58 protein-coding genes, 2 tRNA genes, 3 rRNA genes and 1 other RNA gene (1 of these 64 only partly in view) are annotated in these 56,369 nt (G+C 38.3%); 42 read left to right on the top strand and 22 right to left on the bottom strand.

The window, feature by feature from the left end; translation table 11 throughout:
- Together acpS and CYP43_RS09715 are read left to right on the top strand one after the other, a co-directional pair.
- A protein-coding gene (gene acpS / locus CYP43_RS06245; protein WP_103582903.1) for a holo-ACP synthase crosses the window boundary here: on the top strand, positions 1–162 show its 3' end. It extends 183 nt beyond the left edge of the window; the window shows 162 of its 345 coding nt (coding positions 184–345); its start codon lies off the left edge, out of view; the stop codon is at positions 160–162.
- 144 nt (positions 163–306) lie between these two features.
- The gene (locus tag CYP43_RS09715) at positions 307–1,077 is read left to right on the top strand and encodes a hypothetical protein (RefSeq protein ID WP_103582902.1); all 771 of its coding nucleotides are present in this window, start codon (positions 307–309) and stop codon (positions 1,075–1,077) included.
- Positions 1,078–1,223: 146 nt separating this feature from the next.
- On the opposite strand, the gene radA is transcribed toward CYP43_RS09715, so the two are convergent.
- Genes radA through CYP43_RS06220 form a run of 4 tightly spaced genes read right to left on the bottom strand, consistent with a single transcriptional unit; the run spans position 1,224 to position 4,392 of the window.
- Positions 1,224–2,564, bottom strand: a complete 1,341-nt coding sequence (gene radA, locus CYP43_RS06235) for a DNA repair protein RadA (RefSeq protein WP_103582901.1) — start codon at positions 2,562–2,564, stop codon at positions 1,224–1,226.
- Complete coding sequence (locus CYP43_RS06230; RefSeq protein ID WP_103582900.1) at positions 2,539–2,901, bottom strand: VanZ family protein; 363 nt, start codon at positions 2,899–2,901, stop codon at positions 2,539–2,541. Before CYP43_RS06230 ends, radA begins: the two co-directional genes overlap by 26 nt.
- A complete protein-coding gene (gene ftsY / locus CYP43_RS06225; protein WP_103582899.1) occupies positions 2,894–3,760 on the bottom strand; it encodes a signal recognition particle-docking protein FtsY in 867 nt (288 codons plus the stop codon). Before ftsY ends, CYP43_RS06230 begins: the two co-directional genes overlap by 8 nt.
- On the bottom strand, positions 3,760–4,392 hold the full coding sequence (locus CYP43_RS06220; RefSeq protein ID WP_054196779.1) for a TlpA family protein disulfide reductase: 633 nt from the start codon (positions 4,390–4,392) through the stop codon (positions 3,760–3,762). Before CYP43_RS06220 ends, ftsY begins: the two co-directional genes overlap by 1 nt.
- Positions 4,393–4,441: 49 nt before the next feature.
- On the opposite strand from CYP43_RS06220, the gene CYP43_RS06215 reads away from it, so the two are divergent.
- From CYP43_RS06215 to CYP43_RS09880, 11 genes are all read left to right on the top strand, one after another.
- On the top strand, positions 4,442–5,074 hold the full coding sequence (locus CYP43_RS06215; RefSeq protein ID WP_103582898.1) for a 5-formyltetrahydrofolate cyclo-ligase: 633 nt from the start codon (positions 4,442–4,444) through the stop codon (positions 5,072–5,074).
- On the top strand, positions 5,007–6,560 hold the full coding sequence (gene rny, locus CYP43_RS06210) for a ribonuclease Y (RefSeq protein ID WP_072594345.1): 1,554 nt from the start codon (positions 5,007–5,009) through the stop codon (positions 6,558–6,560). Before CYP43_RS06215 ends, rny begins: the two co-directional genes overlap by 68 nt.
- 9 nt (positions 6,561–6,569) lie before the next feature.
- Positions 6,570–7,166: a lipid-binding SYLF domain-containing protein gene (locus CYP43_RS06205; RefSeq protein ID WP_103582897.1), complete on the top strand. Its 597-nt coding sequence runs from the start codon at positions 6,570–6,572 to the stop codon at positions 7,164–7,166.
- Complete coding sequence (locus tag CYP43_RS06200) at positions 7,166–7,732, top strand: DedA family protein (RefSeq protein ID WP_021091280.1); 567 nt, start codon at positions 7,166–7,168, stop codon at positions 7,730–7,732. The genes CYP43_RS06205 and CYP43_RS06200 overlap by 1 nt, the downstream gene beginning before the upstream one ends.
- Entirely contained in the window at positions 7,729–9,069 is a 1,341-nt protein-coding gene (locus CYP43_RS06195) for a DUF945 family protein (protein WP_103582896.1), read from the top strand. The genes CYP43_RS06200 and CYP43_RS06195 overlap by 4 nt, the downstream gene beginning before the upstream one ends.
- Positions 9,070–9,333: 264 nt before the next feature.
- Positions 9,334–10,844: ribosomal RNA gene (locus tag CYP43_RS06190) — 16S ribosomal RNA — on the top strand.
- A 94-nt stretch (positions 10,845–10,938) separates the two neighbouring features.
- A tRNA-Ile gene (locus tag CYP43_RS06185) sits at positions 10,939–11,015 on the top strand.
- A gap of 12 nt (positions 11,016–11,027) precedes the next feature.
- Positions 11,028–11,103 (top strand) — tRNA-Ala (locus CYP43_RS06180).
- A 326-nt stretch (positions 11,104–11,429) separates the two neighbouring features.
- A 23S ribosomal RNA gene (locus tag CYP43_RS06175) occupies positions 11,430–14,333 on the top strand.
- Positions 14,334–14,466: 133 nt separating this feature from the next.
- A 5S ribosomal RNA gene (rrf, locus tag CYP43_RS06170) occupies positions 14,467–14,585 on the top strand.
- Together the 16S, 23S and 5S rRNA genes with 2 tRNA genes alongside form the textbook arrangement of a ribosomal RNA operon.
- 224 nt (positions 14,586–14,809) lie before the next feature.
- Positions 14,810–15,256: a helix-hairpin-helix domain-containing protein gene (locus CYP43_RS09880; protein WP_103582895.1), complete on the top strand. Its 447-nt coding sequence runs from the start codon at positions 14,810–14,812 to the stop codon at positions 15,254–15,256.
- A 148-nt stretch (positions 15,257–15,404) separates the two neighbouring features.
- Here the strand turns inward: CYP43_RS09880 and CYP43_RS06160 are convergent, their stop codons facing one another.
- The 3 genes from CYP43_RS06160 to CYP43_RS06150 form a co-directional block, all read right to left on the bottom strand.
- Positions 15,405–15,821, bottom strand: coding sequence for an Rrf2 family transcriptional regulator (locus tag CYP43_RS06160; RefSeq protein WP_103582894.1), 417 nt, complete (start codon positions 15,819–15,821; stop codon positions 15,405–15,407).
- A 113-nt stretch (positions 15,822–15,934) separates the two neighbouring features.
- Positions 15,935–16,555 (bottom strand): NAD(P)-dependent oxidoreductase, encoded by a 621-nt coding sequence (locus tag CYP43_RS06155; protein WP_258032184.1) that lies wholly within the window; start codon positions 16,553–16,555, stop codon positions 15,935–15,937.
- Between the two features lie 45 nt (positions 16,556–16,600).
- Positions 16,601–16,975: a cupin domain-containing protein gene (locus CYP43_RS06150; RefSeq protein WP_103582892.1), complete on the bottom strand. Its 375-nt coding sequence runs from the start codon at positions 16,973–16,975 to the stop codon at positions 16,601–16,603.
- Between the two features lie 152 nt (positions 16,976–17,127).
- Between CYP43_RS06150 and CYP43_RS06145 the strand changes: the two genes are divergently transcribed.
- From CYP43_RS06145 to CYP43_RS06115, 7 genes are all read left to right on the top strand, one after another.
- The gene (locus CYP43_RS06145; protein WP_103582891.1) at positions 17,128–18,012 is read left to right on the top strand and encodes an ABC transporter six-transmembrane domain-containing protein; all 885 of its coding nucleotides are present in this window, start codon (positions 17,128–17,130) and stop codon (positions 18,010–18,012) included.
- Positions 17,990–18,910, top strand: a complete 921-nt coding sequence (locus CYP43_RS06140; protein ID WP_103582890.1) for a cation diffusion facilitator family transporter — start codon at positions 17,990–17,992, stop codon at positions 18,908–18,910. Before CYP43_RS06145 ends, CYP43_RS06140 begins: the two co-directional genes overlap by 23 nt.
- Before the next feature lie 118 nt (positions 18,911–19,028).
- Positions 19,029–20,819, top strand: coding sequence for a translation elongation factor 4 (gene lepA, locus CYP43_RS06135; protein WP_103582889.1), 1,791 nt, complete (start codon positions 19,029–19,031; stop codon positions 20,817–20,819).
- A gap of 202 nt (positions 20,820–21,021) precedes the next feature.
- Positions 21,022–21,252: a 2-hydroxymuconate tautomerase family protein gene (locus tag CYP43_RS06130; protein WP_103582888.1), complete on the top strand. Its 231-nt coding sequence runs from the start codon at positions 21,022–21,024 to the stop codon at positions 21,250–21,252.
- On the top strand, positions 21,246–21,968 hold the full coding sequence (locus CYP43_RS06125) for a hypothetical protein (protein WP_103582887.1): 723 nt from the start codon (positions 21,246–21,248) through the stop codon (positions 21,966–21,968). The genes CYP43_RS06130 and CYP43_RS06125 overlap by 7 nt, the downstream gene beginning before the upstream one ends.
- A gap of 11 nt (positions 21,969–21,979) precedes the next feature.
- Positions 21,980–22,537 carry a YajG family lipoprotein gene (locus CYP43_RS06120; RefSeq protein ID WP_103582886.1) on the top strand — a complete coding sequence of 186 codons (558 nt, stop codon included), beginning with the start codon at positions 21,980–21,982 and terminating at the stop codon, positions 22,535–22,537.
- Entirely contained in the window at positions 22,537–23,106 is a 570-nt protein-coding gene (locus CYP43_RS06115) for a phosphoribosyltransferase family protein (RefSeq protein WP_103582885.1), read from the top strand. Before CYP43_RS06120 ends, CYP43_RS06115 begins: the two co-directional genes overlap by 1 nt.
- Positions 23,107–23,186: 80 nt before the next feature.
- Here the strand turns inward: CYP43_RS06115 and CYP43_RS06110 are convergent, their stop codons facing one another.
- The 10 genes from CYP43_RS06110 to murJ all read right to left on the bottom strand — a co-directional run bounded on the left by CYP43_RS06110 (position 23,187) and on the right by murJ (position 34,271).
- Positions 23,187–23,825, bottom strand: a complete 639-nt coding sequence (locus tag CYP43_RS06110; RefSeq protein WP_180998650.1) for a YggS family pyridoxal phosphate-dependent enzyme — start codon at positions 23,823–23,825, stop codon at positions 23,187–23,189.
- Complete coding sequence (gene rseP / locus CYP43_RS06105; RefSeq protein ID WP_103582884.1) at positions 23,822–24,931, bottom strand: RIP metalloprotease RseP; 1,110 nt, start codon at positions 24,929–24,931, stop codon at positions 23,822–23,824. Before rseP ends, CYP43_RS06110 begins: the two co-directional genes overlap by 4 nt.
- A gap of 198 nt (positions 24,932–25,129) precedes the next feature.
- On the bottom strand, positions 25,130–25,618 hold the full coding sequence (gene pgsA / locus CYP43_RS06100; RefSeq protein ID WP_258032183.1) for a CDP-diacylglycerol--glycerol-3-phosphate 3-phosphatidyltransferase: 489 nt from the start codon (positions 25,616–25,618) through the stop codon (positions 25,130–25,132).
- A 90-nt stretch (positions 25,619–25,708) separates the two neighbouring features.
- Complete coding sequence (locus CYP43_RS06095) at positions 25,709–26,497, bottom strand: enoyl-ACP reductase (protein ID WP_054196728.1); 789 nt, start codon at positions 26,495–26,497, stop codon at positions 25,709–25,711.
- Positions 26,497–27,366 carry a 4-hydroxy-tetrahydrodipicolinate synthase gene (dapA, locus tag CYP43_RS06090; protein WP_054197407.1) on the bottom strand — a complete coding sequence of 290 codons (870 nt, stop codon included), beginning with the start codon at positions 27,364–27,366 and terminating at the stop codon, positions 26,497–26,499. Before dapA ends, CYP43_RS06095 begins: the two co-directional genes overlap by 1 nt.
- A 26-nt stretch (positions 27,367–27,392) precedes the next feature.
- Positions 27,393–28,634 carry a M16 family metallopeptidase gene (locus tag CYP43_RS06085; protein ID WP_103582882.1) on the bottom strand — a complete coding sequence of 414 codons (1,242 nt, stop codon included), beginning with the start codon at positions 28,632–28,634 and terminating at the stop codon, positions 27,393–27,395.
- Positions 28,635–28,645: 11 nt separating this feature from the next.
- Positions 28,646–29,719, bottom strand: a complete 1,074-nt coding sequence (locus CYP43_RS06080) for a quinone-dependent dihydroorotate dehydrogenase (RefSeq protein ID WP_103583045.1) — start codon at positions 29,717–29,719, stop codon at positions 28,646–28,648.
- 53 nt (positions 29,720–29,772) lie between these two features.
- The gene (locus CYP43_RS06075; protein ID WP_103582881.1) at positions 29,773–31,497 is read right to left on the bottom strand and encodes an ABC transporter ATP-binding protein; all 1,725 of its coding nucleotides are present in this window, start codon (positions 31,495–31,497) and stop codon (positions 29,773–29,775) included.
- A complete protein-coding gene (gene cysS, locus CYP43_RS06070) occupies positions 31,490–32,884 on the bottom strand; it encodes a cysteine--tRNA ligase (protein ID WP_103582880.1) in 1,395 nt (464 codons plus the stop codon). Before cysS ends, CYP43_RS06075 begins: the two co-directional genes overlap by 8 nt.
- Positions 32,871–34,271 carry a murein biosynthesis integral membrane protein MurJ gene (murJ, locus tag CYP43_RS06065; protein WP_103582879.1) on the bottom strand — a complete coding sequence of 467 codons (1,401 nt, stop codon included), beginning with the start codon at positions 34,269–34,271 and terminating at the stop codon, positions 32,871–32,873. The genes cysS and murJ overlap by 14 nt, the downstream gene beginning before the upstream one ends.
- Positions 34,272–34,394: 123 nt before the next feature.
- On the opposite strand from murJ, the gene CYP43_RS06060 reads away from it, so the two are divergent.
- The 7 genes from CYP43_RS06060 to CYP43_RS06030 all read left to right on the top strand — a co-directional run bounded on the left by CYP43_RS06060 (position 34,395) and on the right by CYP43_RS06030 (position 40,860).
- On the top strand, positions 34,395–36,308 hold the full coding sequence (locus tag CYP43_RS06060) for a flagellar assembly protein A (protein WP_103582878.1): 1,914 nt from the start codon (positions 34,395–34,397) through the stop codon (positions 36,306–36,308).
- A gap of 17 nt (positions 36,309–36,325) precedes the next feature.
- Positions 36,326–36,880 (top strand): Holliday junction branch migration protein RuvA, encoded by a 555-nt coding sequence (gene ruvA / locus CYP43_RS06055; protein WP_103582877.1) that lies wholly within the window; start codon positions 36,326–36,328, stop codon positions 36,878–36,880.
- An 11-nt stretch (positions 36,881–36,891) separates the two neighbouring features.
- Positions 36,892–37,932, top strand: coding sequence for a D-alanine--D-alanine ligase (locus CYP43_RS06050; protein ID WP_103582876.1), 1,041 nt, complete (start codon positions 36,892–36,894; stop codon positions 37,930–37,932).
- A gap of 64 nt (positions 37,933–37,996) precedes the next feature.
- Complete coding sequence (locus CYP43_RS06045) at positions 37,997–38,227, top strand: type II toxin-antitoxin system Phd/YefM family antitoxin (protein WP_021091404.1); 231 nt, start codon at positions 37,997–37,999, stop codon at positions 38,225–38,227.
- On the top strand, positions 38,217–39,002 hold the full coding sequence (locus CYP43_RS06040; RefSeq protein WP_103582875.1) for an alpha/beta fold hydrolase: 786 nt from the start codon (positions 38,217–38,219) through the stop codon (positions 39,000–39,002). The genes CYP43_RS06045 and CYP43_RS06040 overlap by 11 nt, the downstream gene beginning before the upstream one ends.
- A complete protein-coding gene (locus tag CYP43_RS06035) occupies positions 38,999–40,423 on the top strand; it encodes a Mur ligase family protein (RefSeq protein WP_103582874.1) in 1,425 nt (474 codons plus the stop codon). Before CYP43_RS06040 ends, CYP43_RS06035 begins: the two co-directional genes overlap by 4 nt.
- Positions 40,420–40,860 (top strand): hypothetical protein, encoded by a 441-nt coding sequence (locus CYP43_RS06030; protein WP_103582873.1) that lies wholly within the window; start codon positions 40,420–40,422, stop codon positions 40,858–40,860. Before CYP43_RS06035 ends, CYP43_RS06030 begins: the two co-directional genes overlap by 4 nt.
- Before the next feature lie 11 nt (positions 40,861–40,871).
- On the opposite strand, the gene CYP43_RS06025 is transcribed toward CYP43_RS06030, so the two are convergent.
- Positions 40,872–41,885 (bottom strand): hypothetical protein, encoded by a 1,014-nt coding sequence (locus CYP43_RS06025; protein WP_103582872.1) that lies wholly within the window; start codon positions 41,883–41,885, stop codon positions 40,872–40,874.
- 61 nt (positions 41,886–41,946) lie between these two features.
- Here CYP43_RS06025 and CYP43_RS06020 point away from each other — a divergent pair, with 61 nt between their 5' ends.
- The 4 genes from CYP43_RS06020 to rnpB all read left to right on the top strand — a co-directional run bounded on the left by CYP43_RS06020 (position 41,947) and on the right by rnpB (position 45,412).
- Positions 41,947–42,768 (top strand): thiamine-phosphate kinase, encoded by an 822-nt coding sequence (locus CYP43_RS06020; RefSeq protein WP_103582871.1) that lies wholly within the window; start codon positions 41,947–41,949, stop codon positions 42,766–42,768.
- Positions 42,746–43,870, top strand: a complete 1,125-nt coding sequence (gene truD / locus CYP43_RS06015) for a tRNA pseudouridine(13) synthase TruD (RefSeq protein ID WP_103582870.1) — start codon at positions 42,746–42,748, stop codon at positions 43,868–43,870. The genes CYP43_RS06020 and truD overlap by 23 nt, the downstream gene beginning before the upstream one ends.
- Before the next feature lie 457 nt (positions 43,871–44,327).
- Positions 44,328–44,945: a Type 1 glutamine amidotransferase-like domain-containing protein gene (locus CYP43_RS06010; RefSeq protein WP_103582869.1), complete on the top strand. Its 618-nt coding sequence runs from the start codon at positions 44,328–44,330 to the stop codon at positions 44,943–44,945.
- Between the two features lie 141 nt (positions 44,946–45,086).
- Positions 45,087–45,412: RNase P RNA component class A (gene rnpB, locus CYP43_RS06005), an RNA gene on the top strand.
- A 14-nt stretch (positions 45,413–45,426) separates the two neighbouring features.
- On the opposite strand, the gene CYP43_RS06000 is transcribed toward rnpB, so the two are convergent.
- Genes CYP43_RS06000 through CYP43_RS05985 form a run of 4 tightly spaced genes read right to left on the bottom strand, consistent with a single transcriptional unit; the run spans position 45,427 to position 48,186 of the window.
- Positions 45,427–45,654 carry a hypothetical protein gene (locus CYP43_RS06000; RefSeq protein ID WP_103582868.1) on the bottom strand — a complete coding sequence of 76 codons (228 nt, stop codon included), beginning with the start codon at positions 45,652–45,654 and terminating at the stop codon, positions 45,427–45,429.
- A complete protein-coding gene (gene fliS / locus CYP43_RS05995) occupies positions 45,647–46,018 on the bottom strand; it encodes a flagellar export chaperone FliS (RefSeq protein ID WP_072594313.1) in 372 nt (123 codons plus the stop codon). The genes CYP43_RS06000 and fliS overlap by 8 nt, the downstream gene beginning before the upstream one ends.
- A 9-nt stretch (positions 46,019–46,027) precedes the next feature.
- The gene (gene fliD, locus CYP43_RS05990) at positions 46,028–47,788 is read right to left on the bottom strand and encodes a flagellar filament capping protein FliD (RefSeq protein ID WP_103582867.1); all 1,761 of its coding nucleotides are present in this window, start codon (positions 47,786–47,788) and stop codon (positions 46,028–46,030) included.
- 2 nt (positions 47,789–47,790) lie between these two features.
- On the bottom strand, positions 47,791–48,186 hold the full coding sequence (locus tag CYP43_RS05985; protein ID WP_072594311.1) for a FlaG family protein: 396 nt from the start codon (positions 48,184–48,186) through the stop codon (positions 47,791–47,793).
- A gap of 120 nt (positions 48,187–48,306) precedes the next feature.
- Between CYP43_RS05985 and CYP43_RS05980 the strand changes: the two genes are divergently transcribed.
- From CYP43_RS05980 to CYP43_RS05930, 11 genes are all read left to right on the top strand, one after another.
- Positions 48,307–48,651, top strand: a complete 345-nt coding sequence (locus CYP43_RS05980; protein WP_103582866.1) for an ornithine carbamoyltransferase — start codon at positions 48,307–48,309, stop codon at positions 48,649–48,651.
- Entirely contained in the window at positions 48,648–49,214 is a 567-nt protein-coding gene (gene rsmD, locus CYP43_RS05975) for a 16S rRNA (guanine(966)-N(2))-methyltransferase RsmD (RefSeq protein WP_103582865.1), read from the top strand. The genes CYP43_RS05980 and rsmD overlap by 4 nt, the downstream gene beginning before the upstream one ends.
- Positions 49,215–49,278: 64 nt before the next feature.
- Positions 49,279–50,331: a flagellar basal body P-ring protein FlgI gene (locus tag CYP43_RS05970; protein WP_021091361.1), complete on the top strand. Its 1,053-nt coding sequence runs from the start codon at positions 49,279–49,281 to the stop codon at positions 50,329–50,331.
- The gene (locus CYP43_RS05965; RefSeq protein WP_103582864.1) at positions 50,331–50,630 is read left to right on the top strand and encodes a rod-binding protein; all 300 of its coding nucleotides are present in this window, start codon (positions 50,331–50,333) and stop codon (positions 50,628–50,630) included. The genes CYP43_RS05970 and CYP43_RS05965 overlap by 1 nt, the downstream gene beginning before the upstream one ends.
- A gap of 58 nt (positions 50,631–50,688) precedes the next feature.
- A complete protein-coding gene (locus CYP43_RS05960; RefSeq protein ID WP_072594307.1) occupies positions 50,689–50,892 on the top strand; it encodes a flagellar biosynthesis anti-sigma factor FlgM in 204 nt (67 codons plus the stop codon).
- 13 nt (positions 50,893–50,905) lie between these two features.
- Complete coding sequence (flgN, locus tag CYP43_RS05955; RefSeq protein ID WP_021091397.1) at positions 50,906–51,337, top strand: flagellar export chaperone FlgN; 432 nt, start codon at positions 50,906–50,908, stop codon at positions 51,335–51,337.
- A gap of 3 nt (positions 51,338–51,340) precedes the next feature.
- Positions 51,341–53,212, top strand: a complete 1,872-nt coding sequence (flgK, locus tag CYP43_RS05950) for a flagellar hook-associated protein FlgK (protein ID WP_103582863.1) — start codon at positions 51,341–51,343, stop codon at positions 53,210–53,212.
- Positions 53,209–53,976, top strand: a complete 768-nt coding sequence (locus CYP43_RS05945; RefSeq protein ID WP_103582862.1) for a TIGR02757 family protein — start codon at positions 53,209–53,211, stop codon at positions 53,974–53,976. Before flgK ends, CYP43_RS05945 begins: the two co-directional genes overlap by 4 nt.
- Before the next feature lie 66 nt (positions 53,977–54,042).
- Positions 54,043–54,579, top strand: a complete 537-nt coding sequence (locus tag CYP43_RS05940; protein WP_103582861.1) for a superoxide dismutase family protein — start codon at positions 54,043–54,045, stop codon at positions 54,577–54,579.
- 154 nt (positions 54,580–54,733) lie between these two features.
- Entirely contained in the window at positions 54,734–55,495 is a 762-nt protein-coding gene (locus CYP43_RS05935; protein ID WP_103582860.1) for a TSUP family transporter, read from the top strand.
- Between the two features lie 65 nt (positions 55,496–55,560).
- On the top strand, positions 55,561–56,244 hold the full coding sequence (locus tag CYP43_RS05930) for a F0F1 ATP synthase subunit A (RefSeq protein WP_054196701.1): 684 nt from the start codon (positions 55,561–55,563) through the stop codon (positions 56,242–56,244).
- Positions 56,245–56,369 lie beyond the last annotated feature (125 nt).

Here is a 56,369-nt window from a genome sequence, read left to right as displayed (position 1 = left end):
AAAGAATGTGGCTTTTTAGACATAACTATAAGTAAAGATACAAAAAATGCACCAAAGATAAAATTTAGCCCAAAAATTTATACAAATTTTAATATCAAAGAAGCAAGCCTTAGCATAACTCACGACGGTGGTTTTGCTGTAGCTGCAGTGATGATTGTCTAAAATTTATACATTTTTACAAAGCTTTTTAATATCTTTTAACTACTTCTGATAAATTTAAAAAACGTATTTTTATAAAATTTTTTAAATAAAAGACGATATCTTTAATTAAGATTTAATGGAGCTAAAGAAACTAAGGATAGTAAAATGCGAATTTCTAATAACCTCCCAACTACTAACTATCTCTCAAGAGAAAACATAGCAAGAGAGATGGGATTTAAATTTAACGATATAAACGAGATACTTAGTAACGATATGGGTCATGGCATAACATTTCCTAAGTATATGAGCCTAGACGATAAAGCTAAAGCAAGGGAATACGACAGATATGATCACTCGCTTACTGGCTTTGTAAAAGGTGAAGGAGAGGCAAGAGTAAGCATACTTGGTAAGCTAATGGGCTATGACGACTCTTTTTCAAAAGATGAGATAGATGAGCTAAAGAAATTTATAGATGATAGTAGTGCTTTAGGGCTTGAGAGAGCTTTTGGTGACTCAGAGACTTTATCCGTTAATGAATTTATAAAAAGATATACCAGAAAGCATGGTTTCTCTGACTTTACCTTTGGTGGAACAAAAACAGCCGAGTTACTTGATAGTGATATGAGCGTTGATGAGTTTAAAGCTAATTGGACTAAATTTGCACTAAAAAAGCGCTTTGGTTTAGAGCTTGACGAGGAGTTAGCAAAAGAGACTATAAATTCTATCAATGATCTTGAAACACAAAACAAAGAAGATAAAAAAGAGAAGAAATTTACACCTATACAAGTTACTAAAAAATCTCACACCTATAAGCTTGAAGCCGATGAGAGATTTAAAGAGCTTTATAAATTTATAAAGAGTGAATTTGATAGTGGCAAGAGTATGTTTGAAATTTTAGAAAAAGTGGCAAAGCTTAAAGTGGATAAGAGGGCATAGGTATTTTATAAGCAAAGAACGGAATTTTTATAATTTAAATTTCAAAGAAAAAGCATAGATGCTCACAGACTTATGCAAAAGATAAATTTCAAAAAAACATGGCCTAGCCAGTAAAGTATTGATATTAAGTTGCTGGCAAGATAAATTTACATCCATTCAAGCACTTGCGTGATATCTTTGGCGTAAAAGCACTTTAGACCTTGTGTGTCAAGCGGTTTGTTTGGGATGATAGCATTTTTAAATTTCTGTGTTTTTGCCTCTTTTAATCGCTGATCTAGGTTAAAAATTTCTCTTATCTCGCCATTTAGGCTTAGCTCACCGATAAAAACACTATCCTTGCTGATAGGGCGGTTTTTAAAGCTACTTATTATCGCTGCGATGACGGCTAGATCTGCCGCAGTCTCGCTTATCTTAACACCACCTGAAACGTTTATAAAGACGTCGTAGTGCCCAAGTGGAATTTCAAGCTTTCGCTCAAGTAGGGCTAGCAGCATATCCAGGCGGTTTCTCTCAAAGCCAGTCGAGCTTCTTTTTGGGTAGGCGCTTTCGCAAACAAGTGCTTGTATCTCGATGCTAAGCGCTCTTGAGCCTTCCATTATGATAGTTATCGCACTGCCACTCATCGCCCCGCCACGTGTGAAAAATTTACTAGATACCTCGTTTGCGCTCACAAGTCCGTGCTGGCTCATCTCAAATATGCCAACCTCGCTCGTCGAGCCAAAGCGGTTTTTAAACCCACGCAAAATTCTCAGCTCTCTGCTCGCGTCACCCTCAAAATAAAGCACCACATCGACCATGTGCTCAAGCACTCTAGGCCCTGCGATCGAGCCCTCTTTAGTTATGTGTCCGATGATGAAAACGCAGATATTTTGACTCTTTGCAAGTCTCATCAGCTCAAATGTGATCTCGCGAACCTGCGTGATCGAGCCTGGCGCGGAGGTTATATTTTGGCTATAAAGCGTTTGTATGGAGTCGATTACTAGCACCTTGTAGTCGCTCTTTTGTACCTCTAGCAGGATATCTTCTAGGCAAATTTCAGTTAGCAGGTATAAATTTTTATCCACCGCATTTAGCCTATCAGCTCTCATTTTTATCTGGCTTTGGCTCTCTTCGCCGCTTACATAGAGTGTTTTTTTACCGTCTTTTGCTAAATTTGAGCCGATTTTTAGAAGCAGGGTTGATTTGCCAATTCCTGGACTGCCACCTATTAAAACGAGCGAGCCTTCGACAACGCCACCACCAAGAACGAGATCTAGCTCGCTATCTTTGGTGCTAAATCTCGTAAAATTTTGAATTTCTACCTCGTCGATGCTTACAGCCTTACTAGGCGCTCCAGTGCTTTTTGCTATCTCTTTACTTATCTTTATCTCTTGCTGACTAAGCTCGACAAAGCTATCCCAAGCCCCACATTGTGGGCATTTGCCCAGCCACTTTGCCTGTTGATTACCGCAGGCTTGACATTCAAAAACTGGCTTTGCTTTTGCCATAAATTATCCTTTTTAAAATTTTAGCTACTATCACTCCAAAAGCCGCTCCGATCATATCAGCCACGATGTCAAGCAGACTAAATTCCCTGTTTGGTAAAAATGCCTGAACGAGCTCTATTTGCACACCAAAGGCTAAAAGCAGGGCTAAATTTTTTAAAATTTTAAACTCATAGCCAAGATAAAGCAGTATATAAAGGACGAAAAAAGCTAAAAAATGGTTTGCTTTGTCCCACGAATTTTCGATGATAGCGGGACTTTTTGGAGTGAAAGCAAGAAAATCGATCACCAAAAGAGCGGCAAAAAAACAAAAACGGCTTAGAATTTTTACCCTACTCAAAAATAGCGTCCATTAGCTCGTCTAAAAACTCGTCTGGGTTAAATTTGATGATATCATCCATGCTTTCACCAACGCCTATATAAAATATAGGTAGCTCAAGCTCTCTTGCCACACCAAATAGTGCTCCGCCCTTTGCAGTGCCGTCAAGCTTTGTGATGATGACGCCATCAAGTGAGACGATATCGTTAAACGCCTTTGCTTGTGCAACTCCGGCGTTACCTTGCGTGCCATCAAGAATCAAAATTTTGCGGTGAGGCGCTTTTTCGTAAGCTTTTTTGCTAATACGAACGATCTTTTCTAGCTCGTTTGCTAAATTTGTCTGGTTTTGAAGTCTGCCGGCTGTGTCAAGGATGACTCGGTCGATACCTTTTGCAAGGGCTGAGCTGATCGTGTCGTAAGCAACAGCCGAAGGATCATGCCCTTGCTGTGTGGCGACTATTGGCACATTTAGTCTAATTGACCACTGGCGGAGCTGCTCGATCGCTCCAGCTCTAAATGTATCGCAAGCACCTAAAATAACGCTTTTGCCGTTGTTTTTATATAAATTTGTAAGCTTTGCGATCGTTGTCGTCTTGCCAGCGCCATTTACGCCAAGGATGAGATCGACAAATGGCTTATCAGGCTCGATCACACGTTCGTTTTCGTAGATAAAATAGCTGCTCATAACGCGCCTTAGATCGGCTCTACTTACTTCATCTTGTGGCGGTAAGTAGTATAAAATTTCTTCCACGATCTCATAGGATACGTCAGCTTCAAGTAAAATTTCTTCTAAGCTCTCTTTGTCTATCTTTTTTGACTTCTTCGCTGAGCTTATCGCTCCAAAAGTCTTCTCAAGGCCTTTTTTTAGAAAATCAAGCATTATTTTGTGGCCCTATTTATGTCATTTTCAAGCATCTCTTCAGGCACAAGACCGATGTAGCCTTGAACGTAGTCACCATTTGCTTTAAAAAGTGCTGACGCAGGCAAGCCTTTTATGCCACCCATTGCTTTTTCAAATAAAAAATTTCCCTCGCCGACCGCGACTTCGTATTTTATTTTATATTTTTGAGCAAAATCTTTTACTTCATCTTCACTTTTATCTTCAAGTAGCACACCAACGATATCTAGTTCGTTTTTAAATTTCTCGCTTAGGTTGTTTAAGTGTGGGATCTCAGCCTTGCACGGAGGGCACCAAGTGGCGAAAAATACGTAAAGAGTTGCTTTTTTGCCATCTTTTACATCAAAGCCATTGCTTCTTTTTGTAATCTGCATAGTTGCTCCACTTAGCAGCTTTAGATTTATCTCTTTTATCTCGCTATCTTGGGCATTTTCACTCATTTTTGGAGTGAGTGAGTCTTTGCTTAAATTTTCATCTTTGCTAGCATTTTTATCTAAAATTTTGCCTTGCGTTTGTTCGCTTGTATTTTGCTCTTTTTTTTGCTTGTTCTCGTCGCCGCATCCAAAAAATGCAAAAATGCAAAGTGATGTTATAATTGCTCGTTTTAATGTCATGAATTTCCTTTTGAATAAGATTTCAGGATTATACAAGAAAGAGCATAAAATGAGCGTTAATTTAGAAAAAAATGAATTTAGAAAAAATGCAAGAGTAAATTTGATGAAACTTACTAAATTTAAGGCCAAATGCTCTCACTATAAAGCTACGAAAACGCTTTTAAATTTGATAAATTTTACAAATTCTAAGAAAGTACTGTTTTATTTGCCACTTAACTACGAAGTCGATGTGCTTAAAGTAAGGCGAAATTTATCACGTAAATGTGAAATTTTTGCCCCTTTTATGGTAGGTCTTAGCTTAAAGATGGTAAGATTGCGACTGCCATTTATAACTTATAAATTTAATGTCAGACAGCCATCTGGCAAAAAAATGAATAATGTTAGACTTGATATGGCGGTAGTTCCAGCGATTGGGGTTGATGGAGCTATGGCAAGGATAGGGCATGGAAAAGGATTTTATGATAGATTTTTTGACTCTTTACCCATTAAGCCAAAACGGATAGTTTTTCTTGAGATAAAAGACTTTTACACCAAAGATATGCTTTCAAATGCACAAGACGCGGTAGCAGACTTTTATATAACCCCAAATAAAAATTATATAAAAAGAGGAATAAATGATAGAGGTTTTAATAGGCTTAGGAGCCGGTGTGGCGGGCGTTGGAGCAGGGTATCTATACGCTAAAAAGATAAATGATGCAAACTACAACATCTTCTTAGAACAAGCAAAAGCAAAAGCAAAAGCTATCGAGTATGAGGCTGAGCTAACGCTTAAAAATTCTAAAATTTCAGTACAAGAGGCTGAATTTGAGGCCAAAAAAAGATACGATGACAAGACGACAAAGCTTCAAAAAGAGTATGCAAGTAAATTTGATGAACTAGCCAAAAAAGAGAAAATTTTGCTAAATGAGCAAGAGCTTTTAAACGAGAGTAAAGAGCTTTTTGAAAAAGATAAGCAAGACGCAAAGATCACTTACGAAGAGGGTTTAAATTTAAAAGCAACTTACCAAAATAAGGTAGAAGAGGCGATAAGGGTACTTGAGCACGCTGCTGGCTTAACAGAAGAAGAGGCAAAAGAAGTCGTACTTAAAAAGGTTGAGGAGAAGTCTCGTGCGGATATCGCTCACATCGTTAGAAAATACGAAGAAGAGGCAAAAAGAGAGGCTAAAAAGAGGGTTAATTATATCTTGGCGCAGGCTACGTCGAGATTTGCTGGAGAATTTGCGGCTGAGCGTCTAATAAATGTCGTAAATATCAAAAACGATGAGTTAAAAGGTAGGATCATTGGCAAAGAGGGGCGTAACATCAAGACCCTTGAAATGGTGCTTGGCGTTGATATCATCATTGACGACACACCTCATGCGATCATACTAAGTAGCTTCAACCTTTACAGACGTGCAATCGCAACAAGAGTGATAGAGCTTTTGGTAGAGGATGGAAGAATCCAACCTGCGAGGATAGAAGACCTTCACAAAAAAGTGACTGAAGAATTTGAGCAAAGTATACAAGAAGAGGGTGAAAACATCGTCATGGATCTTGGTCTAAATAAAATTCATCCAGAGATAGTAAAACTAATAGGCAAGCTTAAATTTAGAGCAAGCTATGGTCAAAATGCTCTTGCGCACAGCCTTGAAGTGGCTCATCTTGCTGGTATCATCGCAGCTGAGTGTGGCGGAGATGAGAAACTTGCAAAAAGAGCTGGCATACTTCACGATATCGGTAAGGCACTAACTCACGAGTACGAGGGCAGTCACGTTGATCTTGGAGCAGAAATTTGTAAGCGCTACAAAGAGCATCCAGTAGTTATCAACGCTATCTATGCTCACCACGGTCACGAAGAGGCAACAAGTATAGAAAGTGCGGCTGTTTGCGCAGCTGACGCACTAAGTGCAGCTCGTCCAGGTGCAAGGCGCGAGGTACTTGAGAGCTTCTTAAAGCGTGTCGAAGAGATCGAAAACATCGCAAAAAGCAAAGATGGCATCAAGCAAGCTTATGCGATCAACGCTGGCCGTGAGATTCGCGTCATTGCAAATGCCAAGCTCATAAACGACGATGAGGCAGTGCTTGTAGCAAAAGAGATAGCTCAAGAGATCGAGAGCAAGGTACAGTATCCTGGTGAGATAAAAGTAAGTGTCATCAGAGAGACTCGTGCTGTTGATTTTGCAAAATAACGGCAAGATATGAAATTTCTTTTTTCAATTTTATTATTTTTCTCACTTGGCTTTGCTAGCGAGGAGCTCGTGCTAGACTCGGCAAACTCGTTTATAACAACTATGAGAGGTGCTAGAAATGCTCCTATAAAAGAGCTAATCGAGCAGTCAAAAGCAACGATCATCTTTCCAAGTGTTAAAAAGGTTGGTTTTGTCGTTGGTGGCATGGGCGGAGATGGCATCATGGTTATTGGTAACATTAACTCGCCAAGTGAAATTTTACCAGTTAGCATAAGTGGCGGCAGCATCGGTATACAGCTTGGTTATGAGGATAGCTCGCTTGTGCTTTTTATATTTAAAGATAGCATTATCCACGATATTAAAGATGCCAAGATCACGCTTGATACAAAGCTATCAGTAGCTTTTGGTGATATTGGACGCAATTACAGTAAAGTAAGCGATTTTAAATTTTCAAGTGATATCTATGCTTACGCTGCAAATGATGGTTTTTTTGCGGGAGCTAGCTTTGGTGGAGCTGTCATCAGTGCAAGAGAAGAAATTTTAAAGCAAAGTGGCTATGCCTATGAACAGCTAATAGCCTCCGCATCCAAACTTTTAGGAGATTAATGCAAGATATCATAAACTCAGTTTCAACATACGGCTATATTGTATTGTTTTTTTATAGCCTTGGTGGCGGCATGGTTGCATTAATCGCCGCTGGAATTTTAAGTTTTGCCGGTAAGATGGATATCACTCTTAGTATAATTGTCGCTGCTGTGGCAAATACAATCGGCGACACGTTAATTTTTTATGTTGCAAGATTTAATAAAAACTCACTTATGCCTTATATCAAAAATCATAAAAGAAAGCTTGCTTATGCAGGAATTTTGGCTAAAAAACATGGCGATAAGATAATATTTATCAAAAAATTTATCTACGGAGTTAAGACTTTGGTTCCTATCGCGCTTGGACTTACGAAATATTCATTTTATAAATTTAGCATTATAAATTTGATCTCGTCAGTGCTTTGGGCGGTCATTATCGGATTTGCCAGCTTTAAAGCGGGTGATTATTTTGTAGGTGCAAGCGACTATCTTGGCGAGCATGGATATATTATGCCTCTTGCTATGGTTTGTTTGTTGCTTGGAATTTGGTTTTTTTTACAACATATTACAAAAAGGAGAAAAGCATGAAAAAGGTGATATCTGCTTTAATCGTAGTTATCGTGGTAGCCATTGGAGCGGTTTATTTTGCTTCAAATGAGGTGGAGAAAAACTATCAAAGGATAGTGAATGATCTAAATAATATTAAGGGCTTTAAAATTTCTAATAACAATTACAAAAAAGGTTTTTTTGGCTCAAAAGGATCATTTGATTTTAGTGTTTCAAAAGATCTTTTGGAAAATATATTTGGTAAAAATGTAAATGAGGATTTGGTTTTTAAAGTAGAAAATGAAATTTCTCATACAGTGCTTGCTTTTATAGATGGCTTTGAAATAGACTCAAAAATTTCTATTCAAAACGATATGATTAAAAACATTATCGCAACATTCATGGGTTCAAATGTTATTGCAACAACTAAAACAAAAGTTAGCCTAACTGGAGATAAAGATGTGGATATTAAATTTAGCAATATTGAATTTAATGATAAGCAAAAAACCGCCGTTAATACAAAAGATATAAAGATTGGTATGACGCTTGATTCAAAAGATAGTATAAACAGCTTAAAGGTTGAAGCAGATAAGATTGTTTTGAAAGATTTTAGTGAGTACAACAAAGTTGATCTAAATATCGAAGGGTTTTATATTGACTCAAGCTATAAAGAGCCAGTTAAGATTTCAAAAATTTTAGAGAGTCAGCTTGTACCTTATCTAGCAAAAGTTAAATTTAAAAGGGTGTCTTTCGCATCTAACGATATAAGTAATATTTTGATAGATGACTTTAAGTATGATTCAAAATTTGAAATCTCAAATGATCTTGGAAGATCAGACGATGTTATAAAAATAGGTATAGTAGCAGTTGATAAAGTAAAATATACAGATTTTGTCTTTGATAGCAAAATCGCAAATATCAATGTGCCTGCATTAAATAGTGTATTAGACAAGCTTAATAATTTAAATAATGAAGAAAATTATAATGTTTTAGCTGGATTAAATTTTGATGAGATAATAGATCAAATCTTAGAAAAGAATCCAAGTATAAAAATAGATACATTAAGCTTTAAAAAAGGAGATAAGGCTTTAAAGCTAAATTTGGATGCAGCAGTAAATGGCTTTAAAAAGGGAACAAATCAGTCAGAAATTTTTGATAAATTATCTCTTGGTGGAAAAATAAGTGTCGATGAAAGTCTGACGAATTTTTTTGATACATTAGTACCAGAAGTAGCTTTTGTTGAGCCTACTTTGATATCTGCTGGATATTTTAAAGAAGAGGACAAAAAAGCAATAAGTGAATTTAAATATGATCCAAACAAAAAAGATATTATATTTAATGGAAAAGTTGGACTTCAAAATTTCTTTATGGGTTTTTAAAAAATTAGCCTGATTTTTATCTGCATTTAAGCATCACTTCTATATACTTCACTTTCTGTTTTGCAAAACGCAGAGCAGAAAGTTCTTTTAACTTACAATTGTTAAACTATTAGTCAATCTTTGAAATCTAAACAAGTGATCGATTGAGCCAGTCTATTATTTTATAATTATAATAGATTAGACAAACTAATAAATAAAACTAAAAGTTTTTTTGATTAAAAACTTCATAATAAAATCCTATCAAATAAATTTTGCTAGGTAATTAATATGGAGAGTTTGATCCTGGCTCAGAGTGAACGCTGGCGGCGTGCCTAATACATGCAAGTCGAACGGACAAGTAAGAGCTTGCTCTTATGAGTTAGTGGCGCACGGGTGAGTAATGTATAGCTAATCTGCCCTACACTAGAGGACAACAGTTGGAAACGGCTGCTAATACTCTATACTCCTGTCTTACATAAGTTAGATAGGGAAAGTTTTTCGGTGTAGGATGAGGCTATATTGTATCAGCTAGTTGGTGAGGTAATGGCTCACCAAGGCTATGACGCATAACTGGTCTGAGAGGATGATCAGTCACACTGGAACTGAGACACGGTCCAGACTCCTACGGGAGGCAGCAGTAGGGAATATTGCTCAATGGGGGAAACCCTGAAGCAGCAACGCCGCGTGGAGGATGACACTTTTCGGAGCGTAAACTCCTTTTGTTAGGGAAGAACAATGACGGTACCTAACGAATAAGCACCGGCTAACTCCGTGCCAGCAGCCGCGGTAATACGGAGGGTGCAAGCGTTACTCGGAATCACTGGGCGTAAAGGACGCGTAGGCGGATTATCAAGTCTCTTGTGAAATCCTATGGCTTAACCATAGAACTGCTTGGGAAACTGGTAATCTAGAGTGAGGGAGAGGCAGATGGAATTGGTGGTGTAGGGGTAAAATCCGTAGAGATCACCAGGAATACCCATTGCGAAGGCGATCTGCTGGAACTCAACTGACGCTAATGCGTGAAAGCGTGGGGAGCAAACAGGATTAGATACCCTGGTAGTCCACGCCCTAAACGATGTATACTAGTTGTTGCTAAGCTAGTCTTGGCAGTAATGCACCTAACGGATTAAGTATACCGCCTGGGGAGTACGGTCGCAAGATTAAAACTCAAAGGAATAGACGGGGACCCGCACAAGCGGTGGAGCATGTGGTTTAATTCGAAGATACGCGAAGAACCTTACCCGGACTTGATATCTAACAAATCATCTAGAGATAGAAGAGTGTCTGCTTGCAGAAATGTTAAGACAGGTGCTGCACGGCTGTCGTCAGCTCGTGTCGTGAGATGTTGGGTTAAGTCCCGCAACGAGCGCAACCCACGTCATTAGTTGCTAACAGTTCGGCTGAGCACTCTAATGAGACTGCCTTCGTAAGGAGGAGGAAGGTGTGGACGACGTCAAGTCATCATGGCCCTTATGTCCGGGGCGACACACGTGCTACAATGGCATATACAATGAGAAGCAATATCGCGAGATGGAGCAAATCTATAAAATATGTCCCAGTTCGGATTGGAGTCTGCAACTCGACTCCATGAAGCCGGAATCGCTAGTAATCGTAGATCAGCCATGCTACGGTGAATACGTTCCCGGGTCTTGTACTCACCGCCCGTCACACCATGGGAGTTGATTTCACTCGAAGCCGGAATACTAAATTAGTTACCGTCCACAGTGGAATCAGCGACTGGGGTGAAGTCGTAACAAGGTAACCGTAGGAGAACCTGCGGTTGGATCACCTCCTTTCTAGAGTACATATAGATATTCTCTCACAAGATATCTATAAGAAAGATATTCTCAATCATCCTTGTTTAGTTTTGAAAGATTGATAGACCTATAGGGGCCTATAGCTCAGCTGGTTAGAGTGCACCCCTGATAAGGGTGAGGTCACAAGTTCAAGTCTTGTTAGGCCCACCAGAGAATTTAATTGGGGAATTAGCTCAGCTGGGAGAGCGCCTGCTTTGCACGCAGGAGGTCAGCGGTTCGATCCCGCTATTCTCCACCATAAAATAGTTTAACTATATTAAGTCTAATTAGAGAGCTTAAAAATTAAACTTTCTAATTAGACTTTTGTCTAAATGTTCTTTTAATTAATATTGTTAATAGTCACAAGCAAGTTTTAAAAACAATTTTACAGGACTTGTTAAAGATTTAAATTTCTATTCTCTTTGCATTTAATGCAAAAGTTTGACATCACAATCTATTTAGGATTTAAAACTTATCTAAATAGTAGTCAATGCTTTCCGTCTTGAGAGCTGGGATTTAAATTTAGTAACATAAAGTTATCTTTAACAAGGAAGTGATGCGAATTAGAATAATCTAATATAGAAAAGGTAAGCTACAAAGAGCAAGTGGTGGATGCCTTGGCTAGTAGAGGCGATGAAAGACGTGCCAGGCTGCGATAAGTCTCGGGGAGCCGTCAAGGGGCTTTGATCCGGGAATTTCTGAATGGGGCAACCCAGTTAAGCGCGAGCTTAACTACCTAATATGGAGCGAACGAGGGGAATTGAAACATCTTAGTACCCTCAGGAAAAGAAATCAAAAGAGATTACGCTAGTAGCGGCGAGCGAACGCGTAAGAGGGCAAACCGTTAGTTTACTAACGGGGTTGTAGGACTGCAATATAGACTAAACTTAGCTAATAGAATAATTTGGAAAGATTAAGCATAGAGGGTGATACTCCCGTATATGAAAGCTTTGTTTTACTTAGCAGTATCCTGAGTAGGGCGGAACACGTGATATTCTGTCTGAAGCTGGGTAGACCACTATCCAACCCTAAATACTACTACTAGACCGATAGTGCACAAGTACCGTGAGGGAAAGGTGAAAAGAACTGAGGTGATCAGAGTGAAATAGAACCTGAAACCATTTGCTTACAATCATTCAGAGCCCTATGATTTATCAGGGTGATGGACTGCCTTTTGCATAATGAGCCTGCGAGTTGTGATGTCTGGCAAGGTTAAGGAAACCCGGAGCCGTAGCGAAAGCGAGTCTTAATAGGGCGTTTAGTCAGACGTTGCAGACCCGAAACGATGTGATCTATCCATGAGCAGGTTGAAACCGGTGTAAGAGCCGGTGGAGGACCGAACCCGCTAGCGTTGAAAAGCTATGGGATGACTTGTGGATAGGGGTGAAAGGCCAATCAAACATCGTGATAGCTGGTTCTCTCCGAAATATATTTAGGTATAGCGTCATGTAGTAACACTAGGGGGTAGAGCACTGAATGGGCTAGGGCATACACCAATGTACCAAACCCTATCAAACTCCGAATACCTAGTGTGTAATCATGGCAGTCAGGCGGCGAGTGATAAAATCCGTCGTCGAGAGGGGAACAACCCAGACTAACAGCTAAGGTCCCTAAATCTCATTTAAGTGGAAAACGATGTGGAGTTACTTAAACAACCAGGAGGTTGGCTTAGAAGCAGCCATCCTTTAAAGAAAGCGTAATAGCTCACTGGTCTAGTGATTCTGCGCGGAAAATATAACGGGGCTAAAATGAGTACCGAAGCTTTAGACTTAGTTTTACTAAGTGGTAGGAGAGCGTTGTATTTGCGTTGAAGGTATACCGGTAAGGAGTGCTGGAGCGAATACAAGTGAGCATGCAGGCATGAGTAGCGATAATTGGGGTGAGAATCCCCAACGCCGTAAACCCAAGGTTTCCTACGCGATGCTCGTCATCGTAGGGTTAGCCGGGTCCTAAGCAAAGTCCGAAAGGGGTATGCGATGGAAAATTGGTTAATATTCCAATGCCAACTATAATGTGCGATGGAAGGACGCTTAGAGTTAAGCAAGCTAGCGGATGGTAGTGCTAGTCGAAAGGTGTAGGTTAAGATTCAGGCAAATCCGGATCTTTTTAAGCCGAGACCCCACAGGCGTTTGAAGTTCTTCGGAATGGATAGCGAATTGCCGATACTGTCGAGCCAAGAAAAGTTTCTAAGTTTAGTTATAGTTGCCCGTACCGTAAACCGACACAGGTGGGTGGGATGAGTATTCTAAGGCGCGTGGAAGAACTCTCTTCAAGGAACTCTGCAAAATAGCACCGTATCTTCGGTATAAGGTGTGCCTAACTTTGTTAAGGATTTACTCCGTAAGCATTGAAGGTTACAACAAAGAGTCCCTCCCGACTGTTTACCAAAAACACAGCACTCTGCTAACTCGTAAGAGGATGTATAGGGTGTGACGCCTGCCCGGTGCTCGAAGGTTAATTGATGACGTTAGCTCTGCGAAGCGTTTGATCGAAGCCCGAGTAAACGGCGGCCGTAACTATAACGGTCCTAAGGTAGCGAAATTCCTTGTCGATTAAATATCGACCTGCATGAATGGCGTAACGAGATGGGAGCTGTCTCGAAGAGGGATCCAGTGAAATTGTAGTGGAGGTGAAAATTCCTCCTACCCGCGGCAAGACGGAAAGACCCCGTGGACCTTTACTACAGCTTGACACTGCTATTGGGATAAAAATGTGCAGGATAGGTGGGAGGCTTTGATCCATAGACGCCAGTTTATGGTGAGCCATTGTTGAGATACCACTCTTTTTTATTCTGATAGCTAACTAGCTTGAGTTATCCTCAAGTAGGACAATGTCTGGTGGGTAGTTTGACTGGGGCGGTCGCCTCCCAAAATGTAACGGAGGCTTACAAAGGTTGGCTCAGAACGGTTGGAAATCGTTCGTAGAGTATAAAGGCATAAGCCAGCTTAACTGCGAGACATACACGTCAAGCAGAGACGAAAGTCGGTCTTAGTGATCCGGTGGTTCTGTGTGGAAGGGCCATCGCTCAAAGGATAAAAGGTACCCCGGGGATAACAGGCTGATCTCCCCCAAGAGCTCACATCGACGGGGAGGTTTGGCACCTCGATGTCGGCTCATCGCATCCTGGGGCTGGAGCAGGTCCCAAGGGTATGGCTGTTCGCCATTTAAAGCGGTACGCGAGCTGGGTTCAGAACGTCGTGAGACAGTTCGGTCCCTATCTGCCGTGGGCGTAAGAAGATTGAGGAGAGTTGACCCTAGTACGAGAGGACCGGGTCGAACCAACCACTGGTGTACGAGTTGTTCTGCCAAGAGCACCGCTCGGTAGCTATGTTGGGATGTGATAACTGCTGAAAGCATCTAAGCAGGAAGCCAACTCCAAGATGAATCTTCTTTTAAGAGCTCATATAGACTATGTGTTTGATAGGCTGGGTGTGTAATGGATGAAAGTCCTTTAGCTGACCAGTACTAATAGCTCGTCTGCTTATCTTTTTATAAGCATCACTTCCTTGTTAAGGATAAAAACTTAATAAGATATGTTTTTGCAAAACTTTGTTTATGACTTTTAACTTTATCAAGTAGTGTTAAATAAGAGATTTATCTAATATATCTTTTATTTAACACTGCCCGTGACTATACAGACGAGGAAACGCCTTGCTCCATCTCGAACCAAGAAGCTAAGCTCGTCCTGGCTGATGATACTCTCCCTTACTGGGATGTTGGAAAAGTAGGTCGTTGCGGGCTTTGTTAATTTTTAATCTTCTTTGTCTAAACAATTATCTTTTAAAATATTATTTCTTAATTTATAACAAAATATCAAATCTTACATTTATTTATTTTTTAAATAATCAGACTTTTTATCTCTATGTTTATAAATATCTTTTAGCTTATGCTCTTTTATGCGAGTATTGACTAAAAACACCAAATATGATAGACTCCAAACCCAAATTTACCCAAAAAGGACAAAAATGAAAAAGATTATATTCTCACTATTAGCAGCAGCTTCTACATTACTAGCAGCCATAAATTTAAACACCGCCACAAAAGAAGAGTTAATGAGTTTAGATGGTATAGGATCTTCAAAGGCAGATGCAATAATAGAGTATAGAAAAGCGAATAAATTTAACTCAATAGAAGACATAAAAAATGTAAATGGTATAGGTGATAAGACATTTGAAAATTTAAAATCAGATATATCAGTATCAGGCACTACAAAGATAGATAACACAAAATCAAAAATAAAATCTAAAAAAGATGAGATAAAAGAAAAAGCAAGTAAAAAGAGTGATAAAGTAAAAGAGAAAAAAGATAGTGCTAAAGATGATAGTATAAAAGAGATAAAAGATAAGAAAGAAAAGCTAAAAGATAAAGCAGAGAAAAAGAGTAAAGCTAAAAAAGAGAAAAGCAAAGAGTAACAAAAGCTAGAAATTTATAAAAATTCTTACATAAAGTATATAAAAATAGTTAGGAGCACATGGTGCTCCTAATAAATAAAATAGATTGATTTTTTATATATCAGCCTACTTTTTAAATCTTATAACTTAATCTGCTTACTTTTTAAGTTTACAAATTAATAAGTTCATCTAATAGATCTTGTAAAGTAATACTTCTTAAACTATCTTCTAAAGCTTCTTGTGCTTTTAAAAAGTGACCGGTTAAGAGTCCCTCGATCTTGCCACCAAGCGGGCAGGCTTTAGGTGAGTCAGAGTGGATCTTGAAAAGTTTTTCTTTATCATTTACTGCGTTAAAAATTTGAAGGAGGGTTATATCTTTTGGCTCTTTTGCAAGACTCACACCACCAACTCCAGCTACGACATTCACGAGTCCTGCAGCCTTTAGAGTGCCAAGCAGACGCCTAACTATGACCGGATTTGTGTTTATACTACCTGCTATAAATTCGCTCGTGACTTTCTCGTCTTTGAAAAAACAAGCTGCTAAGACTACATGAATCGCGATTGAAAACTTAATCCCTATTTGCATGATCGTCCTTGAAATTTTCTCTGATTATACTTTAAATTTTTACTAAAAGCAGTTTATTTTTAGTTTAGATTTGACAAGCCGGCTTTTTTGCCAGCTATGTCAAATCTATAATTTTATGCTCGCTCACTAACTGCTGTGAAGCGTTTTTGTATAAATTTTTTGTTTTTTAGCTCGTCTATGATCGCAAGCGCAAGGTCTGGATAGCTTATATAGCTCTCATTTTTTGAGTTTAAGATGAGATTATCTCCACCAAGCACGTATTTACCAGTACGAGCACCATTTGCGTCGTAGTCACATGCTGGACTTACATATGTCCAAAGCAAATCGCTCCTACCTTTTAGCTCAAAATAAGACTCCGCAGTCGCCTTTGCCACACCCATATATGCAGCCGGGAAGTCTGGTGTATCCATTAGCATAGTGTCTTTGCTATCAACAAATAACGTACCAGCGCCGCCAACTACGATGAGCCTTGTACTAGTGCCTTCTAGTAAATTTATAAGGTGAGTGGCCACTTTTTTGTGAAACGCAAAGGTATCTGGCGTCCACGCTGCAAATGCGCTGATAACCGCGTCAAAGCCAGCTAGATCGGCCTTTGTAAGCTCGAAAATATCTTTGTAAATAACCTTTACGCTCGTATTTTTATACTCTTTATTTCTAGCGATCGCTGTGACGTCGTAACCTTGTTTTAGCGCCTCATTTACTAAATTTGCACCGCTTTTGCCGTTTGCACCTATGATTGCTATTTTTATTATTTCTCCTTTAAATTTTGCTTTTTAAATTTACAGCCAGCTTGGCTTTACGTCATTAACTATCACGCCGTCACTCATTGTGTATTGCTCTAGGCTACCGCGTTTTGTCTGGATGCAGATCATTTTGATGCCGTTTTTGCCAGCTTTAAAGCACCTCTTACCCTCTGGATCTATGCGCACCGCGTCGCCTTTGCTTACTTTTATCACTTCGCCGTCGATAAAGAGCTCACCATCGCCATCAGTGATGATGTAAAGCTCCTCGTTTTGCTTGTGTGCATGGACAAATGGCACGCTCACATTTGCCGCAAATTCGTTTATAGATACTTCACAGCCAGTTAAATTTAAAGCCTCTTTTAGCTCAACTCTTGGCTCGTTTGTGATCTTTGCAACCTGATAATTTTTCATTTTATTCTCCTTGTTTTTTGTGTTGTAATATTTTTATTTACAACCGATGAGCGAAGTATAGTGATTTTTTGTTGTAATGTCAAGAGTTACAACAAAAATTTTTCAAAATTTATAAATTTTGGCTAGAATTCGCGAAAATTTTAGGATTAAATTTGCAAAATAACGCCTTTAAAACGCTAAAGAGCATAGCGACCGAGCACAATAAAAATCTCATTTTGACCTTTGCTTTGGTGTTAGCAGAGAACGGACTTTTTCTTGCTTATCCGATATTTGCGGGCTTTGCGATAAACGCAATCATACAAGGAAATACGTTAAATGCCCTCATTTACGCACTTTTTGTGCTCATAGCGTGGCTTGTAGGAGCCATTAGGCGCCGTGTGGATACGCAAGTTTTTGCAAATATCTACGCAAAGCTTGCTGTAAATGTCATCATGAATGAAAAACAAAATGCCAAAGACGACTCCGCCATCATCGCCAGAGTAGCGCTCTCGCGAGAGTTTGTAAATTTCTTTGAGACGCATTTTCCTATGTTTTTTACATCGGTTATTTCGATCATCGGCTCAGCGTTTATGCTCATTTTTGTCGAGTCAAAGGTCGCTGTGGCGTGCTTTGTCGTGATGATCGTTTTTCTTATATTTTTACCAAGATATATCAAGAAAAATGACGACCTTTATCTTCGCTTAAATGACCGCCTAGAAAAAGAGGCAAAGGTGATAGGTGTTTTTAACAAAAGCACGCTAAATAGGCACTACGACGTCGTTTCTAAATTTCGTATAGCGATCTCAAACAGGGAGGCGATGAGCTATTTTATCATCGGTATTAGCGCTTCGCTGCTCTTTTTGGTGGCGATAATAGTGCTAAGCTCGCAGCAGACAAATGCCGGCCACATCTACTCTGTGATGACCTATATATGGAATTCCGTCATCAGTCTTGACGACTCGCCAAAGCTCATCGAGGAATTTTCAAATTTAAAAGATATAGGCAAGAGGATCGACGCCCAAAAGAAGGATAATGATGCACAACAAGAGCGTTCTTAGAAATTCATTTTTTCTAATTTTCACGTTTATGATAGTTGAGGCCGTTTTTGGCTTCGTTTCAAACTCGCTTACGCTTATTAGCGACGCATTTCACATGCTCTCAGACGCTGCCGCGCTATTTTTGTCACTCATGGCGTTTAAAATTTCAGAAAAAAGGGCAAATTTACAAAAGACCTTTGGCTACAAAAGGGTCGAGATCATCGCCGCTTTCATAAACGCCATCGCTCTTATCGCACTTGCAGTCTTTGTCGTAGTTGAAGCTATCATCAGGCTTTTTAACGAGCCAGAGATAGAGGCTAAAACGATGCTTTTTATTAGTATTTTGGGGCTTGTGGTAAATTTAGTCGTAGCTGTTTATATGCATAAAAGCGCTGATACAAAAGAAAACTTAAATATGAAAGGCGCTTATTTGCACGTGCTTGGTGATACGCTTGGCTCAGTTGGCGCCATCGTTGCAGCGCTTCTTGTGATGAAATTTAACTTCACGCAGGCCGATAGCATCGCAAGTATCTTTGTCTCACTACTCATTATAAAAAGTGGCGCTAGCTTGCTAAAAGATAGCTTTAATATCCTGATCGAAGCCGTGCCGCTTAAGCTTGATACGGATGAAATTTTAAGCGTTATAAGGGGCGTAGATGGCGTTAAAATCGTGCATGACCTGCATATCTGGGCGATAAATGCTGGCACAAATGCGCTCATAGCCCACGTGGTGGTAGATGATGCGCTAAGCGTGGCTGAAATTTCAAAGATGATAAAGCGCATCGAACACGAGCTTTCTCACGCAGGCATCGGCCATGTCACGCTTCAGTTTGAAAGTGAGAACCTTGGACATAAAGACGATCTCATCTGCGAGTTAAATGACGATGAAGGACATGAGCACTTTGGACATTGTCATTAAGATTTTTAAGAATAGAGCCAAGCTCTAGTGACGGGCTTATGATAAAAATATATTTATTGGCATTTAAATCAACTTTAGGCAAAATAAAGCCCAAAATTTAGTAAAAAGTAAAGCTTATATGAAAAACATCAGAAATTTTAGCATCATCGCTCATATCGACCACGGCAAAAGCACGCTTGCTGACCGCCTCATACAGGAGTGTGGCGCCGTCAGTGACCGTGAGATGAGCAGTCAGATCATGGATACAATGGATATCGAAAAAGAGCGTGGCATCACGATAAAAGCCCAGTCTGTGCGCCTAAACTACGCACTAAATGGCGAAAATTTTGTTCTAAATTTGATAGACACTCCGGGTCACGTCGACTTTAGCTACGAGGTGAGCCGCTCTTTGGCTAGTTGTGAGGGCGCACTGCTAGTCGTGGATGCTAGCCAGGGAGTGGAGGCACAAACCATCGCAAACGTCTATATCGCACTTGAAAACAACCTAGAGATCATCCCAGTTATCAACAAGATCGACCTACCTGCGGCTGACCCTGCCAGGGTAAAAGACGAGATCGAGCATATCATCGGACTTGACTGCTCGGGAGCGATCGAAGTGAGCGCAAAAACAGGCGTTGGCATAAAAGAGTTACTTGAGGCGATCATCACGAGGATCCCTGCGCCAAATGGTGATGCAAATAAGCCCACAAAGGCGCTAATTTATGATAGTTGGTTTGACAACTATCTTGGCGCGCTTGCACTTGTGCGTATTTATGATGGTGAAATTTCAAAAAATGATGAAATTTTGGTTATGGGCACAGGTAAAAAACACATCGTGCTTGACCTCATGTATCCAAATCCTATCGCACCTATCAAGACCAAAACACTTAGCGCTGGCGAAGTTGGTATCGTAGTTTTAGGACTTAAAAATGTTAGCGACGTGCAAGTTGGTGATACGATAACGCAGTCAAGAAATCCTCTAAAAGAGCCAGTTGGTGGCTTTGAGAGGGCTAAGCCGTTTGTCTTTGCGGGACTTTATCCGATAGAAACTGATAAATTTGAAGATCTGCGTGATGCGCTGGATAAGCTAAAGCTAAATGACAGCTCGATAAGCTATGAGCCAGAGACTTCGGTTGCACTTGGATTTGGCTTTAGGGTTGGCTTTTTAGGGCTGCTTCATATGGAAGTGGTAAAAGAGAGGCTGGAGCGCGAATTTGATCTTGATCTCATCGCCACAGCGCCAACCGTGACCTACGAAGTCATTCAAACAGATGGACTAAATTTAAAGATCCAAAACCCAAGCCAGCTGCCACCAGTCAATAAAATAGACTCAATCCTTGAGCCATACGTGAAAGCGACTATCATCACGCCAAGTGAGTTTTTGGGCAATATCATCACGCTCTTAAACAACCGTCGCGGCATACAAACGAAGATGGACTACATCACGACTGACCGCGTTTTGCTTGAGTATGACATACCGATGAACGAGATCGTGATGGACTTTTACGACAAACTAAAATCAAGCACAAAAGGTTATGCGAGTTTTGACTACGAGCCTAGCGACTACCGCGTGGGTGATCTAGTGAAGCTTGATGTTAAAGTGGCTGGTGAAACGGTCGATGCACTCTCTATCATTGTACCTGAGAGTAAAGCGCAGACAAAGGGCAGGGACTTTGTAAAGGCGATGAAAGAGATTGTGCCACGTCAGCTCTTTGAAGTGGCTATACAAGCGAGTATCGGTAATAAAATAATTGCTCGAGAAACCGTAAAATCAATGGGTAAAAACGTCACAGCCAAGTGCTATGGTGGCGATATTACGCGTAAGAGAAAGTTGCTTGAAAAGCAAAAAGAGGGTAAAAAGCGGATGAAGGCGATAGGAAAGGTGAATTTGCCGCAGGAGGCGTTCTTATCCGTCTTAAAAATAGACTAGAGGCTTATCTTTTGTGCCCTTTTGAAAGAGTTAGTGAAATTTTGGATTGATGAACTACGTGTTCTATCCGCACCAAAATTTCACGTCACAGATTTCAAAATCATCACAAAATATCTCGCCTTATTGTGAGGTGGCGATACTACCGCCTTCGGTTTTTGTTTTTGATTAAATTTTAAATACTAAATTTGCAAAAAGGAGCGCTATGCCATTTGTGAAAATTTGTGTGACAAAAGAGGGCGATAGCCCAAGTGTTGAGCAAAAAGAGAAGATGATAAGCGGAGTCACTAAACTAATAAGCGAAATTTTAGGAAGAAATGCTCAAAATACTGTTGTTATCATTGACGAGATAGACACTAATAATTACGGTATAGCAGGAGAGAGTGTGAGAAATCTTCGTAAAAAACAAAACGAGCAAAAGGAAGTGAAATGCTAAGAGCGACATTATTAGCAGTTTTTGCAGCTGTCTTTCTAACTGGCTGCATGGCTAAAGCCAGCCTTTGCCTCTCATGTGAGGGTATAGACGGCATGCAAAGTGCGAGCATAAACAGCGAAGATAAGATGTATTTTGAAGAGGTTATGAGGATACCGGCTGATTGCAGTGCTTGCAAAGGCAGGGGCGATGGTCTTTTTATAAATGGTATTAAATACAAAAGTGATGTAGCAATAAATTGCTGCTTGGAAAAAAATATGATCGATACTAATGTTGGATTAAAAAAGGTTTATTTCCACAGGATCGTCGATGCTAGAAGTAGCGCTAGATCGATATATTATACAGGTGTTGAAGGAAATACTGCAGTTTTTAACTCAAACCCACGCCTTGAAGTGCTTTTTTACATGTTTTTGCAGCGTGAGTTAAATTCTCGCGGAATCGTTGTTGTCGATACTCAAACATCGCCTTACACGTACAGGCTTGATTTTAGATTTGACGAACTTAGAGGAAGCTATTCGGGAAGTTCAGAAATTTTAAATGGACATCTAAATGGGCTTCTTATTCTTTCAAATATAAATTTCAAAAAAACGTTACCTATCTCGACTAGGCACCATGTGGAGAAGCTAGAGGCCTCAGAGTCTGGTCAGTTTGACTTTTTTATCGCACTTTTGGTTAAACAAGCCGCGATAAAAGTAGCCGATGAGATCACTAAACTTTAAAAGGAAAAACGATGAATAAATTTAAAATTTTAGCTATTTTTGGACTTTTTGTTTTGTTTTTAACTGGTTGTGCACCAAGTCAAAGTGTTGTCGCATTTGATCCATATAAGGCTGCTGCAAGCCAGCAAAATAGTGGCTTTGAGACCTATATAAGCGCGGTGCATGACAACCGTAAAAACAAAAGTACCATTGCTACGATCACTGATAGCAAAGGTACCGTAAAAGAATATGTCGTGCTTCAAAACGATCTTGCTACTTATTTTAGCGATTCGCTCAAAAAAGAGCTTATGGCGCGCGGTGCAAATGTAAATGGCATGGGTGGAGTCGTGGTTGAAATTTTTATCAACGAGTTTGAAGCAAATATGAGCGGATACGGCACTGATAATACAAAAGGCAATATTAAGATCACACTTAAGATCCAAAAAGGCGATCAAAGCATCGTTAAAAACATTTCAAATAATCAAACCAAATTTGAGTTAATTCCCACAGGTGGAGCATTTAAATCATTTTTAACTGAGATCATAAATGACGCTATCAAACGTACAGCAATTGCTATTTTAAATAGCTAATGTTTTGTGCGTTTTGCAAGAGCTTTACACCAAATACATTTTGTAAAATTTGCTCACAAATTTTAAGCGAGCCAAGCCCGATAGTAAGAGAACTAGAGGGCTTTAAAATTTATAGCTTTTACGGCTACTCTGAAATAAAAGAACTCATCCACTCCAAGCACCAAATGCACGGATATTTTATATATAAAAATTTAGCTAAATTTGCATTTAGTCAATTTTTTAAAAGCTTTAGCTTTCCAGAGCAAGTCTATGCTTTGCCTATAGATGATAGAGTGCATCATGGCTACTCGCACACGGCTATTTTGGCAAATGCGCTAAGGGCTAAAAATCTAAAGCCCATATTTCACGCACTGCATGCGACCAGTAAGATTAGCTATAGTGGCAAGGATTTGCAATTTAGGCAAAATAACCCAAGAAATTTTAAAATCCTAAAAAAGATCACTGCGCCAGTTATTTTAGTAGACGATATCGTAACCACTGGTACAACGATACTTGAGGCTAAAAATACTCTAGAAAAAGCTGGTGTAAAAGTACTTTTTGCTCTAGTTTTGGCTGACGCTAAATATTAAATTTTAATTTTTTCTCAAGTCTTTTTAGTAAAAATTTATTGAGCCCAGTAGTAGAGTCAAATCAGGCAAAAGCGATAAAATTATAAATAAAGCATTGTCCCAAGGCGAATCATATTTGAGCCGCATTTTATCGCTAGCTCGAAGTCGCTACTCATGCCCATCGAGCAGATAGTTGCACCTTTTGGCTTTAGGCTATCAAAAATTTTATAAGTTAGCTCAAAGCTCTTTTGAATCTCTTTTGGCTCATCCACATGCGCTCCGATACTCATCACACCTTTTAAATTTATATTTTTGCACTCGCTTTGGATACGCTCATAAATTTCTACCGCATTTGCTACGCTTACACCTTGCTTTGTATCTTCATCAGCCGAGTTTATTTGAAGCAAGGTATCAAGCTTGTAGTCGAGTCTTTTATCGACCTCTACGGCCCTTCCAAAGCTATCACAGCTTTGCCAAAGTGTTGGCTTTAGACTTATCATCTGATTTATTTTGTTATTTTGTAAGCGGCCGATCATATGCCATTTTATATCAGTAAAATTTTGCAGTTCTAGCTCTTTTTTGGCTAGCTCTTGGACTCTATTTTCGCCAAAATTTCTTTGCCCTTGCGCATAAAGCTCTCTTACTTCAGTGCATGTCACATTTTTGCTAACAGCGATGAGTGTCACGTCTTTGCTTAAATTTTCGATCTTTTCAAGTAGTTCTTTTAAAACTATCATCATAAACCTCCACTTAATCTCATAATGTCATTAAATGTCGCGAGCACCATGATGCCAAGCAGTAGCGCCCAGCCACAGTAGGTAAGAGCAACAAGCACTCGCTCATTTATTTCGCGTCTAAAAGTTAGTTCATAAATGTTAAATAAGATGTGCCCGCCATCAAGCGCTGGGATAGGAAATAAATTTAAAACACCTAAATTTACAGAGATTAACGCTACGATGGTTAAAAGCACGCTAAGGCTGATCTTAGCGGCCTTTGATGTGACATCGGCGATCTGCACGATGCCCCCGACCTCTTTTAGCGGCACAGCTCCGCTTACTAGTTTGGTAAAGCTTTTAAAGATTAGTTTTGATGCTTCGATTGTCTCACTAAAGGCAAAATTTATGCCTGCAAGACCAGTGTGGTAAATTTTTATCACTTCGCCATTTGGAGAGATCCCGATCAATGGGCGCTGTACCTTTTCATTAAATATATTTATCGTCTCGCCTATCTTTGGCGTTAAATTTATAGTCATTTGTGAGCCGTTACGATCTATCAAAATGGTGCTTGGCTCAAGCTTTACATTTTTACTGATCTCATCCCACTCGTTTATCTTTACGCCATTTATTGCTAAAATTTTATCATTTTTAGCTAGCCCAGCACTTGCAGCTGCCGAGCCTTCAGCTATGTGGCCTATACTTGGCGCAAGTCTTTCAACTCCGATAGATCCAAGCAAAATGTATATGAAAAACGCCAAGATAAAGTTGAAAAATGGCCCAGCAAAGAGGATGTAAATTCGCTTTATCGGACTTAGCACGTTGTAGCTATCACGGTCGTAGTTTTTTGCCTTTGGGTCGGTGTCGTCTTGCCCTTTTAGCTGCACGTATCCGCCAAGTGGGATCGCGCTTAGGCAGTAGTCGGTGCCGCCAACGTTTTTGGTGTAAATTTTCTCGCCAAAGCCAATACTAAAGGTATTTACCTTTACGCCAAGCGTTCTTGCTGCCAAAAAGTGGCCAAGCTCATGAAAAAATATGAGAAAACTAATGGCTAAAACAGTTACTAAAAAATAAAACGAATACGCATAAAGCCCAAGGCCAAGCAGGGCCAGTGTGAAGAGAATGCCTTTCAAAACTTACCTTTTTTTGAAAAAATTGATGAGATTTTAGCCAAAATTTATAAATTTACTCTCAAACGGCATTTAGCTAAAAATTTCTTTTAGCTAGGAGAAATTTTTAACTTGATTTTACTTATTTTGAAAATGAAGATTTGATTATTTATATAAAATTTTTGCAAGTAAAAACTTTGGGTCTTACGAGCGAAAGAAATTTTAGCTCTTTTTCATCGCTTTTACGTAGGCAAAGATATATTCAAACCCAGAATAAAGTGTGAGCACAACAGCAATCCAGAGCAAAAGCTCTCCGCCTGGCCAGCTCATCAGTAAAAATCCAACCGCAAACATCTGCGAGACTGTTTTTACTTTGCCAGCCATTGATGCAGCGACCTCGACACCATCACTTGCCATCACGACACGAAAGCCAGTTATAAAAAACTCCCTTACCAAGATGAGATAAACAGCCCAAGCGCTCGCTCTACCAAGCATCATAAGGCCTAAAAATGCAGCCAAGATCAGCATCTTATCAGCTAGCGGGTCAAGGATAGCGCCAAGCTTTGTCTTTTGATCCCAGCTTCTAGCGATGTAGCCGTCAAAAAAGTCAGTCACCGAGGCGATCACAAAAATAAGAGCTGCGAAGTAATTTATCCAGCTTATGTGAATTTGCGTAAAAATTCCTGGCGCATTTACGAGCATAAAAAACATAAGTGGAGCCAGTAGTATCCTAAAAAATGCCAATGCGTTTGGTAAATTTAAACTCACAAATATGCCTTTATGCTTAAAATTTCAATTTTCTCATTTAAAAGTCGTGCCGCCATCTATTATAAATGTATGTCCAGTCACCCAGCTAGCCTTAGATGAGCACAAAAATAGACATGCTCCGGCTAGGTCAGTCGGCTGTCCCATGCGGTTTAGCGGGCTAAGCTTTGCTGTCATATCGCGCACCTCTTCGTAGTTGGTAAAGGCTCTTAGCGCGTCTGTCTCGATAGGACCACCACTTACGACGTTTACGCGGATGTTTTTCTCGCCAAGCTCGGTTGCAGCGTATCTTGCCATAGCTTCAACAGCTGCTTTTGCTGTGCCGTGACCTGCGTAGTTTTCGATATAGACTAAATTTCCAGTCGATGATAGGCTGATAATACTGCCGCCACCAACTTTTTCCATGCGTTTTGCAGCTTCTTGAGTGCCTACAACAAAGGCATTTACGGTTGCTGTAAAGATATTGTTTATGCCTCTTGGTTTTAGCTTCATAAATTTAGTGTATCCGCCAGCTACTGCGCGACCTGAGATGATAGCATTTGAGATGAAAAAATCAATCCTATCAAAATCCTCGTCTATCTTTAAAAATAGCTCTTTATAAGTCTCTGGCTCGAGGATATTTAGTGCATATGCTCTTGCTTTTATCTTGTAAGTAGCCTCAAGTTCTTTTGCCTGCTCTTTTGCAAGCTCTTCGTTTGAGTTATAGGTAAATGCTATATTTACGCCAGCTTTTGCAAATTCTTCAACTATAGCTCTACCGATACCTCTAGTGCCGCCACTGATAACTAGCGTTTTACCTTTAAATTCGTTTAGTGTGTCCTTCATTAAAAACCCTTTATTTCGTAATTTTTTATTACTTCTTCTATCTTTTTAAAATTTTCTTTACTTGGTTTGCAAAGTGGCAAGCGGTACTCTAAAGAGTCGATGAGTCCAGCTAGATACATCGCTGCTTTGATTGGTATTGGATTGCTTTCGCAAAAGAGTGTTTTATTTATAGTGTATAGATTGTCGTTTATTAGTTTTGCTTTTTTATACTCTTCGTTCATTGCAAGGTGCGTAAGCTCTGAAATCTGATCTGGCAAGAGGTTTGCAGTAACTGAGATAACACCTTTGCCGCCATTTGATATGATAGGATAGTTGATCGCATCTTCGCCACTAATTACTACTAAATTTGGCTCGTGAGCTAGTAGATCTACGCATCTATCTATGCTGCCTGTAGCCTCCTTGATGCCGTAGATATTTTTGCACTCTTTAAAAAGTCTAAAAACGGTCGCTGGTAAGATATCCACTCCAACTCTACCTGGAACATTATAAAGAAGCACAGGGATTTCAATGCTATTTGCGATAGCTTTGTAGTGCTCATAAAGCCCTTCTTGTGTTGGTTTATTATAGTAGGGCGCAACTGATAGGATACCATCAGCGCCATGAGCTTGGGCAAATTTAGCGATACCAATAGCCTCGTGAGTTGCGTTACTACCAGCACCAGCTAGTACTTTTACATTTGTGCCTTTACATGCATCTACGGCTATTTCTATACAAATTCTATGCTCATCATGCGTCAGTGTTGCACTCTCGCCAGTGGTTCCAACTGGCACAACAACATCTATGCCGTGTTTTATCTGTCTTTTTATTAGCTTTTCAAAACTAACTTCATCTACTTTTTGATTTTTAAATGGCGTAATGAGTGCGGTCATCGCACCTTGAAGCGAATTTTCCACGTTTATTCCTTTTTTAATATTATTGTTGTGCTGGTTTTTTCATTGAAATATTTATTTGCTATCTCTTTTAAAAGCTTGGCATCTATCTTATCGATATTTTTTTCAAGCTCATAAAGTGGCTTTATATCGCCTCTAGCAAGGTATGAGCCATATAAATTTGCAACCTTGCTTGCACTCTCAAATGAGTAAATAAAATCAGTTTTTATCAAATTCTTAACTCTTAAAACATCATCTTTGTCGATTGGTTTATTTTTTAAATCATCTATGATCTTTAAAATTTCAGCCTCAACCACACTTGCTTCGACATCTGGGTTGCAAACTGCTAAAAATATAAATAAATTTTCATCAACGCAGCTCATATTATAAGCATAAATTTGATTTACAAGCATGAGCTCATCGATTAGACGTTGCTGTAAAATCGAGCTTTTGCCAGTAGCTAGATATTCACTGATAGCATTTAGACCTACTTGATCGGCGTGTTTAAAATTTGGGATTTTATAAGCGATCGCTAGCATTTGTGTTTGGCTATCTTTATAGATAATGGCTCTTCTAGCTCCATCTTGCTTAGGTTCTTTGCAGTGAGTTTTTGGGATGGCTCTTTTATTTTTTATACTGCTAAAATTTTTCTTAGCCAGTTTAAATGCCTCATCCTTGCCGATGTCGCCACTTATCATCAAAATGGCATTTTTTGGCTGATAAAAAGTAGCATGAAATTCTTTTATGTCGCTAATGTTCCAGTTTTCGATATCTTTGATAAAACCTATCGGCGTCCAGTGATATGGATGATAGATAAATGCGTGGTTGTAGAGCCTAAAGTAGAGGTATCCCATAGGGTTGTTGTCTGTTCGCCACCTGCGCTCTTCATGCACCACGTCTCGCTCTGGCTGAAATTCTTTATCTTTTAGGCTTAAATTTTTCATAAGCTCAGCAAAAAGACCAAGCGTTTTGTCTAAATTTTTATTTGACGCTTTTATAAAGTAGTGTGTGTAGTCAAAGCCTGTACTTGCGTTATTTACGCCGCCAAAGCCTTTTACGATCTCGTCAAACTCACCAGCTCGTAAATTTTTGGTTGATTTGAAATTTAGATGCTCTAGCATGTGAGCGATGCCGCTTTTGCCCATCACTTCGTTTCTGGAGCCAACTTTATAAAAGACATCGACGCTTATCACTTTTGAGCCAGGATTTACTGGTACGTGATAAATTTCTAGTCCGTTTTCTAGTTTGGTTTTATTAAATTTTATCAATCTTTTGCCTTTTATTTTTTAACATTTATGCCGACTGCTTCGCTAATAGAGGCAAAGCCATCTCTTTTTAAAAGCTCTAAAATTTCTAAATTTATATCTCTTGCGATCATCGGCCCTTTAAAGATAAAGCTTGTAAAAATTTGCACTAGATTTGCTCCCATTTTTATGCGCTCATATGCCTCTGCACCGCTATCTATGCCGCCACATGCGATAAGCGTCGTCTTGCCGTAAAGCTCGTCTGCTACGGCTTTAAATATCTCTTTTGACTTTTGAGCTATCACCTTGCCGCTTAGTCCGCCAAAATCTTTTAAATTTGATGAGTGAGAGAGCGAGTAATCAACGCTTGTATTTGAAACGAGCACGCCGCTAGCGCCGTTTTCTACCGCGCAGCTGCAAAGCTTGATCGCATCTTCGTGGCTCATATCAGGAGCGATTTTAAAGATGATTGGTTTTTTAGTAAGTGGTAAAATGACACTAAAAAGCTCTTTTATGAAGCTCTCATCTTGCAAGGCTCTTAAATTTGGCGTGTTTGGTGATGAGACGTTTATGACAAAGGTATCGCAAATTTCGCTAAATTCTTTTACTAAAATTTCATAGTCTTTTATTGCATCTTCGTTTGGTGTAACCTTGTTTTTACCGATGTTTGCCCAGATTGGCAAAGTATAAGGATAAAGTTTTTTGACTCTATTTTTAATAGCCTCGCAACCATCGTTATTAAAGCCCATCGCATTTTGGATGCTCTCTTCGTCTACGAGCCTAAAAAGTCTTGGTTTATCGTTGCCAGGTTGAGGTTTTGGAGTAAATGTGCCAAATTCTAAGTACCCAAAGCCAAGAGCCGTGAGTGCTTCAAACATTGTGGCGTTTTTATCAAAGCCACCAGCTATGCCAACTGGATTGTGATAAGTGCTTGAGAATAAATTTTGTTTTAGCGCATTGTCATCGACCACGCACTTATTTGCTACAAAGCTTAATGATCCTGGAAAAATTTTATTTGCTCCGATCATTGCAAGTTCTGCGATTTTATGGGCAGTTTCAGGATCGAATTTAAAAAATATAGATTTTAAAGTTTCGTAGTTTAAGCTCATTTTAACCTCTTTAAAATGCCTAAAAATTTGTGCAAATCTTAGCAAAAATCGCCTTAAACTAAGGCTTTGCCTTTAAGTTTTGCATAAATTTCATTTCTCTTGCTAAGCTCTTCGTCATTTCCAGTATCAACTATCTTTCCGTTGCTTAAAACTGCGATTTTATCAGCACTTTCAACCGTGCTTAAGCGGTGAGCGATGACAAAGATTATCTTTTTGCTTCTGAGGTTATTTATAGCTTTTGTGATCTCTTTTTCGCTCTCATTATCAAGTGCTGAAGTAGCCTCGTCAAAGATGAGAATTTGTGGATTTTGATAAAGCGCTCTAGCTATTGCGATACGCTGTCTTTGTCCGCCTGAAAGGTTTGTGCCAAATTCGTTTAAAATGGTGTGGATACCATCATCAAGCTTACTTACAAACTCATAGGCATTTGCCATTTTTAGAGCTTTTACGACCGCTTCTTCGTCAAATTCTCTGCCGTAAGCCACGTTTTTAGCGATCGTGTCGTTAAAGATATAGACACGCTGTGTTACAAGGCCGATATTTTGGCGAAGTGAGTGAATTTTGATATCTTTTAAATTCATCTCATTTATTAAAATTTCTCCACCATTTACGTCGTAAAATCTCATAAGTAGATTCATGAGTGAGGTTTTCCCGCCACCACTTGAGCCAACAAGGGCTATAAATTCTGACTTGCGAGCCTCTAAATTTATCCCTTTTAAGACCTCTTTGTCGCCGTAGTTTAGGCAGACACCCTTAAATTTGATTAGGTTTATCTCTTCGCTTAATTCTTTTTCACCATCTTTTATCTCACTCACTTTATCCATCAAGAAAAAGGTTCTCTCACTTGCGGCGATCGCATCTTGCATCTTGTTGTAGATATTTACGATGCGTTTTAGCGGAGTATAGAGCATAAAAAGTGCAGTTAAAAACGAAAAGAAAGCACCCATGTTTATGTTGCCATCGATAACATCTTTGCCACCCACTATGATAACGGCTGCAACTCCGATAGAGCCTATCGTCTCCATTAGTGGGCTTACTAGCTGCTCGATTTTTACGGTTTTAAGATTTAGTTTAAAAAATTTATTATTTTCATCAACAAAGCGTGAATGTTCGTATTTTTGGGCATTATTTGCCTTTATTATCTCAATATTTGTAAAAATTTCACTCAAAGCTGAGGTGATATCAGACGTCTTTTCTTGTGACTTTTTGGAAATTTTCTTCATCTTTTTTGCAAGACGAGAAATCGGATAAATCGCTATTGGCATAACTACAAGTGCAAAAAATGCTAGCTTTGGGCTTTGATATATGACTACACAAAGTAGGCCAATAATTGTTATAAATTCCCTTGCAAACTCAGGTATCATGCTTGAGACTATCGATCTTATGCGGTCGATGTCGTTTGTGGTTCTACTTATTAGCTCGCCTGTTCTAAAATCATTAAAAAATTTCATATCCAAAGTTAGTAAATTTTCGACCATCTTTTCACGAAATCTTCTAATCGTATCCTGTCCGATATATGCCGTAAAATAAGCCTGCATAAAGGTTCCTATATTTTTTAGTACATAAATGGCAATGATCGCACATGGCAGCATATAAAGTAATGTCTCATTTTTTTCAACAAAAATTTTATTTAATACAGGCTCCACTAGATACGCACTAACAGCTGTTCCGCCACTTGCAAGGGCCATACCAATAAAGGCTAATATGAAGTGTGGAATGTAGTCTTTAAAATATGGGCCAAAGCGTTTTAGCACATCTTTTAAGCCAAAGTTATTCATTGTTTTTCTCCCAAACTGCGCCATTTGGCGTATCCATGATAGAGATGTTTATTTTTGCTAGCTCATCTCTTATCTCATCAGCCCTTGCGAAATTTCTCTCTTTTTTGGCTACCGTGCGCTCATCGAGAAGTCTTTTAATTTGCTCTTTTTGCTCGTCGCTTACGCCAAACTGAAAATACTCAACATAGTTTGTGCTAGCAATGCCTAAAATTTCATTTATCAGATATAAATTTGCTGCCACTTCTGCTTTATAGGCTTTATCTTTTGGATTGTTATCAAGTTTTTCGTTTGCCGTTTTTACAAATTCATCAACACTTGCAAGCGCTTTAGATGCGTTTAGATCATCGCTTAGTGCTTCAAGTAGCTCACTTTTAAAGCTCTCATTTGCCGCGCCTGCTTGCACGCCATCGACTCTTTTTTTGAGGCGGTAAATTTTATCAAGTCTCTTTTTTGAAGCTACTAGATCTTCATCTGAATAGTTAAAATGCGCTCTATAATGGCTCGTAAGCAAGTAATATCTAAGCACTTCGCCATGAACGTTTTTTAGGGCGTCTTTTACGAAAAAGCTGTTGTTTAGGCTCTTGCTCATCTTTTCGTTATTTACTTTTATAAAGCCATTATGCATCCAGTATTTGCTCAAATTTTTATGATAGGCACATCTGCACTGACTTGCTTCATTTTCATGGTGCGGAAAGAGTAGGTCGATGCCACCAGCGTGGATGTCGATCTCAAATTCCTCATTTTCTTTATCACTTAGAAATTCTCTTATCATAGCCACGCACTCGGTGTGCCAGCCAGGGCGACCCTTGCCAAATGGGCTCTCGTACCATTTCTCATCAAATTTCCAAAGCACAAAGTCTTTTTCGTCTCTTTTCTCGCCAAAACTTGCCACACGCGCGATTAGATCGGTATTGTTATCCTTACCGCTAATGCTAAAATAGCCGCTATCCTTGCTCGTATCAAAGTAAATTCCATCACTCGTTTTATACGCCACACCTTTATCCATAAGCACCTTGATGTAGCTAATGATCGCATCCAAGCACTGCGTAGCCTTTGGCTTAAAGTCTGGATCAAATACGTTTAAAGCGTTCATGTCGCTCTCATAATGCGCTATGTATTTGTTTGTGATCTCCTCTAGGCTTTGGCCAGTTTGCACCATTTTATTTAAAATTTTATCGTCGATGTCGGTGTAGTTTCTTGCAAATTTGACCTTGTAGCCAAGCGCTTTTAAGACCCTTCTTAAAAGATCAAAGCTAACGGCTGACTTTGCGTGTCCTAAATGTGCATCATCATAGACCGTTGGTCCGCACAGATAGATGCTAACTTCACCTTCTCTTATCGGGCTAAACTCAACCTTTTCTCTTTTAGAAGTATCAAAAATTCGCATTAAATATATCCTTTAAAAATGTTAAACCAAAATAGAGCAAAACCGCCAAAAGTGCGATAGCAGCTATAAATTTAGGCTCGATTATAGCTAAAAATCGCTTAGCTCCAAAGGCTCTAATGTATAAAATAAGCTGTAAAAATCCCCCAAGTGAGCTTGCAAATGCAAGACCAGTTGCTCCAAATTTCTGCATCAAAATGACTGCTAGGATCAAATTTATCACAAGGCAGATGATAGAAATTTTGGCCGCCTCTTTTTGCTTCATATTTGCATAAAGCCAAAGTGAGAAAATTTTAGCCAGTCCAAATGGCGTAAGCCCCACCAAATAAGCACTTAGCACCTTGGCGCATTCAATGGTGTTTGCCCTTACAAAATTCCCTCTCTCAAACAAGAGCCAGATGATAAACTCACTTAGCACGACGCCTGTGATCGTGGCGGCTAGCAGGGCGCAAAGTAGCAGGTAAAAACTCTTTTTCGTCCAAACTAGGGCATTTGCCTCGTCTTTTTGCTTTAAAAGCCTAGTGATCTTTGGAAAGAGTGCTTGAGAGAGTGCGATCGCAAAGATGGCAAGTGGGAGCTGAAAAATTCTATTTGCATAAAAGAGATAGCTTATCGAGCCACTTACCAAAAAGCTAGCTAGCCAAGTGTCCATAAATGCGCTTATTTGCATCGCACTTGAGCCAAGTAGGCCGTGGTAGAAATTTATAAAAAAGCCTTTGCTACTAGCTTTTTTGCCTTTAAAATATCCGCTTAGACCGCCCCAAAAAATTTTATTTAAGGCGTTAAATTTCATAGCAATTAGATGCACTAAAACTTGCAAAATGCCGCCTGCAACGACGCCAAAGCTAAGATAAAGTGCGACCACGCTCTCGCTCTTGCCACGAGCCAAAAGTAGCGATGCGATCATGGCTAAATTTAGTAGCGCAGTTGAAAACGCAGTCGTGGCAAAGTGTCCTTTGTACTGAAGTAGTGCACCCATGAAAGTGATGATATAAACAAGGGCTAGATAGTAGAAATTTATACGCACAAGCGGCACTGCACCCATGATATTTTGTTCACTCAGGCCGCTTGCGATGATCTTTATAAAGTAGGGCGTAAATAAATTTACAAGAAGCGTTAATGCGCCTATAAAAAGTAGAAATTTGATGAAAATTTCAGCCTGAAAGACTGCTTTTTTCTTGCTGTTTGCAAAATTTGGCAAAAATGCCTGTGTAAAAGCGCCCTCGCCAAAGATACGGCGAAATAAATTTGGGATTTTAAAAGCGATAAAAAAAAGATCGCTAAATATGCCAGCTCCAAGGATAGAAGCTGTTAAAAGGTCTCTTATAAGTCCAAGAATTCTTGAAACCATAATGCCAACTGAGTTTGAAAAAAAACCTTTTATAAACATCGCTCACCTAAATTAAATTTGAAAACGCAATAGTAACAAAAGATGCTTTAAAGCTTACATAACCCAAATTTAATAAAATTTTGGCGATAATAAGAGCTAAATTTTATGTGAAATGGATCAATTTTGAGCGAGAACGTGCAAGAAAACGAGAGATTTTTACCGCCAACGCAAATTCAAACTTCAACACCTTATATATCGCTTAAAGAATTAAGCAAGCAACACAGCGTACCGGTAGAATTTATAGATTTTAAAATTTTAGACATTTTGACTTATTATAAAAATAAAGATAATGAAGAGCCAGTTTTTGTCCCTGAAGAAAATTTAGACTTTTTTGATGATAATACTTTTTACCTTGACGAGACACTAGAGATCGAGCAGGTCTATGACGTGGAATTTTTTGATGTTAGGCTAAATGCTGTACCAAAGCTTCCAAAGATAGAAATCGGTGTAAATTCAACGGTTACAAAAGTAGTCGCAAAGGTAAAAGCCACAAAAGATTGTGAATACGAACAGCATTACGAAGATAAGCTTTTTGAATATATCGCCAAACAGCTTATGAAAGCTCAAATTTTAATAGGTATAAGGATTGGCAAACTAAAAGATGAGTTAAAACAAATCGCCTCAGTTGTGCATGTAAAGGGCGAACTTGATAAAGACTACATACTAAACATAACACAAGGTATAAATCCAAAAAAAGCTACCGATGCAAAGATACTTTACTACTACAAAGATAAACTTGATGCGATAAAAGAGGAAGATAAGGTTGATTACGCTGATAGAGGTTTTGTTTTTGGTGTAGCACAAGATGAAGTGATAATGGAAGAGAAAAAGTCTCACGAAGGGCAAAATGGCCGTGATGCGAGAGGCAAATTATTAGCAGTAGAAAAGCCAAAAGAAGATACCGGTAAAGAGATAAGCATAAGCGAAAATATAGAGAGAGTAGAAAATGACGATAGCATAATATACATCGCTAAAAAATCAGGATATGTAGTTGAGAAAAATGGCTCATTTAATATTGAAGAGCGTATAGAGATAAATGAAGCAAATTTTAAAACAACTGGCTCTATTCAAGCAGGTACTGATACAAATGTGACTTTGGTGGTTAGGGAAACTGATACTATAAAAGACGCCATCGGCACTGGCATCATCGTGGAGGCTGACGAGATCGAGGTTAAAGGAAACGTCGGTGCAAATGCGATGGTTAAAGCAAATGAAGTAATAATCGGCGGTCAAACACACCAAAAGGCTAAAATTTATGCAAAGAATGCAAAAATTTCTATCCATATCGGTAAGGTTGAAGCTGAAAATGTCGAGATAGATAGGCTAGAAGGCGGAAATGTCGTAGCAAAAAGAGTTAAGATAAATAGCGTCGTTGGTGGCTCTATAACTGCTCAAAATATCCAAATAAATACGCTTGGCTCAAACTGCACTATTACAGCTTCACACTTAATAGACGTAAGATATCTAAGAGGCACTGACAATAAATTTATAATCGATACTAGCAAAATGCCTGAGAGTGCTGAGGCTACGCAAGAGCAATTAAATAAGATCGAATATACAAAAGCAGAGCTTGCTTCGCTTCTAAAAAATATTGAAACAAAGAAAAATGTCATAAACGAAAATAAAGACTCGATTTATACCATAAAAGCAAAGGTAGAAGAGCTCTCAAAAGCTAAAGTGATACCGCCAGTTACCTTCATGAAAAAGCTAAAAGAGTATCAAGGTCTAGTCAATGAATACAACACTTTGCTAAAAATTTTTAAAGATAAAAAAGAGTTGCTAGCTACTCTAAAAGATGAGCTTGAGATCATGCAAAACGGAATATTTTCTGCAAAAGTGATAAATAGAGGCAACTGGGTTGAACTAAATGAGATTAGATTTGTTATCGTTGATCCTCCACAAAATGTCACTTATATCTCAAAGCAAAATGAAACTGCTCATGCCATTACTTTAGAGAAGATCGGTGATGGCGATGAGGCTGAGTATAAGATCAAAAAGTCAAATAAATTAGAAGACTACACAGATACAAATTTCTAAGAATAAAAGGTTAAATGATGATAAAAGCGATCGAAGGTATCGTCAGCAAAAAAGATCCCGCATTTGTGATACTTAAAACAAATAGCGGCGTAAGCTATGGAATTTTTATCTCGCTTTTTTGCTCGGCCAAACTTAGTAAAGGTGAAAAAGTTGAACTTGCTATAACGCAGATCATAAGAGAGGACGCAAATTTACTCTACGGCTTTTTAGACGCAAACGAGCAAAAGATGTTTGAAATACTAATAAAGCTAAATGGAATAGGAGCTAGTACGGCTATGGCAGTTTGCTCAAGCCTTAGCTCGCAAGCATTTACAAACGCTATAATAAGTGGCGATGCAGATACTTTTAAAAGCGTGCCAGGTATCGGACCAAAGACTGCTAGACGCATTATAGCTGAGCTAAGTGACGCAAAGCTAATAAGTGACGAGAGTGTGCCAAGCTACCAAAATGAGGCACTTTTGGCACTTGAGGCGCTTGGCTTTAAACGTGAGAAGATAGTGAAAATTTTGCCTGAGTGCAAGAGTGAAAATACGAGTGATCTTATAAAAGAAGCATTAAAGAAATTAGGATAAGGATTAAAAAGATGAATTTAGGTGTGATATTTGGAGCAAAGAGCTATGAACATGAGATAAGCATAGTTAGTGCGATAGTTTTAAAAAATGTCCTAAAACAAGAGCTAAAATTTATATTTTGTGATGCAAATAGAGATTTTTATCTTATCGAGCAAAAAGATATGAGAGCAAATTTCTTTAGCTCTGGCAAATACAAAAATTCAAAAAAGCTCATTTTGTCTAAGGGTGGATTTTTCATACACTCTCTCTTTGGCGATAAAAAAGTAGAGTGCGACGTCGTTATAAATTTGATCCACGGCATGGATGGCGAAGATGGCAAAATGGCGGCACTTTTTGACTTTTACGGCATAAAATATATAGGTCCAAGGCTTGAAGTAAGTGCGCTTAGCTACAACAAAGAGCTTACTAAATTTCTAGCGCAAAAAGCTAGCGTAAAGGCGCTTGACTATGAGATGCTAACTCGTGAGAGCCAGCCAAAATTTCACTATCCTATTATCTTAAAGCCAGCAAGGCTTGGAAGTAGTATCGGCGTAAATATAGTGCATGATGCCAGCGAGCTAGCTTATGCAAAAGACGTGGCATTTGAGTTTGATAAGGATGTGCTTGTCGAGCCTTTTATAAAGGAAGTAAAAGAGTATAACCTTGCAGGCTGTAAGATAGATGGAAAGATAAAATTTTCTATCATCGAAGAGCCAAAAAAGAAAGAATTTCTTGATTACGAGCAAAAGTATCTTAGCTTTTCAAATGAAAACAAAGTCAAAGAAGCTGAAATGTCTGAGGAGCTAAAACAAAAGCTTAAATTTAATTTTTCAAAAATTTATGATTGTGGATTTGACGGGGCGATAATTAGATGCGACTTTTTTGTGATAGATGATGAGGTCTATCTAAATGAGATAAATCCAAATCCAGGAAGCCTTGCAAACTATCTATTTGAGGATTTTGAAAGCACTTTAAATGCTCTTGCAAACTCACTTCCAAGAGAGCGTAATATAAAGATCGATTATAGCTTTATAAACTCGATCACTTCAGTAAAAGGTCGCGGAAAAATTTAGGCCATTTAGTAGATTATAAAGTAGTTTGTGATATTTTACGTAAAATTTTACACAAAGAGCGACAATGGTAACTTTTACAAAAGATGAAATTTATACAGCAACTGAAGTGGTTAGAAATTTTAGTTCAGTGCTCTCTCGTGTGGGAGCTAATGAATTAAAAAGAGCTGTCATTGTTAAAAATAATAAATTTGAAGCAGTGCTTTTGAATATGGAAGAATATGAGCGCCTTTGCGAGGCAGTAAGCGTGCTTGAGAGCATTTATACTGCAAAAAAGAGAGAAAACGATGGCGAGTAGGGCGGTAAAATACGGCTCAGACGAATATGAGATCAGCTACGAAGTAGTAAATCCAAAATGCAAAAAAATAGTGCTTTTCTTGCACGGCTGGGGCGCTAATAAAGAGATAATGAAAAAGGCTTTTGGCTCTTATTTAAGTGATTTTTGCCACGTTTATATCGATATGCCAGGCTTTGGTAAAAGCTCCATTACTGATCCGTTAAAAACAAGTGATTATGCAAAAATTGTTGAAAATTTCTGTGATGAGCTTGGCATAAAGCCAGATATCATCGTGGGTCATAGCTTTGGTGGCAAGGTCGCAACGCTTCTAAAGCCGCCATATCTTGTGCTTTTAAGCTCAGCCGGTATAATTGTCAAAAAGCCATTTATCGTGCGAGCAAAGATAGCAATTTTTAAAATTTTTAAGCTTTTTGGCTTTGGTAAATTTTACAAACTCTTTGCCACAAAAGATGTAAGCGGTATGAGCAGAGTGATGTATGAGACCCTAAAAAACGTAGTTGATGAGGATTTTACGAAGAATTTTGCTAGCTTTAGCGGCAAGGCTTTGATATTCTGGGGAGAAAATGACAAGGCAACGCCTATAACAAGCGGAGAGAGCATACATAAGCTCATAAAAAATAGTTCATTTTTTCCGCTTAATGGTGATCATTTTTTCTTTTTACTTCACGCTAAATTCATAAGTGACGAGATAGAAAAAGGGCTAAAATTTGAGCCAAATGAAGCAAAAAATGTTGTTCTAGATGACGATGAGAGCGGGATCGAGGAGATAAGATGAATATATTTTTAAGCATAAGCACAGTTTTATTTATCTTTGCGCTCGCTTTTTATGTGATTACTTGCTTTCAGTGGTTTTCATATAGGCCTGAGCGCGTGCTCTTTCACTTCACAAAGCCCTCTTGGCACGTCCTTTTCTTCATCGTGCCTTTGGTGCTTTTTTACACGACTGGTAAGTGGTTTTTTATCTATTTTTACTTTGCGCTTTTGCCAGCTCTTTATCTTTGGCACAAAAAGCTTGATAAAAAGTTAGTTTTTACTGCCAGGATCAAGCACTTTTTTGTGATCCTTGCTTGCGCTATCATCTTAAACTATGCTTTAAATTTCATCATTCACAAGGCGTTTTTGGCTCCGATGCCACTTTTTGTCTTGGTTGTGAGCCTATTTTTTAGTGAAATTTTAGAAAAGATAAAATTTCAAGGCTTTAAAAACAAGGCGCTTAAAAAACTTGGCGCAAACAAAGAGCTAAAGATAATCCTAATCACCGCAAGCTACGGCAAAACTAGCATCAAAAATTTCTTATTTGAAATTTTAAAAGATAGCTTTGTCTGCTATAAAACGCCACGCAGCGTCAATACAATGGCAGGCATCATTAAAGATATCAACGAAAATTTAAGCGAGCAAACGCAAATTTACATCGCAGAAGCAGGCGCTAGGCTAAAGGGCGACATCCTAGAGATCACAAAATTTCTAAACCCGCAAATCGTAATCGTTGGCGAGATCGGTGCGCAACACATTGAGTATTTTAAAACGCTTGATAATATCCGCTCTACCAAGCTAGAAGCACTTCAAAGCAGCCGTTTGCAAATGGCATTTTTACATAGTTCGACAAAAAAAGAGCCAAGTCAAAATATAGAAATTTACGATGAAAGTCTAAAAGATATCAATGCAAATTTAGATGGAATTTCATTTATGCTTGATGGCAAAAACTACGCTTCGCCGCTGCTTGGTAAATTTAACGCTACAAATTTAGCCGTTTGTATCAAGGTAGCAAGATATCTGAAAATGAGCGATGAAGCAGTAAATAGAGCGCTATCTAAGATGAAAAACGTCGAGCACCGCCTAAGCAAGATCGAGGCTGGCAGCAAGCTGATAATTGATGATAGCTTTAATGGAAATTTTTCAGGCATGAGTGCAAGCTACGAGCTTGTAAGCACCTATACTGGCAGAAAAGTGTTGCTAACACCAGGCATCGTCGAGAGTGACGCGGAGCAAAATGCAAATTTAGCCAAGGTGATAAATGAAATTTTCGATCTCGTCATCATCACAAGCTCACTAAATGCTGAAGTTTTACTAAAGCACATCATAAAGGCAAAGATTATCATCTTAAAGGATAAAAATAAAATGCAAGAAATTCTAGCTCAAAATACGCGTGCCGGCGATCTCATACTATTTTCAAACGACGCACCGAGCTTTATATGAAAAAGATAGTTTTTTTAATCCTAGCTTTAAATTTAGCATTTGGCTTTGACATCGATGATTATGACAGAGGCATTGAGGCGCTAAATGCCGGAGATTACGCAACTGCGTATGAAATTTTCTATGATGGCTGTGAGCAAAAAGATGTTCTTTCGTGCGAGGCTTTGGGTGATATGTTTGTAAATGAAGAGGTAAATGAGCAAATGGATAGTGATCTAAAAAAACACTCAAATATCGAGCTTGGCGTGAGTTATTACATGAAAAGTTGCGACCTTGGCTACCAAAATGCTTGTGATGATGTGATGAGCTTAAGGGACGATTTAAACATAAGCCTACCAGCTGGTGTTTATGAAAACGCCAAAGCAAGGTACGATGAGATAAAGCAAGAAGACGAAAAAGAAGAAGCCCTAAGCGAGCAAAATGCAACTTTGCAAAAATAAATTCTCTAGTTTTAGACTAGATTTACTTTTAGCGTATGCTCTTTTAGGCTTGCTGGAATTTTGCCATTTTCAAGCTCGATCAGTTCGCTAACTCTTAAAATATAAAAATCCTGCAAGCTTCTGTTTGCAAATTTTTCAAGCTTTTTTGAAAGTGTGTCAAACATATAAAACTCAGTATCATTGCTAGCTAGTAAAAAATCAGCCCCGCTATCAAACGCATTAAAGATGGTCTTACTTGCAAGTGCAAATGCAAGCTTTTCGTTGACTTTTAAAAGTTCAAATCCACAAGGAAATTTGATGTTTAGATTTATAAAATTTGCTCTAAATTTATCTAAAATTTCAGGGATTTTATCGCTTACGGCTATTTTGAACTCTTTAAATTTATCCAAGCTCTTTATCTTTTTAAGCTCATTTTTTGAGGTTTCATTCTCTTTTATTCCTAAAATTTCTTTAAAAAAACTAATCGCTTCGGTATAAATTTCGCTTCCGCTAAAGATAAAATCATCAATCTTGCAAGCTATCAAAATGCCATTTTCATTGTTGATAAGCCTTATGATTTCATCATTTTTTTCTTTTTTATAAAGATGATGAGCCAGTATGATAGCAGCTGCACCTATAAAATTTGGCTCGTATTCTCTCACAAAATCAGCATAAAAATATGGCTTTAAGTTTGCATAAAATTCTTTGCATGCTTGATCACAAAATTTCTCAAATGGTTTAAAATTCTCCCAAAAGTCGTCATCATTTATCTCAAGATCTAAAACCGCTCGTTTTTCATCAAGTGGCGAAATCACAAGCTCGCCTGCAAATTTCTCATATAAATTCCCTAATGGTTCAGCAGTGCTCACTACGGCATCATTTACTTTCACAAAGCCAGTTGTTGGCTGAAAATACGGATCAATTTTTTTAACATGCAAAAATAGTTCATCAAGGTTTGCGTAATCTAAAATTTCTAAAAAATATGGTTTAAAATACGACAAAATATCCTTTTTTGCATTAAATCTAAAAATTTCTATTTTTTGCATTTGGCTCCTTTTTTGGCTTATTTTATCCTAAAATTAAAAGGAGTTTCATTATAATGGCCCGATGGATAAAGAAAATTTTACGATTGGATGCTTTGGTAACGCTTATATTGGCGATGATGCGGCTGTACTTGGTAAGCAGGTCTTTAGCAAGGATATTTTTGCTGAAAATTCACACTTTAAGCATGGCTGGCTAAGCCTTGAAGAGATCGGCTATAAGGCGATGATCGTAAATTTTTCAGATACGATCGTGATGAATGCTAGGCCAAAATTTGCGCTTCTTGGACTTAGTTTGCCAAAGAATTTTACGCCGCAGCAAATCAAAGAGCTAAGTGGCGGCATAAATAGAGCTTGCGAGGAGTTTGGCGTAAGGATAATCGGTGGCGACACGATAAGTAGCAAAATTTTAAATATAAGCGTTAGTGTAATTGGCGAGCTAAATGGCAAAGCTGTGCTTAGGAAAAATGCAAAATACGGAGATCTGGTGGCTTTTACTGGCGAGCTTGGAGGTAGCAAAAAGGGGCTAAATTCGCTTCTAAGGCTAGCTAAAATCTCAAAAAACTCACGATTTAAAAAGCCTATTTTAAGAGATAAATTTTTCTACAAAGCAGCTCATCTTATAAACTCCGCTATGGATATCTCAGATGGGCTAAATGCAGATCTTGCTAAGCTTTTAAAGGCTAGCAAAAAGGGTGCTAAATTTACAAAAAAACTAAGTAAATTTGAGCTTAGTAGTGGCGAAGAGTATGAAATTTTATTTACTTTTAGTCCTAAAAAATTAAATGCCATTAAAAGGATCGCCACAAAAACACGGACAAAGATTAACGTCTTTGCAAAAATTTCAAATAAAAGGTTAAAACAAAATGCAAGAAACCACCACTTTTAAGCCACTTTATGCACTCACTCATGCGCCCATAGAGGCCTATTTTTCTAAAAATTCAGATGATTTTGTCGTGCGCGAGATACCACTTTACGAGTTTAGCGGTGACGGCGAGCACTTGATCGTTGAAATTTCTAAAAAAGATATGACGACAAGCGACGCTTTGCATGCCTTAAGCGAGGTTACAGGGGCTAAGATGCGCGACTTTGGCTATGCGGGGCTAAAGGACAAGCAGGGTATGACGACGCAGTTTGTCTCTATGCCACGTAAATTTGAAGCGGCTCTGGCAAATTTTAGCCACGAAAAGATGAAAATTTTAAGCCTAAATGTGCATAAAAATAAGCTTCGTATCGGACATCTAAAGGGAAATAGCTTTTTCATCCGCTTAAAAAAGGTGCTACCAAGTAATGCCAAAAAGTTAGAGCAAGCATTTATTAGTATTGACAAAATGGGCTATGCAAACTACTTTGGCTATCAGCGTTTTGGTAAATTTGGCGACAATGCCGAAACTGGCCTTGAGCTTCTTAAAAACGGGACGATAAACGGCAAAAAGAGCAAAAATGTAAAGCTAAACGACTTTTTGATCTCGGCATATCAAAGTGATCTTTTTAATCGCTGGCTTAGCAAACGCGTGGAGATTTCGAGGTTTGCGCAGGATTTTGGCCTAGGCGAGCTAGCTCAAATTTACCCGTATCTTGACGGCGCGATTTTAAAAAATTTAAAATCACAAAAGAGATTTTTTAAGCTGATGGAGGGCGAAGTTTTGGGTCACTATCCGCACGGCAAGTGCTTTTTATGCGAGGATTTGGACGCTGAGGGCGCGCGCTTTGACGCTAGAGATATCACTAGCTGCGGGCTGATCGCGGGCGCGAAGGCGTATGAGGCGCAGGGTGCGGCGAGAATGGTCGAGGATCAAATTTTTGCGCAGGCAAATGAATACAAAGCTAAAATGACGGGATCTAGGCGCTTTGCGTGGTGTTATTTGGAGGATGCAAGCTACAAATATAACGAGGAAAAGGCGCACTTTACGATAAATTTTACTCTACAAAAAGGAAGCTACGCGACGGTGGTGCTAGAAGAAATCTTGCATAAAAATATCTTTGAGTAGGGCGGCGGCTCATCTTGCGAGCGCTTTTAAATGAATTTTGCGTCTATGCTGGTAACTGCAAGCAGAGTATAAATTTTGCTCTGCGATAGGCTGTATGCCTTATTTTTGGACGAATTTTACTTCTTTTGTTTAGCTACGAGCATAGTGGCACATAAAACATTTAAAACCATCTCGCAAAACTTCGCCTTAACTTTCAAGTTTAAATTTCACAAATCAAAATTCACCTCGCCTGACGCTCTTTAAAAGCTGTGAGCCAAGCGGTACAAAAATACTTTACTTTATTGTTTGAAATTTAAATTTGTGGCTAAATTTATCAAATTTTTGCACCAAGATCCTTATCCTAAAATCGCTAAATTTTACCCGTAAAGCAAGATGCGCTGGCGACGCGAAACACAAGTGTTTCTAGGCTCGTTTGGATATAATGGGTTTGCAAATTTATATTTTAAAAGGATTAAAAATGGCAAATATTTTTCTTTGCTCTTACTTTGCGGAGGTTGCGAGCAAGATTAATGAAGTGGTAAATTTTCAAGGCAAAGATATTGTTTTTATAGATACTGCGGCCAAATTTGAAGAGGTAAATTTCTACGTCGGCGAAGCGGCGGAGATTTTAGAAAATTTTGGTGCGAAGCTAAGACACCTTGACGTCTCTTGCGCCAAGGATTCGGCAGCGCTAGTATCTAGCCAAGATGAGCCATCTTGTGAAGATAAAATTTTATCTACTATTAGTCAGTGCGACATCATTTACGTTAGCGGCGGAAATACGTTTTATCTGCTTAACGAGCTGCGAAAATCGCGCGTATGGCAAGCTATAAAAAATGCAATCAAAGCGGGCAAAATTTATATCGGTGAGTCGGCGGGAGCGATAGCGGCGGCTCCAGATACGAAATATGCTACGCTAATGGATGAAAATAGCGCAAAAATGAGCGATTTTGCGGGGTTAAATTTGGTTGATTTTTGCGTCGTGCCGCACTTTGGTTGCGAGCCTTTTACGGAGGCTACGCGCGAGATAATGGAGAAATTTGGGAACTTGTACGATTTACGACCTATAGACAATGCTGAGTTTATCGCGCTTTGAGATAAATTTTTAATAAAACATACGCTAAATATTTACTCAAAGCATTCTATCTGCCTGCAAATTTACCTTTTAAATAAAAGAATATAAAGTTTAAAGTTTTAAAAAACTAGAAATTTAAGCCAAAGCCGCTATAATTTCGCTCTGGCACGGTAAGCGATCGCTTTTGTTTTTGCAAAAGAGGAAAGTCCGAGCTGCGATAAGACAAGGTTCCATCTAACGGATGGCTAGGGAAACCTAAGGGATAGTGTAACAGAAAGCAGACTTCCGCTTCGGCGGTAAAGGTGAAACGGTGGGGTAAGAGCCCACCGGCACGCTTGGTAACTTGCGTGGCCATATAAACCCAACCTGCAGCAAGAAGGGATGGTTTTGGTCTTATATTAAAACCCTTCGCTAGAGTTTGTTTGTAAAAGCAAGCGTAGATAAATGATCGCTCAAGACAGAACTCGGCTTAACGCCGTGCCTTTAAATTTATAAAAATTGATTAGTTTGCTACGTATTTTTGAGCTTTTTGTAGTTTTATAAGCTCATTTTGGATGTGCGAAGACTTGCTTTTTAAAAGCTCTATTGCACCGCCAATTAGTGCTTGTGCTTCTTGTGCTGAAGCTAGGTTTGTAAACATATCCTCACTAAAATTTTGTGATAAAGCAGCTATCTTGCCTGTATCTTCGTTTATCAATGCTAATTTAAACTCATTAATCCAACTATTCACCTGAAGTTACCTCTCTCCATGCTTCAGATAGTTGCTTTACGACATTGGTTACTTCGTTTAAAGCTGCGACATCATTTTGTATATTTGCCATAGCAAGAAGCTGCATCTGTCTTGTATAAAGGCCGCTAAGATAGTGGGCTACGTCGCCTTGAGAATAATCAAGTGAATTTAAAAGCTCAACAAAAATAGCGTTTGTCCTATTAATATAATAAACTTTTTTCTCTATATCTCCAGCTTCTATCGCCTTTTTGGTACGAAATATAAATTTTAAAATTCCGTCATAAAGCATTTCTATTAATTTAGTTGGGGACTCTATGCCCCCAAAACTAGACTGTGCGTATGCACTATATGCACTTTGATTCATCTTTCTCTCTTATTTTCTACTATTTATCTCTGCATCTATTATTGATTTTAGTGTTGAGAACTGATTTTCTAAGCTTGCGATGATAGCGTTGTACTTTATAAAGCGCTCTTGCATTGTTGTATATTTCTCATCTAAAAGCTTTTGTGTGCTCTCTTTATTTTTTGTGATCGACTCGTTTTCGTCTTTTAGCTGATTTTGCATAGCGATCATTGTGCCTTTTTTACCAACGACACCATCAAGCATTTTAGCTAGCTTTGTAAATAGCCCATCTGTTTTTTTAGTTACTGAATTTACAGTTGCTTCATTCATACCTAGAGCTGTTAAGGCTGAATTTTTACCTTTTACCTCGATATTTTCGCCATCGCTTCTTTTTAAGACGATTCTTTTGCCACTGTTATCAAGACTGGCTGTAACTCCAGTTATGCCAGCGTCATTTATGGCTTGTTGAAGTTTTAGTGCGTTCTCTTCAGCTGTGGCAGTAGCAGTAGTTGAGAATGTAACTGACTTGCCGTTTATCGTAAGATCACCAGCTTTTATATCTAATGCCCCAGCGCTAACAGTCGATGCTCCCATATAGCTTATTGGCTCGATCTTGCTTGATCCCATGAAAAATTTCTGAATCTCTTCAGGATCTTTGCTAAGAGCTGCATTTAGTTTATTTAGATCAAGCTGAAGTTGTCCGTCTTTATCAGGCACTATGCCATATTTACTTAATGCTTTACCTTCGCTATCTTGTCCATTTACAAGACGACCAATGTTTGATCTTAAACTTGAAATTTCGCTAACGCCTTGGAAAGTGCCAGCTCCTTTTTCCTCGTCATATTTTGTAGCTATGCCAAGGTTCATGGTCATTAGGTTGTAGTCTTTGATAAATTCTTCAACCGCTTTTATTACCTCTTTTGTATCCTGAGAGACGCTCACGTTTGTTTTACCAGTTTCATTTAATGTAATAGAAATTCCCGGCCTTAAGTCGTTGAAGGTATTTTTGCTTCTTTTTACATTTACTCCGTTATATGTAAATTCCGCATCTTGTGCCTTTAAAATTCTATTTTTTTCAAAATTTGATGTCATCTTTGGTGTGCCATCAGGATTTGTTAGTAGAGTACCATTTGCATCTTTATCTTGAAACTGCGTACTATCCCAGCCAAGCTTATCTAAAACACCAGCCGTATCATTTGAAAATTTAATAGTCTGCGTAGCACCAGTGTTGCCTGATTGAAGCATGATTTGATTTGGCTTATCTCCGCCAACATTTAAAATTCTAGCTTGCAATTTACCACGACTAATATCATTTATCTTGTCTACAATATCTTGATATGTGGTTGATCTAGTTACGCTAATAGAAAATTTTTGTCCATCGATCTCAACGTCAAAAGAGCCGTTGCTTGCCGCACCTACTAAGTTTGAAGCGTTTTTGAAATTTGAGCTTTGAAATGTATCTTTTTGAGCAAGTTTTTGCACATCGATACTAAAATTTTGCACGCTAACGCCATTTGCTGCTGAGGCTGTTACGCTTTTACCAGCGTTATTTGTAGTTCTTTTTAGATAAAGTGCCTCTCCGCCAAGCGTTTTGCCACTTACGTTTACGTTGCTAACTAGAGTTTTTAGCGCTGCAAGGTCTTTTTGCTTTAGGTCATTTCTTTCTAGCCTTTTTGTTAAAGGCTTGATCTGTCCTGCTTCATCTGCTTCTTTTAATTTCTTGATAAGATCATCATTTAGTCCGCTATTTTTTGTACCGATTCCTAAATTTGTTACGTTACCTACTGCCATTTTTAACTCTCCTTGTCAAAAAGTATTCCGATGCTTTCTTTGAAATACTCGCTTATTCTTATAGCTTCTTTGCTTGGAAGTTGTGTTATCTCTTCGCCAGTTTTAGCATCTTTTACTTGCACGACCATTAAATTTAGCTTCTCGTTGTAAGCAAATCTTACATTAGTATCGAGTTGCTGCATTTGATAGTTTAGTCTGTCAGTGACCTCTCTTGTTCTTTTGGCAAGCTCTTCGTTGCTAAGTCCGTCTAGCTCGTTAATGTCTTTTGTTTCGTTATTTTTATCAGCACTTAATTTAACATCAGAATGCTCGATAGGTCTGCTGTCTATTTGACGCTGAGCGGATGTGCTCATGCTTGTATCTAGTACCTGATTTGCTGCTGCCTTAAAGATTTCCATAGTTTTACTCCTTAAAACTTACGTTAGCTTCTACATCGGTAAAATTTTAAAATCCTTTAGTGTTTATACAAATTTTTGATTATTTAGGCTAAAATTGAGCAAAAATTTATAGGAAGAGATATGAAAATTTCATTTGAGTGCGAGTGTATTTTGCTTCAAAAGACACTGCTACTTTTTTGTGGAAATTTGGCTGCTCATCATAAGGATTGTGATTTTGTAGTGAGTGATCACGAAATATCAACAAAAAAACCACTATTTATAATAGGAAAAAATGCGCATCTTTCTCATCCTTTTACCAAAATGGCACTTCTTGATACGCTTGAAGAATTTTACTCAGCTATGCAAATTTCAAAAGCAAATGAGCTAAATGAAGCTAAAAATGAAAAGGGCTTAGAAGAGAAAATTTCACTTTTGATAGATAAATTTAAAGCTGATCTGCTTGAAATTTTAAGGGCAAATCAGTGAAGCTTTACACTAAAATCTCAAGTGGTAAATTTAAAGGCAAAAGGCTTGAGCTGCCAAGCCTAAGCACGACTAGAAGCACAAAAAGTATCGTAAAAGAGTCCTTTTTTAACGTCATTAGAGATGAAATTTACTCGCTTACATTTATAGAAGGTTTTGGTGGAAGTGGCGTGATGGCAAGCGAGGCCGTTAGTAATGGAGCACGTGAGGCTATCGCTATCGAAAAAGATAGAGCCGCTTTTAAGATCACGCAAAGCAACCTTGCAAGCCTAGAGTGCTCGAATTTAAAAGCGATAAATGGCGATACCTTTTCTGTCTTGCCCGATATTATAAATTCTCAAAGTGGTAAGGTCTTGCTCTACCTTGATCCACCGTTTGACATAAGAGCTGGCTTTGATGATATCTACGAACAACTTGTAAATTTAATCTCACAGCTAAAAAAAAATAAAATTTATATGATAGTTTTTGAGCACAACAGCGACTTTAAATTTAGCGATGAAATTTCTACATATAAGCTTGTAAAATTTAAAAAATTTGGAGCTACTTCGCTCTCTTACTTCCAATAATTTATAAAAATTTGGAACATCTTTTGCTTTAAAAACCTAAAATAGCTAAATTTTAGGAAAAAATATGAAAAAATTTTTATCTTTTGTAGCAGCTTCAGTGATAGCTACTTCAGCCTTTGCTACACAGATAAAAGAGCTTGCAAGCATAGTTGGCGTAAGAGATAACCAGCTAATAGGCTACGGCCTTGTGGTTGGACTAAATGGCACAGGTGATGGCTCAACGTCAAAATTTACGATCCAGTCTTTATCAAACATGCTTCAAGGCGTAAACGTAAAGATAAATCCAGATGATATCAAGTCAAAAAACGCAGCTGCTGTTATGGTAACAGCTAAGCTTCCTGCGTTTGCAAGGCATGGTGATAAACTCGATGTCGTGATCTCATCTATCGGCGATGCAAAAAGTTTGCAAGGCGGCACTCTTCTCATGACGCCACTAAAAGGCGTTGATGGTGATATTTACGCTTTGGCTCAGGGTGCTTTAAGCATCGGCGGAAAAAGCATGGGTAGATCAGGTGGCAACCACCCAACTGTTGGCTCTATTCTAAATGGAGCTTTGGTTGAACGAGAGGTGACTTATGACATTTACAATCAAGATAGCATAAGACTAAGCCTAAAAGATACAAATTTTAAAACTGCTCTTGATATCCAAAATGCTATAAATGCAAATATCTCTGATGATGCCGCAAAGGCGATCGATCCAAGAACGGTTATCGTTAAAAAGCCAGATGATGTTAGTATTATCGAGCTTGCAAGCGCCGTGCTCGATCTTGATGTGGAGTATAAGCCAGATGAGAAGATAGTAGTTGATGAGAGAACTGGCACGATAGTAAGTGGCATAAATGCCGTAGTTAGCCCAGTTGTCTTAACGCATGGTGCAATCACAATAAAAATAGAGCCAAATAGCTACGATGAAGCAGCACAAAATGATGTAAATATAGGAAGCGATACATCTGTCGCACCTAGTCAAAATTTACTTAAAATTTCAGGTGAAAAAACAACCGTTGCAAATGTAACAAGAGCGCTAAATAAGCTTGGAGCGACACCAAGCGATATCATATCGATACTTGAAAATTTAAAGCGAGTTGGTGCGATACAAGTTGATCTGGAGATAATATAATGCAAATAGATAACACTTTAGCACTAAATTCATACAATGAAATTTCGGCAAATAAGATAAAAAACGCAAATGCTAAACAAGATGCACTTTTAAAAGAGCAAACTGATGCATTTGAGGCATATATGGTAAAGGCTGTGCTTGATATCGCTTTAAAAGAAGATGACAAGAACTCACTCTATCCAAAAGCCGCTGGCAGCGACATTTACAGGTCTATGTATAACGACGCTATGAGCAAAGCTTTGAGTGGAAATTTAGGTTTTTCAGAACTTTTGTACGATTTTTTAAAGAGAGACTCTTAAGTAAATTTATATTCTGCCGATGTAGTGATATAAACATTTTATTTTAAGAGGTATGAATATGATAAGGCCTTTGAACCAAAGACCAAATTTTCAGGCAAATACGCTAAATAAAAATAGCGATGCCAAGGTCGAAACTCAGAGTAAAGAAGTAAGAACAAACGAAAACGCAAAGCTAAAAGAGATAGCTGATGCCATAGCAAATGGTACTTATCAGGTTGATATCTCAAAAACGGCTAGGGCTGTGGCTGATGCGTTGCTGTAATTAAGGAATTTAAATGATAAAAAAGCTTTTGGACGAGGCTATAGGCGAGCTTGATGAGCTTATAAATTTAACCATACAAGATATCGCAAATATAAAAGAGGCTAAGCACTCAAGCGTTGATGAGAGTGTAAAGAAAAAAAATGCCTTAGTTCGTGCATTTGAAGATACGAAAAGAGCACTAGATAAGGAGCTTTTAAAGGTATCAAAAGAGAGCGGTACGACTACACTTGCTAGTGTTTTAGACGATGAAGTGAAGTCAAAGCTTGTTCTTATGCGTTCAAAGCTTGAAAATTTACATAAAGTAAATAAAGAATATGCAAGACATGTTGTTGCCGTTAAAGAATTTTTTGACTCACTTAATGAAAAAATTTTTGGCACTAAAGCAAGTGAGTACGGCCAAGATGGAAACAGCATAGATAATAATTTTTATAAATCAAGGGTTTAAAAAATGGCTAATATCTTTATGTCATTAGGCACGGGTGTTTCGGGGCTAAATGCAGCCCAGCTTCAAATAAGTACAACCGGAAATAATATCGCAAACGCTGATAGCAACTACTATACAAGGCAGCGTGTTGTCCAGTCTGCTTCTCCAGCGATGAATACAGTCCCTGGCGGAGTTGGCACAGGTACGCAAGTAGATACTATAACAAGGCTTCATGATGAGTTTGCCTATTCAAGACTAAAATACTCATCGTCAAATTTAGAAAACACAGCCTATAAACAAAGAATTTTGCAAGAAGCCACAAAATATTTTCCTGATCTAAAAGATAATGGAATGGTGAAAGATATTCAGGAGTATTTTTCCGCGTGGAATAACTTTGCTTCAAACCCTAATGCTGGTGCTCAGAAAGTAAATTTGATAAATAAAGCAAGTGTATTGACTGCAAGTATCAACCGCTCATCAAAGATGCTTTATGATATGCATGAAAAGATCGATGAAACGATAAAAATAAATATAAATGAGATAAATTCGCTAGGCAGACAAATAGCAAATATTAATAAGCAAATCCAAAGAATAGAATCAGGCGCGGACGCTGGTATAAAAATAAATGCAAATGATCTTCGTGATAAACGTGATGAGCTTGAGCTTGCGATGTCAAAGCTAGTAAATACAGCAGTTTATAAAAGCGATCTAAAGAGCAATTCTAGGGTAGATACAGGAATAACAGATCAAGGAAAATACTACAATCTAAACATTGGTGGCGTAAGTATCGTTGATGGTGTAAATTTTCATGAAATTTCTATGAGTTCAACTGAAAGTGGAAGATATACAAAAATTTATTATGAAAGAGAAGATGGCAGAAGAATCCCAATGGAAGAAAAGATTACAGGCGGTAAAATCGGAGCCGCACTTGATCTTAGGGGCCGAAACTACGAGCCAGATAATGATAAATTTAGCGACGGAACGATCCAAAAATACATTGATAATTTAAATACATTTAGTAAAGCCTTGATAACAAGTACAAATAATATCTATGCCGAATCCGCAGTTGAAATTTCTAACTCAGATCCGATAAGTTACTTAGAAGGCGATAAGACATTGATGAATCATGATAATAGTATAAGAAACGGAAGTTTTGAAGCTATTGTTTATGATAACAAAGGCAATGTCGTGGCCAGAAAAACTATAAATGTAAATGGTACGACGACGATGAATGATACAAGATATGGCAACTCTATCGTCAAAGACTTTAACTCAAACTCAGATGACAACAAAGACAATAATATGCTAAATGACGTTGATGATTTTTTCGAGGCGTCATATTTTTATGATAAAAATACCAAAAAAGGCACATTTTCTCTCATTCCAAAGCAAGCTCAAGGTCTTTATAGTATCTCGATAGTAGATCACGGCACAAATTTCCCAGGAGCTGTTGGTATAAATAGATTTTTCTCAGGTACTGACTCAAATAGTATCGGTATAAATCAAAATTTTACCCAAGACCACACAAAGCTTCGTGCCTACTCAAAGCCGGTTATCGGAAATAATGAAGTTGCAAATAAAATGATCCAGCTTCAGTATCAAAAGCAAACCTTTTACTCAAGTGGCATAGCGCTTGATAGAGATGAGACGATCGAGGGATATTACCGCTATCTTACGACTGACATGGCGAGTGATACAGAGGCGAATAATACGATCCACGATACAAATACATCTTTGCAAAAGACAGCTGAAGAGGAATTTCAATCAACAAGTGGCGTAGACACCAATGAAGAGCTTACAAATTTGATCCGCTTTCAAGCAAGTTATGGCGCAGCAGCAAAGATCATCACAACCGTTGATCAAATGCTTGACACGCTTCTTTCACTAAAACAATGATCGAACTAAAGAGCCTTTTAGACTCGCACGTACTTAGCAAAAATACAAATTTGGGGCTGTTTGAAGCCCCAGATCCACTTCAGGTAGCCACTAAATTTAAAGAGCCAAACATAGCGCTCATTTGTGCGTTATTTGCTTATGGCAACGCAAAAATGATAGTGAAATTTCTAAATTCGCTTGATTTTGGTTTGCTTGATGAGAGCGAGCAAAATATCAAGAAAAATCTTTCAAGTTTCAAATACCGCTTTCAAAATGAAAAAGATGTAAAAGAAATTTTTATCACTCTCTCACGCCTAAAAAAAGAGGGTGACATAGAAGAAATTTTACGCCAAGGTCTTGCAAAAAATGGCGAGATGATAGAGGGCGTAAATGAGCTTATAAAATTTATATATAAGCTAAATTCTTACCGCTCTGACGGATATGAGTTTTTCTTTGGTAAGAGTTTTGACAAAGAGCCACAAAGCCCATATAAACGTTACAATATGTATCTTCGCTGGATGGTAAGGGATAGCGACATTGACCTTGGACTGTTTAAAAATTTACCAAAAGATAGGCTTTTGATGCCACTTGACGTGCATACGCATAGAGTTTCTTTAAATTTAGGACTTATAAACAGAAAGAGCTACGATTTCAAAGCAGTCATGGATCTTACAAAAAAACTTAGAGAATTTGATGAGTTTGATCCGATAAAATACGACTTTGCGCTTTATAGAATAGGGCAGAGTAAAGAGTTAGAAACTATCATAAAAAATCTTAATCAATAAAAATTATTGCTAAATTTTTAAATTTAGGGTAGACTTGCCATACAATTTTATCCATAAGGAGCTTGTATGAAAAAAATCGTTTTACTAAGTGCAGTGTTAGGAACTTTGCTTTTTGCTCACGAAGGCCATCACTTTGATCCAAAGGCTGGAGAGCATCTAGTTATACCTGTTAATGAGCTAAGCGAGAAGGGCGATAAGAGTGTCGGCGAAGTAGTAGCTGTTAAGACAAACTACGGCGTTGCATTTTTTCCAAATTTAAAAGGACTTACTGCAGGGCTACACGGCTTTCACATCCATGAAAATGCTGACTGTGGCGCGACTGAAAAAGGCCTTGGCATGAAAGCAGGCGGTCACTGGGATCCAGCTGGCACAAAAATGCACTCTTTTGCTTGGGATGATAAAGGTCACAAAGGCGATTTGCCAGCACTTTACGTAGATGCTGAGGGCAATGCGAACTATCCAGTGCTAGCTCCAAAGATAAAGAGTCTTGACGAGCTAAAAGGTCACTCATTAATGGTTCATGTTGGTGGTGATAATCATAGCGACAACCCAAAAGCACTTGGCGGTGGCGGTGCTAGAATGCTTTGTGGCGTTATTAAGTAGTCACTTTAATAAACGAGTCTTTGAGCTAGATCCAAAGGCTCGTTAAAATTTATAAATTTTAAAAATCTCTCATTTCAAATATAAAAATTTTACAAAAAGATAAGTACAAATAAATTACAATCTGCTTTTATTTCAATTATCAAAAGAGCAAAAAATGGAATTTGATCTACTTAGCTATGTCGTTTTTTTTGTAGCTGCGTTTTTAGGTGGTTTTATCGATTCTATAGCTGGTGGAGGTGGGCTTATAACGCTTCCAGCTATTATGGCGATGGGTGTGCCACCACACCTTGCACTTGGTACAAATAAGCTTCAAGGTGTCTTTGGTAGCTTTACAGCGACTCTAAATTTCACAAAACGGGGATTGATTAATTATAAAGAGTGTTTTGTAGGTATCGTCTTTACTTTTATTGGAGCTATCATCGGAGCGGTGGTTATCTTATTTTTAAATACAAATTTTTTAAAGATAATTATCCCATTTTTACTGATTGCTATTTTTATATATACGCTTTTTATGCCAAAAGTCGGCGAAAATGATAGAGCTGCAAAGATGAATGAAAAGCTATTTTATGTATTTTTTGGGCTAATACTTGGCTTTTATGATGGTTTTTTTGGCCCAGGAACAGGCTCTTTTTGGACATTTGCGATAGTGGCATTGATTGGGCTAAATTTAAAAAAGGCTGTCGCTCATACGAAACTCTTAAATTTTACTAGCAATATCGTTGCTCTTGGCATTTTTATAGCTGGCGGACAGATGCTTTGGGCTGTTGGGCTTTTGATGGCAGTTGGTCAAATTTTAGGAGCATATTTTGGATCAAATCTTGTCATTAAAAAAGAGGTAAAATTTATTAGAACAATGTTTCTAGTGGTAGTTGCAGTAACTATTTGTAAATTGATTTTCGATTATTTCAGAGTTTAAAATTAAAAATGTTTTAACAATAATTTTGTTACAATCACGCAAAATTCTAAATCCAAGGTAAATTAATGAAAGATTTGTTTCTATTTTCAAATTTCCTAAATAGCTCCCACGCCTTTATCTATGCGTTTCACTTTCTGCTTGTAGCTTTAATTGTTATCATAGTTGCTTATATAGCAAGGAGTAAGATGCAGCTTGTACCAAGAGGTCTTCAAAATATAGTTGAAGCTTATTTGGAGGGCGTTATATCTATGGGAAGAGATACTTTAGGTAGTGAAAAACTAGCTAGGAAATATCTTCCACTTGTTGCAACTATCGGTTTTATCGTATTTTTTTCAAATGTTGTAGGTATTATTCCTGGATTTGAGTCGCCAACATCAAGTCTAAATTTAACCCTAGTTTTGGCTTTAGTTGTATTTGTTTATTACAACTTTGAGGGCATTAGAGAAAATGGATTTTTTAAATACTTTGGACACTTTATGGGGCCGAATAAATTTCTAGCTCCTATTATGTTTCCAGTTGAAGTCATCTCGCATCTTTCACGTGTAGTTTCGCTATCATTTCGTCTTTTTGGTAATATCAAGGGAGATGATCTATTCTTGCTTGCGATGCTTACACTTGCACCTTGGTTTGCTCCGCTTCCAGCTTTCGCACTTCTAACGCTTATGGCTGTTTTGCAAACATTTATCTTTATGATGCTAACTTACGTTTATCTAGCTGGTGCTGTTGCTATTAGTGAGCACGAGCATTAAAATTTAAAGCCATATTTTTATATGGCTTTCCCTTTTTAAAACTATTTAAATTTTTAAATTACCTTCTTTATTTTCCGGCCAAAACGCTCATTTTTAGATATTTTAAAAGAAAGTATCGCTAAAAT

The organism is Campylobacter concisus (genome assembly GCF_002913045.1).
GTDB lineage: Bacteria > Campylobacterota > Campylobacteria > Campylobacterales > Campylobacteraceae > Campylobacter_A > Campylobacter_A concisus_AP.
The sequence above is the reverse complement of the archived record's forward strand: the minus strand, read 5'-3'. Positions and strand labels throughout refer to the sequence as shown.

Coding starts and splice junctions, on each gene's coding strand:
- CYP43_RS06045 (WP_021091404.1), top strand. CDS start 37,997: ATGGTAACTTTTACAAAAGATGAAATTTATACAGCAACTGAAGTGGTT.
- CYP43_RS06160 (WP_103582894.1), bottom strand. CDS start 15,821: ATGCAAATAGGGATTAAGTTTTCAATCGCGATTCATGTAGTCTTAGCA.
- CYP43_RS06110 (WP_180998650.1), bottom strand. CDS start 23,825: ATGATGATAGTTTTAAAAGAACTACTTGAAAAGATCGAAAATTTAAGC.
- CYP43_RS06150 (WP_103582892.1), bottom strand. CDS start 16,975: ATGAAAAATTATCAGGTTGCAAAGATCACAAACGAGCCAAGAGTTGAG.
- ftsY (WP_103582899.1), bottom strand. CDS start 3,760: ATGCTTGATTTTCTAAAAAAAGGCCTTGAGAAGACTTTTGGAGCGATA.
- CYP43_RS06075 (WP_103582881.1), bottom strand. CDS start 31,497: ATGAATAACTTTGGCTTAAAAGATGTGCTAAAACGCTTTGGCCCATAT.
- CYP43_RS05985 (WP_072594311.1), bottom strand. CDS start 48,186: ATGGAAATCTTTAAGGCAGCAGCAAATCAGGTACTAGATACAAGCATG.
- radA (WP_103582901.1), bottom strand. CDS start 2,564: ATGGCAAAAGCAAAGCCAGTTTTTGAATGTCAAGCCTGCGGTAATCAA.
- CYP43_RS05930 (WP_054196701.1), top strand. CDS start 55,561: ATGAAAGATTTGTTTCTATTTTCAAATTTCCTAAATAGCTCCCACGCC.
- cysS (WP_103582880.1), bottom strand. CDS start 32,884: ATGCGAATTTTTGATACTTCTAAAAGAGAAAAGGTTGAGTTTAGCCCG.
- CYP43_RS05970 (WP_021091361.1), top strand. CDS start 49,279: ATGAAAAAATTTTTATCTTTTGTAGCAGCTTCAGTGATAGCTACTTCA.
- CYP43_RS06020 (WP_103582871.1), top strand. CDS start 41,947: ATGGATAAAGAAAATTTTACGATTGGATGCTTTGGTAACGCTTATATT.
- CYP43_RS06195 (WP_103582896.1), top strand. CDS start 7,729: ATGAAAAAGGTGATATCTGCTTTAATCGTAGTTATCGTGGTAGCCATT.
- CYP43_RS09715 (WP_103582902.1), top strand. CDS start 307: ATGCGAATTTCTAATAACCTCCCAACTACTAACTATCTCTCAAGAGAA.
- fliS (WP_072594313.1), bottom strand. CDS start 46,018: ATGAATCAAAGTGCATATAGTGCATACGCACAGTCTAGTTTTGGGGGC.
- CYP43_RS06120 (WP_103582886.1), top strand. CDS start 21,980: ATGAATAAATTTAAAATTTTAGCTATTTTTGGACTTTTTGTTTTGTTT.
- CYP43_RS06200 (WP_021091280.1), top strand. CDS start 7,166: ATGCAAGATATCATAAACTCAGTTTCAACATACGGCTATATTGTATTG.
- CYP43_RS06115 (WP_103582885.1), top strand. CDS start 22,537: ATGTTTTGTGCGTTTTGCAAGAGCTTTACACCAAATACATTTTGTAAA.
- CYP43_RS06080 (WP_103583045.1), bottom strand. CDS start 29,719: ATGAGCTTAAACTACGAAACTTTAAAATCTATATTTTTTAAATTCGAT.
- CYP43_RS05965 (WP_103582864.1), top strand. CDS start 50,331: ATGCAAATAGATAACACTTTAGCACTAAATTCATACAATGAAATTTCG.
- lepA (WP_103582889.1), top strand. CDS start 19,029: ATGAAAAACATCAGAAATTTTAGCATCATCGCTCATATCGACCACGGC.
- CYP43_RS05945 (WP_103582862.1), top strand. CDS start 53,209: ATGATCGAACTAAAGAGCCTTTTAGACTCGCACGTACTTAGCAAAAAT.
- CYP43_RS06215 (WP_103582898.1), top strand. CDS start 4,442: ATGAGCGTTAATTTAGAAAAAAATGAATTTAGAAAAAATGCAAGAGTA.
- CYP43_RS06025 (WP_103582872.1), bottom strand. CDS start 41,885: ATGCAAAAAATAGAAATTTTTAGATTTAATGCAAAAAAGGATATTTTG.
- CYP43_RS09880 (WP_103582895.1), top strand. CDS start 14,810: ATGAAAAAGATTATATTCTCACTATTAGCAGCAGCTTCTACATTACTA.
- ruvA (WP_103582877.1), top strand. CDS start 36,326: ATGATAAAAGCGATCGAAGGTATCGTCAGCAAAAAAGATCCCGCATTT.
- CYP43_RS06095 (WP_054196728.1), bottom strand. CDS start 26,497: ATGAAGGACACACTAAACGAATTTAAAGGTAAAACGCTAGTTATCAGT.
- CYP43_RS06205 (WP_103582897.1), top strand. CDS start 6,570: ATGAAATTTCTTTTTTCAATTTTATTATTTTTCTCACTTGGCTTTGCT.
- CYP43_RS06140 (WP_103582890.1), top strand. CDS start 17,990: ATGCACAACAAGAGCGTTCTTAGAAATTCATTTTTTCTAATTTTCACG.
- CYP43_RS06030 (WP_103582873.1), top strand. CDS start 40,420: ATGAAAAAGATAGTTTTTTTAATCCTAGCTTTAAATTTAGCATTTGGC.
- flgK (WP_103582863.1), top strand. CDS start 51,341: ATGGCTAATATCTTTATGTCATTAGGCACGGGTGTTTCGGGGCTAAAT.
- CYP43_RS06040 (WP_103582875.1), top strand. CDS start 38,217: ATGGCGAGTAGGGCGGTAAAATACGGCTCAGACGAATATGAGATCAGC.
- rny (WP_072594345.1), top strand. CDS start 5,007: ATGATAGAGGTTTTAATAGGCTTAGGAGCCGGTGTGGCGGGCGTTGGA.
- dapA (WP_054197407.1), bottom strand. CDS start 27,366: ATGACCGCACTCATTACGCCATTTAAAAATCAAAAAGTAGATGAAGTT.
- CYP43_RS05980 (WP_103582866.1), top strand. CDS start 48,307: ATGAAAATTTCATTTGAGTGCGAGTGTATTTTGCTTCAAAAGACACTG.
- CYP43_RS06125 (WP_103582887.1), top strand. CDS start 21,246: ATGCTAAGAGCGACATTATTAGCAGTTTTTGCAGCTGTCTTTCTAACT.
- fliD (WP_103582867.1), bottom strand. CDS start 47,788: ATGGCAGTAGGTAACGTAACAAATTTAGGAATCGGTACAAAAAATAGC.
- truD (WP_103582870.1), top strand. CDS start 42,746: ATGCAAGAAACCACCACTTTTAAGCCACTTTATGCACTCACTCATGCG.
- flgN (WP_021091397.1), top strand. CDS start 50,906: ATGATAAAAAAGCTTTTGGACGAGGCTATAGGCGAGCTTGATGAGCTT.
- CYP43_RS05940 (WP_103582861.1), top strand. CDS start 54,043: ATGAAAAAAATCGTTTTACTAAGTGCAGTGTTAGGAACTTTGCTTTTT.
- CYP43_RS06050 (WP_103582876.1), top strand. CDS start 36,892: ATGAATTTAGGTGTGATATTTGGAGCAAAGAGCTATGAACATGAGATA.
- CYP43_RS06220 (WP_054196779.1), bottom strand. CDS start 4,392: ATGACATTAAAACGAGCAATTATAACATCACTTTGCATTTTTGCATTT.
- pgsA (WP_258032183.1), bottom strand. CDS start 25,618: ATGTTTTTTATGCTCGTAAATGCGCCAGGAATTTTTACGCAAATTCAC.
- murJ (WP_103582879.1), bottom strand. CDS start 34,271: ATGTTTATAAAAGGTTTTTTTTCAAACTCAGTTGGCATTATGGTTTCA.
- CYP43_RS06130 (WP_103582888.1), top strand. CDS start 21,022: ATGCCATTTGTGAAAATTTGTGTGACAAAAGAGGGCGATAGCCCAAGT.
- CYP43_RS05960 (WP_072594307.1), top strand. CDS start 50,689: ATGATAAGGCCTTTGAACCAAAGACCAAATTTTCAGGCAAATACGCTA.
- CYP43_RS05935 (WP_103582860.1), top strand. CDS start 54,734: ATGGAATTTGATCTACTTAGCTATGTCGTTTTTTTTGTAGCTGCGTTT.
- CYP43_RS06035 (WP_103582874.1), top strand. CDS start 38,999: ATGAATATATTTTTAAGCATAAGCACAGTTTTATTTATCTTTGCGCTC.
- CYP43_RS06010 (WP_103582869.1), top strand. CDS start 44,328: ATGGCAAATATTTTTCTTTGCTCTTACTTTGCGGAGGTTGCGAGCAAG.